Raw genomic sequence first — 53,895 nt, 5'->3', positions numbered from 1 at the left:
TTAATTTTTTCAATTATTTTCTTGTTCCTTTCGATCTAAGCGATAAATAAAAGCAAGGACTTCAGCAACAGCTTTATATAATTCTTCTGGTATAGTTTCATTTAAATCAAGTTGTCCTAACAATTCTACTAACGCTTTATCTTCATAAATAGGCACATTATGTTCATTTGCAAGTTGAATTATTTGTTCAGCAACCATTCCTTTGCCTTTCGCTTTAATAACAGGTGCAGCATTGTCTTCACCCGTATACGTTAATGCGACAGCTTCTTTCCTATTTTCGCTTGTCATATTTTCACATCCAAATTTCCAATCATATTATAAGTGGGAAGAGTTTTATTCATATCTTTTTTCATAGAATCACTAGTTAATTTTTCAAATTTTACTGTACTTAGTACATAGTCATTTTTTTCTAAGACATTTTTTAATGAAGAAATTAAATCTTTACTAATCTCCTCTAAACCTGCGTAATTACTTTTTATATTTAATGTAATAATTCGATTTTGTACGTTCATGAAGGTTATTAACTTGCCTATATTAGGCATTGCTAAATCGAAAACGATTTGACAAAAATCTTTATCTAACTGTCCATTTTTATCTTTTTTACCACGAAATTGAAATTGGGCATCAATCATTTCTTCTGGTAATGGAATCGGGATGGCAATAGTACATTGAAAAAAGGAGTCTTGATTCACCGTTTGTAATTGACTCCCAGTTATTTTAAAAATTAGTTGTTCAGCAATCGACTTTAAACTACTCGGTAATTGCGGATTTGCTTGCAAAAGATTCATTAATTGCAATTTTAAAGGTAATTCAACGGGAAGTTTCCCAGTTGCTAATTGCGCCTCTGCATTAAACCCGATGGCATTCATAATAGATTGTAATACCTTTTGAACACTTTCACCATTTTTCCAATTAACCGTCTGTATAGCATCATTTATAGTGGAATTTCCCATCAACAGTTGGAGTTGTTGATTAAGTTCGATATCGGGATGACTTTTTAATTGTTGCTGGAATTGATTAAGTAGGTTCGTCAAAGACGAACCGTGATGAAAATGAAATAAACTTTGAAAAACTTCATTTGAAAATGGTAAATTTGCTGAATGGATTTGTTTCATCGTTTGAATGACTTTTTGAGGATCATTTGTTAACTGAATCCAATTCGTTGCTTTTTGAACAATTTCTTTATTAATAGGTAATTGACTATTTAACATGCTTTGCATAAAGTGATTCATTTTTTTATTATTCGGTACTTGTAATACGTTTAGTAATGAATCGATATTCGTTACATTTTCCAGTACCTTTAAGATGACTTTATCTTCTGTTCCTTGAACTTGAAAAAAATAGTTTCGAGCTGTATCAATCGGCACTTCTAATTTAGCTAGTAATTCTTGATTTTGTACTTGTACTAGAGCATTATTTTGTGAATCTATAAAAAGTACTTTACCTGAAATAATTTGGCCCTTATGAAATTGTAATTTCGTACTAGTCATTTTTGTTGATTGCGTCGTCTGAGACAAAGAAGTTAACGAAAAAATACTCATTTATACTCATCCTAGTTAATTTATTCATCGAACCCTAAAGTAAATAAATTTGGTTCAACCATTTCTTTTATTGGTGAAAAAGATTTCCTGTGAATTGGAGTAGGTCCATATTTTTCGAGTGCCTCTAAATGTTCTTTCGTACCATAGCCCATATTTTTATCAAAACGATATTGTGGATATTGTTTATGATAGTCCAACATTAAGCGATCACGATAAACTTTAGCTATAATTGATGCACTTGCGATTGATATTGAATTTGCATCGCCTTTTATTATTGAACGTTGAGGAATCGGTGTTACTAATTCCATTGCATCTATTAGTAGATAGTCAGGAAACGGTGTGAGTTGTTGGAGTGCATCAAGCATTGCTTTTTTAGTCGCTTCATAAATATTTAACCGATCTATTTCTTTTGGACTTACAACACCTATTCCTACAGATATTGCGGATTGATAGATTTGTTCATATAATTCTTCGCGTTTTTTAATTGAGAGTTTTTTTGAATCATTTAAACCCGGAATAAAAATATCTTCAGGAAGTATAAGTGCTGAGGCAACAATAGGACCAGCTAGTGGTCCCCTTCCAACTTCATCAATACCTGCTATAAGAGAAAATCCTTGTTTTCGAGCTTCTTGTTCGTATATTGTCATTTCAGTAAAACGTTCCCGCTCGATTTTTTCTTTTTCCTTCGTTTTTTTCCATTTTTCTAATAAAACTTGAACACCTTTTCGTTCATCTAACGAACATTCTTTTATAAAAGAATCGTTTTCATCTGTGATTTGTTGTAATTTTTCTGAGATTTGTTTAATCGTATAAGCCATTGAATGTACTACTCCTCATTTTCTAGTTGCTCAGGTGTTTCAAATGTAATTCGACCTAATTTTAAAGTACGAATGTCCCGAATAATAACGTCAGCTGTTTTATCATAATCTACTTCACTACCTGCAGTTAAACATCCTCGTTTAGTTCCAATCCAATCAAACATTTCGACAATTTCTTCTGGAACAGATTCAAAATCGTAACGCTCCTTAAGCTTTTCTGGATAATTTTTTTCCAAGAAACGTAAAGCAAAAACGGCGATATCTTGCAGATTTAAGATAGTATCTTTAATTGCCCCTGTTACTGCAAGATTATAACCTACTTCTTGATCTTCAAATTTCGGCCAAAGAATTCCTGGTGTGTCGAGTAATTCAATTTCTTTCCCAACTTTAATCCATTGTTGTTGGCGTGTTACTCCTGGTGTATTCCCAGTCTTTGCAATATTTCTTTTCGCAAGCTTATTTATTAATGTTGATTTTCCTGAGTTCGGGATCCCGACGACCATCGCCCGAATAGCACGGGGTTTAATAATCCCTTTTGCCCGCATTTTATCGAATTTTTCTTTTGTTAATTCTTTTGATTTGGCAATTAACGTTTTTAGTCCTTCACCGGTCTGTGCATTAATTGGAATTGCTGTAACATTTTGTTTGCGATAATATTCAACCCATTGCTCTGTTTTAACTGGGTCCGCCATATCCGCTTTATTTAATAAAACGATTCTTGGCTTTTGACTAATAATTTCATCAATCATCGGATTTCTCGATGAAAATGGAATTCGCGCATCCGTCAACTCAAAAACGATATCAATTAGTTTTAATTTTTCCGTAACTTCTCTTCTTGCTTTAGCCATATGGCCTGGAAACCATTGTATTTGCATTGTAATCCTCCTAGGCTGTTAATAAATGTTTGTTAATTAATAATTTTAAAATCTTCAATCGGCCAATAGATGATACTTGCTTTACCTAAAATATGCTCTACTGAGATTGGACCAATTGTATAATCCCGACTATCACGACTAAATCTACGATTATCTCCCATTACAAATACATGGCCTTCTGGTACTTGATATGAAAAATCAGGTGTTAATGAGCCACCCATATAAATTTGTTGATATTCCTTTTTATAATCGTCTAAATACGGTTCATCATAAGCAACACCATCGACATATAACGTATCATTTTTATATTCAATAAATTCACCTGGTAAACCGATTACGCGTTTTATGTAATCTTTTTTATCGGATACTTTAAAAACGACAATATCAAAGCGTTCTATATCTCCTAATTTGTAAGAAAGTTTATTTACAATCATCCGATCACGGTCTTCTAAAGTGGGCATCATTGATTCTCCATCTACGATAATTGGTGTAAATAAAAAGAATCGAATCACCGCTGCTAATGCTGCAGCTATCAATAAAATTTTGACCCACTCCCATAATTCACTCTTTTTCGCCAATAATAAAACCTCCAATTATTTCAAACAAATATATTTTAACACATGTCCTCAATCAAACTTCACAAACTGTATGTATGACTTTCGATTCATATATATTTATTTTACATAATTCATGTTTTCGATAGCAAATCATTTATTAAATTCATAATCGTTTTTTATAAACAAAAAAGGAGCCTGGTAACCAAGCTCCCTTTGTTTCTGAAAATTATCGAATTTCTTTAATACGTGCAGCTTTACCACGTAAGTTACGTAGGTAATAAAGTTTCGCACGACGAACTTTACCGCGACGTACAACTTCTAATTTAGCGATTTTTGGAGAATGTACAGGGAAAGTACGTTCAACTCCAACACCGTAAGAAATTTTACGTACAGTGAATGTTTCACTGATTCCACCGCCACGGCGTTTAATTACAACACCTTCAAAAATCTGGATACGTTCGCGAGTACCCTCAACAACTTTAACGTGTACACGAACAGTATCACCAGGACGGAATGCAGGAAGATCTGTACGAAGTTGTTCTTTCGTAATTTCTTCAATGATTTGTTGCATTCGTTTCAACTCCTTCCAACAGATGTTCTTACCAATATATATAATTGCAGCGGAACATCGTTTTAACGGGCATGGATATGTAATCCAAAACCACAAAATATAGTCTACCATAAATACTTAAAATAAATCAATACTATCTCGAACTTTTTGAGTAAAAAATCACAATTTAAAACAGTGATCTTTCCTTTTTAATTTCTTCGAGCCATTTTTTATCTTGGTCTGTTAAATTGAAAGATTGTAAAAGATCTGGTCTACGCTCATATGTCCGTTTTAATGATTGTTTTCTACGCCATTCGTCAATTAATTTATGATTTCCTGAAAGTAATACATCAGGAACTTTCATACCTCGGAATTCGGCTGGTCGTGTGTAATGGGGATGTTCGAGTAAACCTGTTGAAAATGAATCTTGAACAGGTGATTCTTCGTTACCAAGAACGCCTGGTAAAAGACGAACAACACTGTCAATAACAACCATTGCACCTAACTCGCCACCTGTTAAAACGAAATCTCCGATCGAAATTTCATCCGTTACTAAATGTTCACGAATCCGTTCATCATACCCTTCATAATGGCCGCAAATAAATAATAGGTGCGCTTCTTTAGCCAATTCTTCCGCTTTTTTTTGAGTATAACGCTCACCTTGAGGACAAAGGAGGATTACCCTAGGTGTTGACTTCGTATCTTCTTTAATAGATTCAACGGCGTTAAATATCGGTTCTGGCTTTAGAACCATTCCTGCCCCGCCACCATAGGGATAATCATCGACGGTATTATGTTTGTTATTGGCATATTCACGAAAGTTAACGACATTATATTGGACACTACCAATTTCTTGGGCCCGTTTTAAAATTGATTCATTAAAAACACCAGAAAACATATTCGGAAACAGTGTTAACACATCGATTCTCATTAATCTAACAATCCTTCCATCGGTTCAATAACGACCATTTTCTCTTTAACATCTACCTTTTTAACAACATCATCAATATATGGGATTAAATACTCTTTTCGATCCGTACCTTTAACAACCCATACATCATTCGCACCTGGGGTTAATATTTCTTTAATTGTACCAATTTCTTTATCGTCAATCGTTTTTACTGTACAACCAATAATTTCATGAAAATAAAATTCATCGTCTTTAAGTTGATCTAGCTGATCTTCAGAAATCTTTAGCGAGCTACCTTTAAACTGTTCTACGTCATTAATCGATTCGTAACCTTCGAAAGTAAGTAAATCGAAGTTTTTATGCTTGCGCCATGACTTTACCGTAAGTTCAATTGGTTCAGGATTGTTTTGTTTAAATAAATATAGTTTAGCCCCTTTTTTATATCGTTCTTCAGGAAAGTCAGTAACGGATATTACTCGAACTTCTCCTCTAATTCCATGGGTGTTGACGATTTTCCCTACATTATAAAAAGTTTTCAATCTAGTCACCTCTAATTTCTGTTATAATTCCATCTTTTACTACGATAGTTTTATTTAAAAAGTCATCCCATTTATCGCCGACTTCTACATTTACAAGTCCTTGTACTTCCCGTTCTTTTAATTGGGAACCGAGGGGGAGGATTTCTAGCTGTTCCAATTGGAAATCAAGCAGTTTAATTTTTTCATTACGATTTTCAATTTCTTTTTCAAAATAGTTATGTAACATATTAATATTATATTTCTTCGTTTTTTCTAGCCGTTTCCTCTCAAATTTTAATTGATCAATTTCTTTTTGCAGCTCTATTTTTCTACTTTGAAAGGAATGAAATAGTTTTTCACGGCTCTTTTCGGTTAAAACTTGATTTACAGTTACGGTTGTAATAATCTGCATAAAAATCCTCCTTTCCTATCGTTAAGTTTATTATGTACTTATTATAGCGTTAGCTTACAAAATTGGAAATTTCTTAATTGGAATTTTTGTGGGGATATTTTTGATAGGTTGAATACGAAAAAAGGAGGGACCCTGGGGCCTCCTCCTTATTCAGTGATTTCAAGAAAAACCTTCTTATTTTCTGTTGTATGTGCATATGCATAAACAACAGTTCGTATCGCTTTAGCCACTCTACCGCGTTTACCAATGACTTTACCGATATCATCTTTATGAACAGTTAATTTATAGATGATTCGGTTATCTTCTTCAACAGCTTCGATTGTGACTTCCTCTGGATAGTCGACAAGAGGTTTGACGAGCGATTCGATTAAGTTTTTCATTGTTCCCTATTTACCGTATTTTTCGTTATGGAATTTTTCTAAAATACCTTGACTTGAGAACAGGTTACGAACTGTGTCAGAAGGTTTTGCACCATTTTTCAACCATTTTAATGCTAACTCTTCGTCAATTTTAATTGTAGCTGGTTGAGTTAATGGATTGTAAGTACCGATTGTTTCGATTTGACGTCCGTCACGAGGAGAACGAGAATCTGCTACTACGATTCGATAGAAAGGAGATTTTTTAGCTCCCATACGTTTTAATCTAATTTTTACTGCCATAATATAAGCACCTCCGAAATTGTTTCACACAAGACAGTATGATATCAAGTTTTTTTATGTTTGTAAAGTATTTTTTCTTAACAGCTAACAACATCTTTTAGTTTAGCAAGTTCGATACGAAAAATCAACATTTTTTCAAATAAAATTTGTTCAGATAGTATATCCGCTTCAGGCACTCCGCTTTCCGCCGGCACGGCCTCAGTCTCCAAGTCAATGTGTGAACCTGCGGGATCTTCGGCTCGTGCAGTTCCGGCAGGAGTCTCAGTACCTAATTTTAATGAAAAAATTAAATGGATTACATAAATGGCAATTTGAAGCCTTTTCTTTTGCCTTTTTTCGTCATATTGTTCATTTGTTTCATCATTTTCTTCATTTCTTCAAATTGCTTTAATAAGCGGTTTACTTCTTGTACCGGTCTACCGCTTCCCTTCGCAATTCTACGTCTCCGCGATGCATTGATAATTTCTGGATGTTCCTTTTCTTCCTTCGTCATCGATTGAATGATCGCTTCAACATGGGAGATTTGTTTATCATCAATTTTTAAATTATTAAGCCCCTTCATTTTATTTGCGCCAGGGAGCATTTTTAATAATTCATCTAATGGTCCCATATTACGAACTTGAGCTAACTGTTCAAGGAAATCATCTAAAGTTAGAGAAGCGGAACGCATTTTTTGCTCCAACTCTTTTGCTTTTTCCTCATCAATAGTCGCTTCGGCCTTTTCGATTAAAGATAATACATCTCCCATACCGAGGATACGAGATGCCATTCGTTCTGGATGGAATGGTTCTAGGGCATCCATTTTTTCACCCATACCTACAAATTTAATCGGCTTTTCCGTAACAGCACGAATGGATAACGCTGCCCCACCACGTGTGTCACCATCAAGTTTTGTTAAAACGACACCAGTAACACCTAATTGATCATTGAAACTTTGCGCAACGTTAACAGCATCTTGACCTGTCATCGCATCTACAACAAGCAAGATTTCATCTGGATTAACTTTTTCTTTAATTTGTTTTAACTCATCCATTAAGTTCTCATCAATATGCAAACGACCAGCAGTATCGATTAAAACATAATCATGATGTTCTTCTTTTGCTTTTTCAATCGCTTTTGTCGCAATTTCAACAGGACTAACTTTATCACCGAGGGAAAAAACTGGTAATGTTAATTGCTTACCTAATGTTTGTAATTGATTAATCGCAGCAGGACGATAAATGTCGGCTGCAACTAAAAGTGGTTTTCGGTTATATTTTTTACGTAATAAGTTTGCTAACTTCCCTGTTGTCGTTGTTTTACCTGCACCTTGCAAACCGACCATCATTACAACTGTTGGCGGTTTGTTCGCTGTTGCGATTTTACTTTGCTCCCCACCCATAAGTTCCGTTAATTCGTCTTTTACGACTTTTATAACTTGTTGACCTGGGGTAAGGCTTTTCATGACTTCTTGTCCTACTGCCCGTTCACTTACCTTTTTTACAAAGCTTTTAACTACTTTTAAGTTAACGTCGGCATAAAGTAAAGCGAGACGAACTTCACGCATCATCTCTTTTACATCTGCTTCAGTAACTTTACCTTTTCCCCGAATTTTTTGCATCGTTTTTTGCAAACGTTCAGATAAACCTTCAAATGCCATCGGACGGCCTCCTAATCTAATTCTTTTATTTCTTTTATTATGTTAAGGACTTTTAGTCGCTCTTCAGAATTTACGTGTTCAGTAATCAACTCTGATAATTGATCAAGTAAAGCATTTCGCTTTTGAAATTTTTCAAAGAGATGAAGTTTCGCTTCATAGTCTTCGAGCATTGCTTCTGTCCTTTTTATATTATCATAGACGGCTTGCCGAGAAACATTATACTCTTCTGCAATTTCTCCTAGGGAAAAATCATCTAAATAATAAAGCGCCATGTAGTTTTTTTGCTTAGGAGTGAGTAAAACTTGATAGAAGTCGAATAAAAAATTCATTCTTGTCGTCTTCCCTAACATTAAATTCTCCTCCAGTGTTAAGTGAAAAACCTTTACAAAAACAATGTTACACAGTTGATTACTTGTTGTCAAATAGATTCATAAAGAGCTTTTAATTTATGTGTCTAAAAAAGAGGCAAGTGGGAAAATGTTTTGAATACATTTCCACTTGCCATTGGATTTATATTTTGTAAAATCTGTTTTAGTATTTTGGGTTATTCAAAGATGGCAAACGACGTTTAATTCGTATGCCTAATGAACCTTTTCTACTAGTTTTCCTTAAACTATTTAAAGACCTATTCTTCGTCTCCTTCTTCAACTAGTCCGGCAAATAAACCGTAAACGTATTGTTCAGGGTTAAATTCTTGAAGGTCATCCATTTTTTCACCAAGACCGACAAATTTAACTGGAATATGTAACTCTTTACGAATCGCGATGACAATACCACCTTTTGCTGTACCATCAAGCTTAGTTAAAACAATCCCTGTAACATCAGTTGCTTCTTTAAATTGTTTTGCTTGAACCATCGCGTTTTGTCCAGTTGTTGCATCCAGTACTAATAAAACTTCATGAGGAGCACCTGGAATTTCTCGCTCAATCACTCGTTTTACTTTTTCTAATTCTTTCATTAAATTCACTTTGTTTTGTAATCTACCAGCCGTATCACATAGGAGAATGTCTGTATCTCGTGCCCGAGCAGCTTGAATCGCATCGTACATTACAGCTGCTGGATCGGAACCTTCTGATTGTTTAATAACATCAACGCCGACACGCTCACCCCATACTTCCAATTGTTCAATGGCACCGGCACGGAATGTGTCTCCAGCTGCAAGTAATACTTTTTTGCCTTCTTGTTTAAATTTATGTGCTAATTTTCCAATCGTTGTCGTTTTACCGACACCGTTTACACCGACAAATAAAATTACAGTTAAACCGTCATTTTGAATGTTTAATGTATTTATTTCTTCTTCGTCACCTTTATATATTTCAACAAGTTTTTCTACAATAATGTCACGTACTGCAACGGAGTCTTGAATATTTCTTCTTTTTACTTCCATTTTCAACTCATCAACAAGTTCAAGTACAGTATCAAAGCCAACGTCGGCCTGGATTAAAATTTCTTCAAGTTCTTCAAAAAAGTCTTCATCAACTTTACGGTAACGTGCAACTAGATCATTTACTTTGGTTGAAATGTTTTCACGCGTTTTCGTTAAGCCTTCTTTAAATTTTTCTGTAACAACATTCGTTTGTTTCGTTAATTTTTGTTTAAGCTTATTAAAAAATCCCATATGTTCCACTTCCTTTAACACTTTATAAAAGAGACACCTTTTAAAATAGCGATTTTTTCCTAATAAAAGATGTCTCTTTTAAAATTATACTACAACTGTTTCTGTATCTTCTAGACGGACAGATACTAATTTAGACACGCCTGACTCTTGCATTGTAACACCGTATAACACATCAGCTTCTTCCATTGTACCTTTCCGATGGGTAATAACGATAAATTGGGTTTCTTTACTAAAATGTTTTAAAAATTGACTAAATCGATACACATTTGCTTCGTCAAGAGCAGCTTCGACTTCGTCTAATATACAAAACGGTACTGGACGTACTTTCAATATCGCGAATAATAAAGCAATTGCTGTTAAAGCCCGTTCCCCACCGGATAACAAATGTAAATTTTGAAGTTTCTTACCTGGTGGTTGTGCGATAATCTCGACACCTGTATTTAATAAATCGTCAGGGTTCGTTAAGCGTAGTTCTGCTCGTCCACCACCAAATAAGGACTTAAATACAACATCAAATTCAACTTTAATACTCGTAAAGGATTCACTGAAACGTTTTACCATTTCATCATCCATTTCATCAATTACTTGGAATAAAGTATTTTTTGCTGACTCTAAATCTTCCTTTTGTTTCGTTAAAAATTCATATCGTTCAGATACCCGTTTATATTCATCAATGGCACCTAAGTTAACGGTTCCTAACTCTTCAATCGCCAGCTTAATTAATTTAACTTTCCGTTTTGCTTCCTCATAAGGAACGGTTAACGGGTATTTTTCTTTCGCACCTTCGTACGTAATTAAATATTCATCTCTTAAAACATTTAACCGGTTATCTAACTCAACGTCTAAACGATTGAGCTGAATATTTTCATCTGCGACAATTTCTGAAAAACCTTTATGCTGACGCTTTAATTCTTTCGTTTCAAGCTCGAGATCTTCAAGGGTTTGCTGAAGTTCCAACCGCTCTTTTCGGCGATGGGCAATTAAATCAATTGTTTGATTTTTATCAGCTAATTTTTGTTCAGCTTCCTTTTGTAATTTACTTTCGCCTGAATCTTGAGATTCCATTTCATCTATTAATAGTTGGAGATCCTGTTCATTTTGTTGTAATTGTTTTTTCGTTTCATCAAAACGTTTTTTTACATCAGAATATTGTTTTACTATATGGTTTGCTTGTTCTTCTTTTTTGGCGATTACGATTTTCAATTCGTTTATTTGTTCTATTAGTTCCGATTTCTTCGATTGATCAAGATTTTTCTTTTTAGATAGTTCTTGAATTTTTAAATCAATGTCTTTAATATTTTCTGCAATTTCATGAACTCGTTGTTCATTCAATTCTATTTTAGTCTGCAAGCTTTCTTGCTCTTCACGTAATGCCTGTTCTTCGTCGTCATATAGGGAAAGTTTTTCATTTATATTACTTTCTTTCCACATAATATCTTTCATTTGATCTTTTAATTCTAACTCATCCTTGCGAAGTTCTTCACCTTCAAGCTTTAACTTCTCTATCAATTGCTCTTGATTCGTTAATGCTAACTTTTTATCCTTTAAGTTTTTCTCTAATACAATACATTTATTTTCCATATCAACAAGCTTCGTTTGTAATGTGTCTAATTCTTGTTTACGACTTAATAGCGAGCTTGTTTTTTGTTTCGCTGCACCACCTGTCATTGAACCACCAGGATTAACAACGTCCCCGTCAAGGGTAACAATTCGATTCCGATAATGTATCATACGGGCAAGTTCATTCGCACCTTGTAAATCTTTTGCAACAATTACGTTACCTAATAAATGATGAATAATATTTGCATATTTACCATCAAAGGACACTAAATTAGCGGCAATTCCAATAAAAGCAGGATTGTTTTGAATTTGATTAATTAAATGACTAGGTATTTCCTTTGCTTGAATAACAGACATCGGTAAAAAGGTTGCTCGCCCGGAACGATTTGTTTTTAAAAATTGAATCGCCGCTCTAGCAGCTTCTTCATTTTTTACAACGATATGTTGAAGGCTAGCGCCTAACGCAATATCAATCGCAACAGAATAGGACTTGTCCACTTGAATTAATTCAGCAACTGCACCTTCAATACCAGTAAGTGTATTTCGTGCTTTAAGTACTTCTTTTACACCTTGATAAAAGCCGGCGTACTCGTCTTCCATCTCTTCTAGCAATTCTTTCCGTTGCTTTGCTTGTTGCACAAATTGAAGAGCTTTATAGTACGTTTTTTCTTCTGCATCATATTTATTTTGTAATTGTTCGAACTTTTTTTGTTCGTCCCGGTATTGACGAATCATATGATCGATTTTTTCTTGAACAATATCAATTTTTTGTTGCAAACTTTCTTTTTCAGAAAGAATCTCATGTCGTTCCTGAATATAACGATCATTATCAGTTGTTAACGATTTACGCTTCACTTGAATTTGCTGTATTCTTTGTTGAAGATGTTGAATATCATTATTGATCATGGCTTGCTGATTTAAAAATTCAATATAATCCCCTTTTAATGATTCGATTTTCCCTTCAATATCTTCAGAATAAGCTTCAAGTAGTTTTTGTTTCTCTTTTAATTGGTTTTTATCTTCTTGTAATACAGCTTGAATTTCTTTTCGTTTTGAACTTAAATCATTAATTTCTACTTCAAAATTAGCAAGTTTTTCTTTATCTTGTTGAATGTCATGTTCTAATTGACTGCGATTTTTTTCATAGTTTTTCTTCCGCTCTTTTAGTACTTCTTTTCGTCCTTCTATTTTTTCAAGTTCTTCACTCGTAACAAGTAGAACTTGTTGGAGTTGTTCGATCGATTCGTCTAAAGCCGTTTGTTTATCACGTAATTGTTGAATTTCGGCTTCTTTATTTTGAATTTGTGTCGATAATTCAATTTCTTTATCACGATTTTCTTCTAACTGCTTTTTTAATGTTTCCCATTGTGTATGCAGCTGTTCAATTTCATAAATTAATAAACTTACTTCATATTTTTCAAGTTCTTCTTTTTTATCTAAATAATCTTGGGCAATTGATGATTGAATTCGTAACGGTTCGATTTGGCTTTCTAATTCATGAATGATATCACGAACTCGATATAAATTCTCTTCTGTCTCTTCTAATTTAACTTCTGCTTTCTTTTTACGCGTCTTATATTTTAAAACACCAGCTGCTTCTTCAAAAATCGCCCGGCGTTCTTCTGGTTTACTATTTAAAATTTGATCTACTCTACCTTGGCTTATAATAGAAAAGGAATCTCGACCTAACCCTGAATCCATGAGTAAATCAACAATATCTTTTAAGCGACATTGTTGTTTATTGATATAATATTCACTTTCTCCTGAACGATAAACACGACGCATTATGCATACTTCATTATAATCAATTGGTAAAAAATGGTCCTCATTATCTAACGTAATCGCAACTTCAGCAAAATTCAACGGTTTTCGAGAATCACTACCGGCAAAAATAATATCTTCCATTTTACCACCACGTAACGACTTAGCTGACTGTTCACCGAGTACCCAACGTACTGCATCGGTCACATTACTTTTACCACTCCCGTTCGGACCAACAACGGCAGTTACTCCTGGTACAAAGTCAACTGCCGTTCGTTCAGCAAAAGATTTAAATCCGACCATTTCTAAACGTTTGAGAAGCATAACGTTCCTCCCTTCTCCAAAAATTACTCTAAAGTTTTTTTTCTGAATTTTCTTCTATTAATTTTGTTAAAGCAATATGGGCTGCCTGCTGTTCCGCCTCTTTCTTTGATCTTCCGACACCAGTTCCATAGCCATTACCATTAATTTTAACTTCTGCAACAAATTCGCGATTATGGGCAGGGCCTTTTTCTTCAATAATGATGTACTCAACTGCTCCTAAACTATAACGTTGCACATGTTCTTGTAACTGACTTTTAAAATCCATCACATGCGAAAAAGCACCTTTTAATATTTTTGGAAAAACATATTTTTCTAAGAAACTGACAACTTGATCTAAACCTTGATCTAAGTACACTGCTCCGATAAATGCTTCGAAAGCATCTGCAAGCAATGCTGGTCTTTGTCTTCCGCCTGTTAACTCTTCACCTTTTCCGAGTCGCAACATTTCACTAAATCCAAGTTCTTGGGCAAAGGAAACTAAGGCCGGTTCACATACGATCGCCGCCCGTAACTTTGTTAATTCTCCTTCTTCCATTGTCGGATAATGAGTAAAAAGAAAATGTGAAATTGTTAATTCCAAAACAGCGTCACCAAGAAACTCTAATCTTTCATTATCTTGTTGGTGTTTTTTTCGATGCTCATTCACATACGATGAATGGGTAAAAGCCTGAATTAATAATGATTCATTCGTAAATTTTATATTAATTTTTTCTTGGAACTTTTCAAATCTTTTATCTTTATACGCACGATGCGTAAATTTCGATCGCTTCATGTTTGTCATTTATACACACCTCTTGTAATATACAAATCAAGTTTAGACTAAAAATACCATTTTGGAAAGTATTTTTTCGATTCTAGTGTTTCCATTGTGGGGGATTTTAAAGGTGTTGTACTATTTTTTTGCAGAATTTAAGGAGAGTTAAGTGATTTAGTTTACATAATATTATTATCATCCGAAAAAATGTTGCCTTCCTATATATTTTTTAATATAGCCTATAAAGTTAAAGAAAACACCTCACTATAAAAGTGAAGTGTTTTCGTAAAAGTTGGTAAAAGTAAATTCTGTTACTTTACCGGTTGAAGTTAGTCGTTTAGTTGGCTTTCTATGTAAGATACAGCATCTCCTACTGTAACGATTTTTTCAGAATCTTCATCTGAGAATTGAAGATCGAATTCGTCTTCTAATTCCATAACTAATTCTACCACATCAAGAGAATCAGCACCTAAATCATCTTTGAAAGTTGCTTCAGGTGTTACTTTAGATTCTTCTACGTCTAAACGATCAACAATAATTTTTGTAACACGTTCTAATACGTTGCTCATGAGTTCACCTCCCCTCAAGTGTAAGTACAAGTATAGATTATTTTAACTTATTATCCATTATTTTCAAGTAGTTCTTTTCTACTTATGTAGATACTTACATATACATACCGCCATTAACATGGATTGTTTGGCCTGTAATATATTCAGCATCATCTGAAGCTAAAAATTTCACAGCTTTAGCAATATCCTTCGGTTCACCAAGTCTTGCTAAAGGAATTAATTTAAATAATTCTTCTTTTACATCATCGGATAGTTGATCCGTCATATCTGTTGCAATATAACCAGGGGCTACTGCATTTACTGTAATATTCCGTGATGCTAATTCTTTGGCAGTTGTTTTTGTTAATCCGATAACACCGGCTTTAGCTGACACATAGTTCGCTTGTCCAGCATTACCACTAACTCCAACGATGGAAGAAATATTTACAATACGACCGTAACGTTGTCTCATCATTTGTCTAGTTACAGCTTTTGTTAATAAGAAAACACTTTTTAGATTCGTATTGATGACAGCATCCCAGTCATCTTCTTTCATACGCATTAGTAAATTATCACGTGTAATACCGGCATTATTTACTAAAATATGTAATGCACCAAAATGTTCAATCGTTTCCTTTACTAAACGATCAACGTCTTCACTATTTGCCACGTTTGCTTGAATAGCAATACTTTCGCGACCAAGTCCTTTAATTTCTTCAACAACTTCATTTGCCTTCTCTACATTACCAGCAAAGTTAACAACGACATTTGCGCCATTTCTTGCAAGTTCAAGGGCAATCTCTCTACCGATTCCTCTAGAGGCACCAGTAACTAAGGCTACTTTACCTTCAAACATCATTATTTGTCACCTCTTAACTGTTCAACAGTCTTATTTAGACTATCTTCATCAAAAATGTTATATGTTTTTACTTTACGATCAATTTTTCGTACTAAGCCCGTTAACACTTTTCCAGGTCCGATTTCAATAAATGTGTCGACACCTAAATCAATCATTGTTTTAATTGAATCTTCCCAACGGACAGGAGAATACAATTGCTTAATTAATAAATCTTTAATTTGATCAGCATCGGTAACAGGTTCTGCCGTCACGTTAGAAATAACAGGAATTTTTGCATCTACAATCGAATGGTTTTGTAAAACTTCATCTAATTTTTGTGATGCAGGCTCCATTAAACGGGAATGGAAAGGACCGCTAACTTCTAACGGAATGGCACGTCTTGCCCCATTTTCCTTCGCTAATTCGCAAGCTTTTTCTACGCCTTCTTTTGTACCAGAAATGACAATTTGACCTGGACAGTTTAAGTTGGCAAGTTGAACAGAGCTTACCGTTTCTGTAACTTGGTCAGTTATTTCCGTTAACTTTTCCGCATCCATACCTAATATGGCTGCCATTGAACCTTGACCATTCGGTACCGCAGCTTCCATAAATTCACCGCGCTTGCGTACAATTTGTACAGCATCGCGGAATTCAAGGGAACCAGCTGCTACTAGTGCAGTATACTCACCTAAACTATGACCAGCTACATAATCTGCTTTAATATTGAATTCTTTTACCTTTTGTAAAACAGCGATTGATGTAGTTAAAAGTGCCGGCTGTGCATTCGTTGTAAGAGTTAATGTTTCTTGCGGACCGTTTTGTATTAATTCCGATAATGAATCATTTAGAGCCTGATCTGCTTCATTGAAAATATTTTTTACTTCTTCATATTTTTCTGCTAAGTCTTGTCCCATTCCAACGGATTGAGAACCTTGACCTGGAAAAAGAAAAGCGATTTTACTCATAAACGTGCTCCTTTCTATACATTTGTGTGAGCGACTATTTTTCCTCAATCGCTTCAGTAATTTTTTGCGGTACTTCCCCAATTACCATATCCCGTGCTTGACGAATTGCTGAGAATATCGCTTGGGAGTCCGATGAACCGTGAGCTTTTACGACTGGTGCTTTTAAACCGAATAGTAATGCTCCACCATATTCAGAGTAGTCCATTTTGTTTTTTAAAGTTGCTAAATCATTTTTAATGACAAGGGCCGCCATTTTCGTTTTCAAGCTACTCATTAAAACTTCTTTTAACATTTTTACAATCGACATTGCTGTACCTTCAACGGTTTTTAAGATCATATTTCCTGTAAAGCCATCTGTTACCGCAACATCACAAACACCTTCTAATAAGTCCCTTGCTTCAACATTACCAACAAAATTGAAGTTTGCTTCTTCAAATAATTCATAAGCTTGTTTTGTCAGTTCATTACCTTTATGAGATTCAGTACCGATATTTAATAAACCGACCCGAGGATTTTTAATGCCGCGGACTTTCTCGCAATATACGGCTCCCATATAAGCATTTTGTAATAAATGCTTCGGTTTTGCATCAGCATTTGCTCCTACATCTAGTAATAAAACACCTTTACCATCGATTGTAGGTAAAGTTGGAGCAAGGGCTGGACGTTCGATACCTTTAATTCGACCGACAACAAAAAGGCCTGCCGCCATTAAAGCTCCAGTATTTCCAGCAGAAATACATGCATCGCTTATCCCGTCTGTTACTTGTTGGGCTGCGATTACCATTGAAGCATCTTTTTTCCTCCGAACCGCACGTACCGGTTCATCATCACCTGTAATAACAACATCAGTATGTATGATAGAAATTCGATCATGTTTATTTAAGTATTTTTTAATTTCTTGTTCATTTCCAACTAATGTGATGGATAAATCGGGGAAATTTTCAACAGCTTTCATTGCACCTTGAACAACTGCCTCTGGTGCATTGTCGCCCCCCATAGCATCGATAGTTATTTTCATTGCTTGTCCACCTTTTCATTTTTTGAGCGATACATTGAGAATTCACCTTTAAACACAAGTTCCTGATTGACAAAACTTTCGACGACAACAATCGTTCTACCTTTCGGACCGTTTTGTTCAGTCACTTTTGCCTTTGCAATGACGCGCTCACCTAATTTAACTTGCCGTAAAAATTGTATATTACTTGAAGCTGTTAAAGCAAGTTCATCGTTAATAACTGCAACAGCTAAGGAGTTTGCTTGGGCAAATAGATGATGACCCCGAGCAATTTTATTACGACTAAAAACATGTTCAGGTTTTATATCAAGTATGGAAATCGCATGGCGATCTAACTCCATATCAACAATTTCTCCAATAACTTCATCAATTGGCAAGGACCGTACTTTTTCAGAATAATTATGTTGTGCAACATTTTTAATTCTTTCTCTTAATTCCGGTATATTTAATTCCAACCGATCTAAACGAATCGTTTGAATGCTAACTGAAAATTTTTCGGCTAACTCTTCATCTGTAATAAAAGGATTATCTTTTAAAGTTTGATAAAGCAATTGTTGCCGTTCTTTTTTACTTAGTTTCATAGTTTCACCTACACATTATGACTAGGTACTAACAGTAGTATATATAACCTATATTTCTAATGCAAGGAAAACTTTTTATTCTTTCCTTTTCATTTTGTTCTTTTACAGGAAATATATGAATTTAATCTAGCTTTTCACCGTTAAGTACCCCTGATTCTAGTATATAATTTCGTAAATGTGCAAACTCATCATCTTTCCAAAATTCCTCAGAATGAATAAATTTTTCAGCATCCTGTCTCGCTGTTTCCAAAGCACGATAATCATGTACCATATCTGCCACTTTAAATTCAGGAAGACCACTTTGTTTTCTGCCAAAAAAGTCACCGGGACCTCGCAATTCTAAATCCCGTTCACTTAACACGAAGCCATAGTTTGTTTCCGTCATTATGCGCATTCTTTCTTTCCCGACTTCTGATTTTGGATCTGCGAGTAAAACACAGTATGATTGATGCTCACCACGACCTACCCGACCTCTTAATTGATGAAGTTGGGCAAGTCCAAACCTTTCCGCATCATAAATAACCATCATTGTTGCATTCGGTACGTTTACACCGACCTCAACAACCGTTGTAGAAACGAGAACTTGAACTTTATTTTCACTAAACTCCTTCATCACTTGCTCTTTTTCATCGCTATGGAGTCGTCCGTGCATCAAGCCTACTTGAAAACGTTCGCCAAAATAATGTACAAGTTGATTATATACATCAATGGTATTTTGCACATCAAGCTTTTCAGATTCTTCTATTAACGGACAAATAACATAGGCTTGTCTACCTGCTTGTAATTCTTTTTCCATCATTTGTAATACCCGTTCTAAACTTTGCGGTTTTGCCCAATATGTTTTAATTTCCTTTCTACCTGCAGGCATTTCGTTAATGATGGAAACATCCATTTCACCGAAGGCCGTTATTGCTAACGTTCTCGGAATTGGCGTTGCCGTCATAAATAATGTATTCGGATTTTCTCCCTTTTCCCTTAGCACGCGCCGCTGTTCAACACCAAATCGATGTTGTTCATCAGTTATAACTAATCCTAGTTTTGCAAAATTAACATCATCTTGAATTAATGCATGGGTACCAATAACAATAGGAATAGAGCCGTCTTGTAGCCCTTCTAGGATAGCTGTACGTTCTTTTTTCTTTGTTGACCCCGTAAGTAATGCGACTTCGACATCAAAAGGTTTAAACATGTTCATTAAGCTTTCCGCATGTTGTTCGGCTAAAATTTCCGTTGGTACCATAAGAGCACCTTGATAACCAGCTGTTACTGCTGCATATAAGCTTATGGCGGCGACTACCGTTTTACCAGATCCAACATCCCCTTGTAATAACCGATTCATACGATAAGGGGACTTTAAATCTCTTAAAATCTCAGCAAGAACACGTTTTTGAGCATTTGTAAGCGGAAATGGAAGGTTGGCTATAAATTTTTTTAATGCTTCATTATCATACTGAATTAGCACACCTCCAGAATTTTCCCGCTGGAATTTCCTTAAAGCTTGAATTTTTAATTGGAAATGTAAAAATTCCTCATATACAAGCCGACGACGACCTTGTTTTAAGTCTTGAGCATCTTTCGGGAAATGCATCGCGCGAATTGCTTCTCTTCTCGGATATAATCGATATTGTTGAAGTAAAAACTCAGGTAAGTTCTCCTCAATCGCATGTCCATACTGTTTGAAGGCTGCAGTGATAAATTTTCGTAAACTATTAACGGTAAGATTACCTTTCACTGAGTATACGGGACTGAAGTCAGAATGCGGTTGATTTCCGTGACCAATTTTAAATTGTTGAACGGTAATTTGTTGACGATAACGGTCCCATTTCCCGTTTAATGTAATTTCTTGATTCATCGGAAGTTTATTTTTTAAATAAGGTTGATTAAAAAACACAGCGTTAATTACATATCGATCCACCATTACTTTTACAGTTAAGCGGGATTTTTTTCGACCAAAATATTGCAATGTCGGTACGCTGACAATAACGCCTTCTACAGTAACCCGCTCGTCATGCTGTACTTCTGCTAAGTCACGAATACGATTATCGTCATAGCGAAATGGCAAATATAGTAACAGGTCTTCAACAGTATAAACTTGAAGTTCTTCAAATAATTTAGCCGTTTCCTCTCCAATGCCAGGTATTACTGTAACCGGTTGTTTCAGCACTTCAGTCAATTTAATTAACTCCTTGATTTTTTTAGTTCTTAAAATCTATATTTTTATTTAAAATAAAAAAGTAATTTTTTAGCACAAACTTTTTTAGGATTTCTGTTGATAAAATACAGTTATATAAATAAAACTCCAACCTTATTATATTATGAATGGGAATTTATTGAAAATATTTCTTTTGCATATGTAAAAAGGGCTGTCATTTGACAGCCCTTTTTTCTATTCTACAGATAAGATAAAGTTGTATAGCGGTTGTTTACCATCGTGTACTTCGACTTCTACATCTTCAAAATGTTCTTCTACATAAGAAACGACTTCTTCAACTTGCTCGTCCGTTGTTTCTTCACCTTTAATAATCGTTAAAATTTCACTTTCATCGTCTAACAATTGATTCAATAATTCTTTTGTAGTAGAAAGTAAATCAGTATTTGAAACGACGATGTCACCTTCTTTTATTCCCATGAAGTCGCCTTTATTAATCGTTAATCCATCAATATTTGTATCACGAATGGCATAAGTAACTTGTCCCGTTTTCACATTACTTAAGGCTTCTAACATCGCCTCTTCATTTTGTTTTAAATCGGAACTTGGATTAAACGCAAGTAAAGCTGATAAACCTTGTGGTACAGTTCTTGAAGGAATTACAACAACTTCTTGTTCCACAAGATCTCTCGCTTGTTCTGCTGCTAAAATAATATTTTTATTATTCGGAAGTACAAATACTTTATCCGCATTTACTTCTTCAATTGCCTTAACGATATCTTCCGTGCTCGGATTCATCGTTTGACCGCCTTCAATAACAACTTGGGCACCGATGCTCTTGAATAATTCACTTATTCCTCTCCCAATTGCAACTGTGATAATACCATATTCAGAGCGTTTTTTAGCAGGTGCTGGTGCACTCGCTTGTTTGTCAGCTTCTAAAATATTTGAATGTTGCATACGCATGTTTTCAATTTTCAAATTAATCAACTCACCAAACCGTTGCCCATAGTTTAAGGCATTACCAGGTTGTTCTGTATGTACGTGAACTTTTACAACTTCATCATCAGCAATAACTAATAATGAGTCGCCAATTTCACTTAATGCATTTCTAAATTCGTCTTCAGAAAATGGGTTTTCTTTTAATTTATCTTCTTGGAATTTCACCATAAACTCGGTACAATAGCCAAATTTAATATCTTCTGTATCCATGAAACTTTGAACACTTTTATGATGTTCATGTTTTACTAATTGCTCCATAGAAACTTCAGGTGCTTCAATTTCGTCTAATTGTACACCTTTTAGATTTGCTAAAAATCCTTCAAACACAAATACTAAACCTTGTCCACCACTATCAACAACACCAACTTCTTTTAATACTGGTAACAAGTCTGGTGTACGTTGTAATGAAGCCTTTGCTTCTTTAACAACTTCTTCCATTAATTCAGTTAAATCTTTCGTCTTGCTGCCAATTTCTACCGCTTTTTTTGCAGCATCTTTAGCAACGGTTAAAATTGTTCCTTCAACTGGTTTCATTACAGCTTTATAAGCAGTTTTAACCCCAGCATCTAATGCTTGAACAAAATCTTCAACATAAAGAACTTCTTTATCTTCGATTGACTTTGCAAAACCACGGAATAATTGGGATAAGATTACCCCGGAATTGCCACGGGCACCCATAAGCAAACCTTTAGATAATGCCTTACCGACATTTCCTACATGTGGTTGTATATTTCTGCGGACTTCCTTTGCACCTGATTGAATGGATAAATTCATATTTGTTCCTGTATCACCATCAGGGACTGGGAATACGTTTAAAGAATCAACATATTCTGCATTTCTGGACAAATTGTTTGCCCCATGGAAAATCATTTCTGCAAAACGATTTCCATCAATTACTGTAATTGACACACTATTTCCTCCTTACTTACGGGGTTGTCACCCGAACACTCTGCACAAAAATGTTCACTGAATCTGCTCGTACGCCCAGTGTTTGTTCAAGTACGTACTTCACTTTTGCTTGTACATTATGTGCGACCTCAGAAATTTTTGTTCCATAACCTACAATTATATATAAGTCGATATGAATTTGATCATCTTCTTGACGAATAATAACACCTTTTGAATAGTTTTCTCTTCTTAAAATCTCAGAAAGACCATCTTTTATTTGTTTTTTCGATGCCATCCCTACAATCCCGTAACAATCTACAGCAGCACCACCACAAATTTGTGCAATTGTATCAGTTGTGATTTCAATATGCCCTAATTTCGTTTTCAATTCGATGGACATGTACGATTCCCCCTTACAAGGTTTTCATTTCGGATTAGGCTTATTTTACTATAATTGTTATTTTTAAAAAAGACAAGCCGTCTTTTATAATATAAGCGAAAAAAACAAGGTTATGTCAAGTAAATTCACTTAAAAGTAATAAAACGTTTGAAATTTAGGCAATAAGAACACATAATGAAAATATAACAAACAAGAGAGTGCGAATAAATGAAATGTATTTGATTGAGGCGAAAGACGGTGACTCCAGCGGGAACAACACGAGACGAAGACCCCGCAGCCGAGCATGCGAGGCGAGGAGGCTGAGGCCATGCCGGCGGAAAGCGTCCGTCTGAAGCGAAAATCAAATAATACTTAATAAAATTCTTTTATTTCACTAATATTATAAGTAAACTAAAGGTATTTAGATGAGCTCTAGTTGTTTTTATTCACCCTTGCATAATTAGGGAATCTATGGTAAAGTATTTGAGTATCTTTTATAGTGCTAAAATGTTGAGATATATGGTTTTTAAGGAGGGAAAAAGAATGGCTCGTAAATGTGTTGTTACTGGTAAAAAAGCTTCTTTCGGTAATGCTCGTTCTCACGCTATGAACGCTAACCGCCGTAAATGGGGAGCTAACCTACAAAAAGTACGTATTTTAGTAGATGGCAAACCAAAACGTGTATACGTATCTGCTCGTGCATTAAAATCCGGAAAGGTTCAACGTGTGTAATCGTTACGGATGAATGAATTTATAAATCGTTCTTTTAAAAATTAAATTTAATGAGTCAAATCTACTTGACTCTTACAAAAACGATAAAAAAAGTCTCCGCCAAACTTGGCAGAGGCTTTTTTAATTCATAAGATGGAATTATGATTGCCACACTTATACAGATCAATTTTTCTTAAAAGCACCTAATATAGCTCGAACAAATCCCCCTATAAACCTCGGCAATTTAATGGTATAAAATTTCACTAACATTCCCTCCTCGGTCCCACAAGCATTTAATCTTGTAACTTACCTTTTTTCTAATTTTGAGGCAAGTGTCATCATACTCGAATATACAATTATCTTATTCTGCAACCGAAAAATGAGTTCAAATCAAACCGAAATTAGGCTTTTTCCCTATTTATCACGACTTCTTATTACTAATAATATGCCTGAAGAAAAAGAATAAGTACCATGATTCAAAATTAGTTCATTACTTATACATAATGTGGAACCGAAGAAAATATGACGATTTTCTAATGGATATTTAAATCCTTTTAAAGTTAAGCCTTCAACTTCCTTTGATATAGGAATGAAAGATATGTATTTCATTTGCGGTAATTGTTCAAGCGTATATGAGCCAGGTTTTTTCATAAATGCGATATTTTGCTTATCGATAATCGTAATCGGAATGTCTCTACCCCATTCTAAAGCTTTATATAATAGGCTAATATTTGCCATTAAATGATCTAAGCGACCGCCTGTTGCACCAAAAATACGGATTGATTCTGGATTCAAACGATATGCTAAATTTATAGCCAATTCCATATCTGTTTCATCTTTTTCTGCTTTAAATTGCTCTATTGTTAGACCACTAATTTTCAACCGTGCGAACTCTTCTTGAGACATCGAATCAAAGTCACCAATAGCTTCATTAGGAGTAATCCCCTGTTCTTGTAAATAAATTGCTCCACGGTCAACAGCAATCCACTTAATGTTTTCTTGACTTTTATAAGTTGTTAAATCTGGCAGTAAATCTTTCGGACCACCAGCAACTATATGAACAATCATTTCAAACCACTGACGCTCTGGCGAAGTTTTTCAATTGCTTCAGCACGATTTTTATTGTTAAAAATGTATGAACCAGCAACAAGCACGTCAGCTCCCGCTTCAACGCAAAGTTTCGCTGTTTCCGCATTTACTCCACCATCAACTTCAATCTCAAAGGATAGGTTTTGTTCATCGCGCCAGCGTCTTACTTGTTCGATTTTTTTCAGGACATTTGGAATAAACTTTTGCCCACCAAATCCTGGATTTACTGTCATTAGTAAAACGAGATCAACATCAGTAATCACGTCACGAATCATTTCAACAGGTGTTGCCGGATTTAATACAACACCTGCTCGGACACCGGTTTCTTTAATTTGATAAATTGTCCGGTGCAAATGTTTACATGCCTCGACATGCACAGAAATATAATCGGCCCCTGCGTTAGCAAAATTTTGAATATAGTGTTCTGGATTTTCAATCATTAAGTGAACATCAAAATGTAAAGATGTCACTGGGCGAATCGCTTCGACAATTAAAGGGCCAATTGTGATATTCGGTACGAAATGACCGTCCATAACATCAATATGGATATAATCTGCTCCAGCTTGTTCTACGTCTTTTACTTCTTTTCCTAATAAAGAAAAGTCTGCTGATAATATAGAAGGTGCTATTTTCACCATAATTAATACCTCGGCTTTCTTTGTAAAATTTCTTTTAAAAACATTAAATAATGATTATAGCGAAATTGTTCAATCTCCCCGTTTTCAACGGCTTCCTTTATTGCACATTTCGGCTCTTTATCGTGGAGACAACCGCGAAACTTGCAGTCGGCAAACCGTTCTTTCATTTCCGGAAAATAATACGTTAGTTCATCCGATTCAATATCAATAAAGTCTAAAGAACTAAAACCTGGTGTATCAGCAACTAAACCGTCGCCAATTTCAATTAATTCCACATGTCGAGTTGTATGTCTACCACGGCCTAAATGTTTGGAAATCGCTTTTGTTTCCAATTTTAAATCCGAATGTAATGCATTTAACAAGGAAGATTTTCCTACTCCTGATTGACCGGCAACAACGGAAATTTTATTTTTTAAATAAGGATAAATTGCCTCTAAACCATCGCCTGTAATTGAAGAAGTGAGCAATACTTCATAACCAATTTTTTGATATATTTCTGCATATCGTTTTATATTTTGTAATTCTTCGTCATTCGTTAAATCGATTTTTGTAATGACAATGATTGGTTCAATATGGTTCGATTCAATAATTACTAAAAATCGATCTAATAAATTCGGACTAAATTCAGGATCTTTTGCAGAAAAAATTAAGATTGCTTGGTCTACATTAGCAATTGGTGGTCGAACGAGTTCATTATCCCGTTCTTTAATCTCCATAATATACCCTTCTCGATCATTTTCAGCAGTAAATACAACATTGTCACCAACTAATGGTGTAATATTGTGTTTACGAAAGACTCCCCTTCCTCGACATTGAATAATCTTATCATTACTTTTTACATAGTAAAATCCGCTCAAAGCTTTAATGATTTTTCCCTCCGGCATAGCAACACTCCTTAATTAAAAATATATTTGTAAATTAATTCACGTATACAGTTCCAATCTATATTTTACCTTAAAATTCACGTTTAGCCTAATCTAGTTTTGAAAAGTTTGTAAATCAATTTTGACTTGTTTAAAAAAATTGGACCTAACTCTTTTGTCCTGATTGGCTATTTTAAAGAGTTAGATCCTTTAATTTTTATTCTTTATAAGGTACAGAAATATCACGTATAACAACACCATCTACAACAACACGGTATTTTGCAGTCGTGTTTGGTGCGATTGTTAAAGTAATTGTCTTAGAAATGGATTCGGTTATTTCAAACGTATCCACCGGTATATCAAAATCTTCATGATTCATATCTTGTATGAAAATTTGTACTTCTTGAGGTTCCGGGCCATCTTCTCCGACTTGACCATTATAAGGAATCGTAATTTCAATATCCCTTGTTATTGGTAATGGTTCGACCCCTTTTGAGATAGTTACTTTAACAGTGTCTCCTTCTTTAATTTCCGTTCCAGGTTTCGGGTCTTGGCTAATAACTAAACCTTGTGGTACATCATTATGATATTCTTCTTGTTCCTTAATGGTGATTCCATGTCTTTCTGCATAATCTTTTAATGCTGAACGACTATATTCAGTTAAATTCGATAATGTGAAGGTTTCAACACCTTGGCTGACAGTTAATATTAAAGTAGTTTCATCTACAACTATTTCTTCACCTGGTTTTGGATTTTGTTCGATAATTGTTCCAGGTTCACTATCGTCATAAACTTCTTTTACTTCAATATCTTCAAATTCAATTTCTTCATCTTTTAATTCTTCTAAAACATCTTCATATTTTCGACCGATAAAATCAAACATTTCAATTGGTTCTTTACCGGTACTTACATAAATATCAATTTCTGATCCTTCAACTTTTTTCTTTCCTGCTGGAGGATTTGTTTTAATGACAAAGTTTTCCGGAATTTCTTCATGGGATTGTTCAATCGTTTCACCAATAACAAATCCAGCCTCTTCCAACATTTCCATCGCATCTTCTAATGATAATTCTGCAACGTCAGGTACTTCGACTTCTTTAGCACCGAATAGAGACGGAAAAACTGTAACAGCTAATATACCAAATATAACTATAAAAGCAGAAATTGCCGTTAAAATTATTGGCCATTTTTTTCGTTTCTTTTTATTTCCGTTTTTCTTCGCAGCTACCTTATTATTTTTACTATTCTTTTTACTAACAACTTGTTCTTTTTCATCTGATTCAGGGATAACCGTATCTTGGATATCAGTGAAAGTTTGCGTTCCTTTAATTACAGGAATAGCTTTCGTAGCTTCTTCATCTACCGGTAATACAAAAGCGGGTTCATTTAGTCGTGATGGATTTAAGCAAGTCATTAAATCTTCTTTTAACGCTTCCGCATCGTCATAACGATAGTGCGGATCTTTTGCTGTCGATTTTAAAACAATATTTTCCACACTTTGCGGTATATTTGGGTTTAAAGACCGTGGATGCGGTGTATCATTTTGTAAATGTTTTAACGCAATCGATACGGCCGATTCCCCTTCAAAGGGAAGTCTCCCTGTTAATAATTCGAACATCACAATCCCTAAGGAATAAATGTCCGATTTTTTAGTTGCCAATCCCCCTTTAGCTTGTTCAGGAGAAATGTAATGAACTGATCCCATAACAGAGTTCGTATGAGTAATCGTCGTTGAAGTAAGTGCAACAGCAATACCAAAATCGGTTATTTTCACATTACCCTTGTTATCTATTAAAATATTTTGTGGTTTAATATCGCGATGAATAATATTGTTTTGATGTGCGTGACTGATTGCACTTGATATTTGTAACATGATATCAATCGCTTTGTTAATTGGAATTGGATGATGGTCTTGAATATATTGTTTCAATGTTTTTCCATCCACATATTCCATTACTATATAATAAATATCTTTTTCTTCACCAACGTCATAAATATTCACAATATTCGGGTGAACAAGACTAGTTGCAGATTGAGCCTCACGATGAAATCTGCGGATGAGTTCCTCATCGTTGGCAAAGTCTAGTCGCAAAATTTTAATGGCAACATCTCTTTCTAAAATGATATCTCTAGCCAAATAGACGTTTGCCATGCCTCCGCCACCGATAAATTCTAATATTTTATAACGGTCATTAATTCTTTTACCGATAAGCACAATCAGTCACCAACTTTCCCAACATTCGTTTCATTTACAATGATAGCAAGACTAATATTGTCTTCCCCACCTTTTTCATTCGCGAGATTAATTAGCTGTTCTGCCTTTTCTTCTAAAATCACATCGGACACTAGCATCTGATGCAGTTCCTCATCTGTTACTTTATTCGTTAAGCCATCGGAACATAAAAGTAGACTATCACCTGGTTCAAAACCAATTGTCATCGTATCAATTGAAACATTTAGTTCAGTCCCTAATGCACGTAATAATACGTTTTTCCTTGGATGATGCTCTGCATCTTGTTTTGAAATTTGACCGCTTTTTACTAATTCATTTACTAATGAATGGTCGTCTGTTAACTGACGGAAGCCATCCCCATTTAATAAGTAACCACGGCTATCACCGATATGGGCAATCGTAAGAAATTGATCGGTACAAATTGATGCAACTACTGTTGTTCCCATTCCTTGACATTCTTGGTTATCCTTTGCATATTGAAAAATATCTTCGTTAATACTTTTTATTTTTTCATCTAACCATTGTTCAGCAATATCCGGAGATTCAATTTTATCTACTTGTTGCCAATATTCCTTTAATAAATCGGAGGCCATTTTACTAGCAACATCACCTGCTAAATGTCCCCCCATACCATCTGCAACAACGGCTAAAATTTGATCAGATTGATTTTCATAAACACCGACATTGTCTTCATTGTGATTTCTTACTTTCCCACGATCTGTACGGTAAACATACTTCATATTTTCACCTCGTTCTATTCGAACAGCCAATTAAGCCTCACCTTATTAAAAAAGTACCAATTTTTGTAAGTTATGTAAATAAATAGTTACCTTTTTTGAAAACAAGCGATGTAAAAGCCATCCGTTTGTAAAGAATGGGGTAATATTTCAATGTCATAATCTCGAACAAAAGGTTTTACTTTTTCAGGCACTCGCTTTGCAAGTTCCTTGTCACCTGTAAAATCTGGATGAAGCTGTAAAAACTTTTTCGCCACTTCTTCATTTTCTTCTTTATCCACTGTACATGTACTATAAACGAGAGTACCCCCAGGTTTTACTAATTTGGCTGCAGATTGTAAAATATGTAACTGAATTTCAGCTAATCTTTTAACATCCTTTTCTGATTTCGAATATTTAATATCTGGCTTTCCCTTTAATACACCAAGTCCTGAACATGGCGCATCAACTAAAACGCGGTCAAAGGATGCTCGTTCAAAATGGTCGCCTACTTTTCTCGCATCCATTTGCATTGTATGGATATTTTTGATATGTAGTCGTTCTGCATTTTCGTAAATTAATTTTATTTTATGTTTATGTATATCGAGGGCGACAACTTCACCAAGATTATTCATTTTTTCAGCTATATGGGTTGATTTACCACCAGGTGCTGCACAGGCATCAAGAATTTTTTCATTTTCTTTAGGTGATACACAATAGGCAACAATCATTGAACTTTCATCTTGAATTGTGATTCGTCCTTCTTTAAAAGCAGTTGACTTTACTAAATTTCCACGGATTGATTTAATAGCTTCTGGTATAACATCACTTTTTTCAACATGAAATCCTTCTTCTTCTAACTCTTTAATTACTTCATCGACATCTGCTACTAAAGTATTCACCCGGGCTGTTTGTTTCGAAGGATTTAAATTTTCCATACACATTTCACGTGTTGTTTCCATGCCATATTGATTAACCCACCGTTTTACAAGCCATAATGGGTGACTTGTTTCGATTGAAAGTCTTTCAATAGGATTATCTATTTCATCAAAGGATGGGACACCTTCTCGTTGAATTGATCTTAAAACTCCATTAACAAAGCCACTAATCCCCTTATTCCCACGTTTTTTCGCAATATTAACCGCTTCATTAATGATGGCGTGGTCAGGGATTTTATCTAAAAATACAAATTGATAAACGGAGATTCTTAGGAGTTGTCTCACCCAAGAATCGATCCGCTTTTGTTTATTAATAAATGGTTTTAAGAAAAAGTCTAACGTCATTTGTCTTTGAATTGTTCCGTAACAAAGTTCCGTTAGGAGGCTAGCATCTAATGAAGAGATGCGATTTTTTTCAATGACAGAGTTGATTAACAAATTACTATAGGCACCTTGTTTTTCAACCATTTCAAGCACTTCTACTGCAGCTTCACGAACATTTTTAGCCATTATTTGCTAGTTCCTCCTAAGACAATTCCTTTCAACGGATCCTTATTTCCACGTAAAAATTGTTCCGTTGACATTTTCTTTTTCCCTGCTGGTTGTAATTCAGTAATTTTAATTGCTGTATTGTTTTTTGTTGCAACTATTAAACCATCTGGGACTACATCAATAATTGTCCCCGGCTCAGCTGTTTGTGTTATTTCAACTTTTTCTCCCCACCAAATTTTTAATGTTTCACCGTTTAAGGTTGTGAATGCTACTGGCCATGGGTTTAGTCCACGAATATGGTTATAAATTTCCTCTCCAGGTCGATTCCAATTAATTCTTTCATCTTCTCTTTTAATATTATAGGCAAAAGTTGCCTCTTCATCCTTTTGTTTTATTGGTGTAACTACACCATTTAACAACTTTGGAAGTGTTTCACTTAATAATTTCGCACCTGCTTCACTTAATTTATCGTGTAATGATCCGACAGTATCTCTTTCATCAATTGGAACTTTAACTTGGCTTATCATATCTCCCGCATCAAGTTGCTCTACCATGTACATAATGGTAATACCAGTTTCTTTTTTTCCTTGGATGATTGCATGATGTATTGGTGCTCCTCCACGTAACTCTGGTAATAGCGAGGCATGGACATTAATACAGCCGTATTTTGGAGCATCTAAAAGTTTTTTCGGTAAAATTTGCCCAAAGGCAGCTGTAACAATCAAATCTGGTTTTAAATCTAAAATTTCTTGTAAAGATTGTTCTTCTCGAATTTTTTCCGGTTGGAAAACTGGGATATTATGTTTTAATGCTTCAACTTTTACAGGCGGAGGTGTAATCTTTCGTTTCCTACCGACTGGACGGTCTGGTTGTGTAACGACACCAATTACGTCATAACCATCATTAATAATTTGTTGTAAAACCGGAACTGCAAAATCCGGTGTTCCCATAAATACGATTTTTGTCATTGTTCATCAAGCCTTTCTAGTTCTTCCTCTGTGTAAATTTTATCTACTACTTTAGTTGTAAAAAGAATACCGTGTAAATGATCGATTTCATGTTGAATAGCTTGGGCTAAGAAATCATCTGCTTCTAAGATCAATGTTTTCCCATGACGATCACGATATTTTACTTTAATAAAAAAGGAACGCTTCACTTCACCGTATTGGTTCGGAATACTCAAACATCCTTCAAGATTAATTTGTGAACCCCGTTTTACTATAATTACTGGGTTAATTAATTCAATTTTTCCTTCGCCAATATCAACTATCGCAATTTGTTTCAAAAGGCCAACTTGCGGTGCGGCAATCCCTACACCGTCAGCAGCTAACATTGTTTCGTACATATCATCTAAAAGTTGGCCTAATTCAGAATTAAATTCTGAAACTTTTTCACATTTTTGCAGTAATACCGGGTCTGGAATTGTCCTTATTTCTAATTTTGCCAAAGTTTGTACCCCCAAAACATTGATGTTACGGTTTTTATATAATCTACATTAAAGAGTATGGGTCCATATCAACGGAAATAGTCAATCCGTGTTTAATTTGATCTCGATGGAAATGGTGAATAATTTTTTTCAATGCGGTTGGTAAATTTGGATCCTGTTTATATTTTATTAAAACTTGATAACGATATTTATTTTTTATTTTCACTATCGGAGAAGCAGCTGGTCCTAGTATATGAGTTGTTGGTGAAAGTTGCGAGCGTAAGAAACTCGCAATTTTTTCAGCAACGGAATATACATATTGAACATTTTCATGATTAATATGAATTAATGTTAAATAATAAAACGGAGGATATTGTCCCCGTTTTCGCATCATCATTTCATATTGATAAAATTGCAAATAATCATGGTTTTTCGCAAATTGAACACTATAATGTTCTGGTGTATACGTTTGAATGACAACTTCGCCAGGCAATTTATGTCTACCTGCACGACCACTTACTTGGGTTAATAACTGAAACGTTTTTTCACTTGAACGGAAATCAGGGATATGCAATGAACTATCTGCTGACAGCACACCAACTAATGTAATGTTTGGAAAATCAAGACCTTTTGCTATCATTTGTGTCCCTAATAAAATATCCGCTTTTCCTTCACCAAAGGCAGCTAAAAGTTTTTCATGGGACCCTTTTCTGCTCGTTGTATCAACATCCATACGAATGACACGAGCTTCTGGTAACACTTTCCCTAATTCTTCTTCCACCTTTTGCGTGCCTGTTCCAAAGTAACGGATATGGTTACTATTACATTCCGGACAAACTTTCGGAGTTATCGTTTCAAAGCCACAATAATGACATTTTAATTGATCCGTTACTTTATGATACGTTAATGAAATATCACAGTTCGGACACTTTACTACAAGTCCACAATCACGGCACATGACAAAGGCAGAATAGCCACGACGGTTCAACATAAGAACAATTTGTTCTTTTTTAGCGATGCGGTCTTGCATTTTTTCAAAAAGTTGTTCGGAAAACATGGAACGGTTACCAGATTTTAGTTCTTCACGCATATCGACTATTTCAACTGTTGGCAAGTTCACCTGATTCATTCGCTTATCCATTGTAAGTAAATGGTAAACACCCTTTTGTGCTCGGGCGAAGGATTCTAACGACGGTGTTGCACTTCCGAGTACAACCGGACAGTTATGAATTTTACTTCGCTCAATGGCTACATCACGAGCATGGTAGCGTGGAACGTCCTCTTGTTTATAGCTATTTTCATGTTCTTCGTCAATAATTATAATGCCTAAATTTTCAAAGGGAGCAAAAATAGCTGATCTTGCTCCAACAACAACCTTTACTTCTTTTCGCTGAATTTTCCGCCATTCATCATATTTTTCACCAAGGGAAAGTCCACTATGTAAAACAGCAACTAAATCGCCAAACCGACTTTTGAACCGATTCACCATCTGCGGTGTTAAAGATATTTCTGGCACAAGAACGATCGCTTCTTTTCCTTTGTTAAGCACTTCTTGTATGGACTGTAAATATACTTCCGTTTTTCCACTACCGGTTACTCCGTTAAGAAGAAATACGCCGTCTTGGTTTTCTTCAATCGCTTGAAGGATAGGTGAAATTGCCTTTTGTTGATCATCCGTTAAAGGTAGGGGCTGAGTTCTTTCAAATTCCCGATTTACATAAGGATCCCGGTATTGTTCATATTCTTCCTTTTTCAACAATCCTCTATCAACTAGGGCGTTTAGTGGTGCCCTCGCATTCGAAATTTGTTCTTCCACTTGTTTTACCGTATGTGGTTTAAATTCGTTTACAAAAAATTGGTAGATTTCTTCTTGCTTTGGACTGAGTGGTTTTGGTAATTGATCTTTTTTCGTTTGAAACTCTGTCACATTTTCCGTTGTTGGAACATAATATAAAACTTTCTTTTTATTCCCTTGGCTTTTCACTTCATAAATAACTTCAAATAACCCTTCTCTTGCTTTCCGATATAAATAGGAAGTTGGGGCAAACTTTTCTGCGTCTTTCCAATTCACTCGATTTTGGTAAAAAAATAATTTCTTTAATCCATCGGGTAATTCGTTCGACTTCTCTTGCTGTACTAATGTTAAATATTTATCATATTTAGCCTTCAATGCTGGTGGTAACATTACTTGATAGGCAGCAATTTTGAAGCAAAGTGTTTTTTCTGATAAAAAGTCTCCCAAATGTAATAATTCTTTATTTAATACGGGAGTTACATCCATCGGTTCGATGATTTCTTTTAAATTTTTAACATCAGATTGCTCTTTAAAATCGACAATAAAACCTTGAATATGTCTGTTGCCAAAAGGAACGACAACGCGCATTCCCACTTCAATATGTTCGATTAAATCAACGGGAATGATGTAATCAAACGGTCTATTCGTTTGTAAAGTAGGAACATCGACAATTACACTAGCAATTCGTCTCATACTATTCTTCCTTATTTTAGCATTTCATGAACTTCTTTTAAAATCTCCATGGCCACTTTTTGTTTTGATAAAATAGAAAATTCTTTTTTTGTACCATCAGCTTTATAAAAAGTCACAATATTCGTATCGCTACCGAAACCTGCTCCCTTTGTTGTCACGTTATTCGCAACTATCATATCGGCATTTTTACTTTTTAATTTTTTACGGGCATATTCGTCAACATTAGTTGTTTCTGCGGCAAAACCTACTAAAATTTGATGGGCTTTTCTTTTACCAAGTTCTGCTAAAATATCCTTCGTACGAACGAGGTTAATTACTGCATCACCATCTTGCTTTTTTACTTTTTGATCGTGAATCTGTGCAGGTTTGTAATCAGCAACCGCTGCAGTTTTTACAACCGCATCCGCATTTTCATAATGCGACAAAACTGCATTATACATATCTTCTGCACTTTCCACATGAACAACTTTTACACCTTTTGGAACATCAAGATTAACCGGGCCCGAAATTAAAGTGACCTTTGCTCCGAGTTGTGCAGCTACTTCAGCTACCGCATAGCCCATTTTACCAGTAGAGAAATTAGTAATATATCGTACTGGATCAATTCGTTCCCGTGTCGGACCTGCCGTAACAACTACATGTTTCCCTTTTAAAATAGGTTCAATTTTTTCTGAGAAATAATTTTTCACATGTTCAACAATCGTTTCAGGTTCCTCTAAACGACCTTTACCAACGTAACCACAGGCAAGGTATCCTTCACCTGGTTCAATAAATTCATAGCCAAATTCAGATAAGATTGACATATTACGCTGTACCGCAGGATGATGATACATATGGACATTCATCGCAGGAGCCACCCAAACTGGCTTTACAGTTGCAAGTAACGTAGTTGAAATCATATCATCAGCGATTCCGTTCGCTAATTTCCCTATAATATTTGCTGTCGCAGGCACAATTAAAATTAAATCTGGCCAATCCGCAAGATCGATATGAGCAATCTTGGAAGGATCCTTTTCATCAAATGTATCCGTATATACATCATTTCTAGATATAGCCTGAAAAGAAAGAGGTGTAACAAATTTGCATGCGTTTTCGCTCATCATAACTTTCACATTAAAACCAGCTTGTGTAAGTTTGCTCGTTAGCGCAACTGCTTTATATACAGCGATGCCACCTGTTACACATAGGAGTATATTTTTTCTGTCCACAAAAGTCCCCTCATTTCTAATCAAATTCATGTAGTATGTATTTCATCTTCTATTAATTTATTTATGTCAATTCTACTATGTTTCATCTTATCATAAATTATTTTTAAATTGATAGTATAAAGAAAGGTTTTCCTAGTAGTTGAATGAGGACTCGTATGATAAGGGTTAATCACTCCAAAAGCTAGGATAAAAAAAGACGGTCCAAAAAGTCATTTCGACATTTGGATCGTCTTTGAAAATGTTTTTACGAAATTTACATTTAAAGAATGTTAAAACTTATTATTCTTGCTCAGTCTCAACAGCTTTTGCATTCACTTCTTCTTCATAAGCTAGTTGTACTAAACCTTCATTCACTTCTTCTAAAGCTTTACCAACATCTTTATGTGACTTGTAATCTTCTAGCTGATAGTTTTCTTTATCTTTCAATTCTCGTGCACGTTGAGCACCTAATGTAACTAATAAATATTTAGAAGGTACTTTTTCTAATAATGAGTCAATTGATGGATATAACATTGTTATTCTACCCCCAAAATCTTTCTATATCGTTTTTCGACACGATTACGTCGACAATGTTCAGCAACTACAATTGCTTTAATTTTTTCAACTGCATTGTCCACTTTATCATTTTCAACGACATAATCGTATAAATTCATCATTTTTAATTCATTTTTAGCGACTGTCATCCGATTACGGATTAATTCATCTGTTTCAGTGCCTCTTGTTTTAATACGATTTTCTAATTCACTTAAAGATGGTGGAATTAAAAATATGAATAAACCATCTGGGAATTTATTACGTACTTGTTTTGCGCCTTCTACTTCAATTTCTAAAAAGACGTCTTTTCCTTCATTTAACGTCTTTTGTACATAGTCAACAGGAGTACCGTAGTAATTTCCGACATACTCTGTGTATTCTAGTAACTCATCATTTTTTATCATACTTTCAAACTCTTCTCGAGTTTTAAAGAAATAGTCTACACCATCAACTTCACCTGGTCTCATCTTCCGAGATGTAACCGAAATTGAATATTCAAATTTAATATCTCGTTGTTCAAATATTGCTTTTCTAACGGTGCCTTTACCTACACCGGAAGGACCTGAAAGTACAATCAGTAAACCTTTTTCGCCTTCCATTTTTCCACCTACCCTTGCTGTTGTTGATCTTCTTCATTTGTAAAACGGTTAGCCACCGTCTCTGGTTGTACTGCCGATAATATAATATGGTCACTATCCATTATAATGACCGCACGTGTTTTTCGACCATATGTAGCATCAATTAATGTACCTTGATCTCTTGAATCTTGTATTAAACGTTTTATCGGAGCAGACTCAGGGCTAACAATTGCAATAATTCGATTGGAAGAGACGACACTACCAAAACCAATATTTATCAAACCCACCATTTGACCTCCATCCCTATGATTATTTTAAATATTTACGTAGAAAAACTTCTGCCCGATTCAACTCTACCTTTAGCTCCGCGCAATAAAGTCAAATTTTATCATTTTTCTTTTGGCTTATTCAATATTTTGGACTTGTTCGCGAATTTTTTCAATCATTGTTTTTAATTCCACAACAATTTTACTAATTTCTACACTGTTAGATTTAGAGCCAATGGTGTTTACTTCACGATTCATTTCTTGTACAAGAAAATCACATTTCCTACCAATTGGTTCATTAAATTCTAAGGTAGTATAAAATTGTTGGACATGACTTTGTAATCGGGTTAGTTCCTCCGAAATATCCGATCGTTCTGAATAAATCGCAATCTCCGTCATTACACGAGATTCATCAATTAACCCTTCAGTAAACTCGGAAATTTTCTTTCGTAAACGCTCTTCATATTCTTTTTGAACGATAGGAATGAGGTCAATGATGTTCTTTAACTCATTGTTAATTTTTAACAAATATTCGTTTAATTGTTTTTTTAACGCTTGTCCTTCTATTATACGCATTTCTGTTAAGTTTTGCACAGCTTCTTTAACAGATTGTAAAATTGCGTTATTAATATCCTCGTTTTTCAATTCATTTTCTTTTATTTCAACGAGTTCAGTTCGTCGTGAAAAATCGGACAATTGTATATCTCCGCTTAATTGATATCGATTTTTTAATTGCGTTATGTATTGATAATACTCATCAATTAATTCCCAGTCAATGACTAATGACCGATTGACTAAGCCTGTTCCTTCAATATTTACATAACAGTCAACTCTTCCCCTTGATAAGTATTGTTGACAGATTTTTTTAATCTTATCTTCTAAAAGTAAAAATTGATGTGGCATCCGAATATGAAAATCTAAATAACGATGATTAACTGATCGGATTTCTACCGTTACCACAAAATCTTCAGACTCCATTTTACTTCTTCCGAATCCAGTCATACTTTTAACCACAGTCTCACCTAGTTTCTTTTTCATCGTTATTTTCTATTGTAACATAAAAATCGAGTAGGAGGGAGCGATTAACTCCCGTCCTCTCACACCACCGTACGTACGGTTCCGTATACGGCGGTTCAATTAAGATCATTGACGCAAGTCTTTATAACTTCCGTGAATAGCTGTTCTCTTTATGCCAGTGGTCACTCCACCCTCCAAGAGGTCTCCCACGGGATTCACCGCTTCCTCCCTCAAGTGAGGTACTACGTTTTCTGTGTTCATCATGACCCACTGAATGCCAAGGGCTATTCTCTCTTAATTGTTCGGTCCTTCTTAGTTGTTCTAGACCAACTAATACTATGACCTCTGCTGACTTCTGACGGTTCAGCTACTTATCACTAAGTAGGTTATGAAGAGTACTTCACATATCCGCCAGACCTCCCCGGGTAAGTACATGCACTTTCACACCATCTATCCGCCTCATTTACTCGATATGACCTTCGACAGAAAGAGCTTTGTTTTGTTATGCAAACTCACTCAATCATACCTAGCCTTATATGAGGTTCGTGTTCCTCGGACCGGTGTTTTGCCTCCAGCTTCCTTCAGATTCCGCGTCACCACGGACACCCTTGCTCTTGGCTAACCTCTACTTCTGTCTTCGGGGTTCGGGACTTACACCCTATAGTTCATGTACATGCCGGGCGCACATAAAAAGGCAAAAGGTGGAAATTCCTTTTGCCGAACATGTTATTTTTTCTTAATAAATAAGGAGCCGACAAGTAAAAATGTTGGAATGGAGGCCATTGCAATAATGAGTAACCAATCGCGTGGCTCGATTGGAACTGTATGGAATACCGTTGCAAGTGGCGGATAGTAAATAACTATTAATAATAGTATTACACTAGAAATTACCGCCCATACTAAATATGTGTTTCCAAATGGGTTTCGAGCAAAGATTGAATGTTCACTACGACAATCAAATACATGTATTAATTGGGCTAAAACGAGAGTTGAAAAAGCAACCGTCTGTGCATAAGCTAAGTCATCTGGATTATTTGTATATACGATAACAAAGGCGATAAGTGTTGCAATACCGATTAAAAATCCTCTTGAAATGACTTTCCAACCTAAACCTCGAGCAAAGACACCTTCTTTCGGATTACGCGGTGGACGTTTCATAACATCGGATTCTGGTTTATCTAGTCCCAATGCCATCGCTGGTAGTCCATCTGTTACTAAGTTAACCCATAAAATTTGAATTGGTACGAGTGGTAGTGGCATCGCTAAAATCATCGCAAATAACATAACTAAAATTTCACCGACATTCGATGCAAGTAAGTAACGGATAAATTTTCGAATGTTTTCGTATATGTTACGTCCTTCTTGAATTGCTGCTTTTATTGTTGCAAAGTTATCGTCTAATAGGATAAGGGAGGAAGATTCTTTTGCAACATCTGTTCCTGTTATTCCCATCGCAATTCCGATATCCGCTGCTTTTATCGCCGGCGCATCATTTACCCCATCACCGGTCATCGCTACAATATGTCCATTATTTTGCAGCGCTTTAACGATTTTTAATTTATGTTCAGGTGAAACACGGGCAAAAACAGATACATCATCGACGATTTCTTCTAATTCATCAACACTCATTGTATCTAATGCTGCCCCGTCTAGAACAAGACTATTCGAATTAATGAGTCCTAACTCTTTTCCAATCGCTTTCGCGGTAATGACGTGGTCCCCAGTAATCATGACTGTTTTAATGCCAGCTTCTCTACATTCTTTAATCGCATCATATACTTCTGGTCTAGGTGGGTCAATCATTCCTTGAAGACCAATAAACGTTAAATCTTTTTCCACTTCAGATTCATGACTAAATTTTGTTTTTGTATTTAATTTTTTATAACTAATCGCAATCGTACGTAATGCTTGTTCAGCTAAAGATTCAACAGCATGTTGCAATTGACTTTTCCATTGTTGATTTAAATATTGTTGCCTTCCATTTGCAAAAACCGACTCACTTAAGTTGATTAATATATCCGGCGCACCCTTAGTTATCGCATACCGATCTCCTTTTTTGTCTTGAACGATAATTGTCATCATTTTTCTTGCGGAGTCAAAAGGGAACTCCTGAATAATCTTGTATTCTTTTAATAATTTATCTCTTGAAAATCCTGCTTTCATTCCTGCAACTAATAGTGCACCTTCCGTCGGGTCACCGTCTAATTTATAATCACCTTTTTTGCAAATTTCAGCATGATTACACAGCATCGCAAAGGAAAGTAATTTATTAAAATGAACATCCTTCGTTGGATCCATTTTTCGTTTACTTTTTAAAAATTCACCAATTGGTTCATAACCTTGTCCAGATACATTCCACACTTCATTATTTGCCCATAAATGGGTAACGGTCATTTTATTTTGGGTCATCGTACCCGTTTTATCGGAACAAATAACTGACGCACAACCTAATGTTTCAACAGCTGGTAATTTACGAACTATGGAGTTTTTCTTAATCATCCGTTGTACGCCAAGGGATAAGGCGATTGTAACAATTGCAGGTAAACCTTCCGGAATCGCTGCAACTGCAAGGGATACTCCAGATAAAAACATTGTATAAATATCATGTCCTTGCATAATACCAATGACGACAACTAACAACGTTAAAACTAAGGCAACGACGATTAAAATTTTTCCAAGTTGTTCTAAACGTCTCTGGAGTGGAGTTTGTAAAGTTTCCGCCGTTTGTAACATGTCGGCAATTTGTCCCATCGCCGTTTGCATACCAGTGCCAATAACAACACCTATCCCACTTCCTCGGGTGACCATCGTCCCCATAAAGGCCATATTAGACATATCACCAATACCAACATTTTCTCCATGAATAATATCGGTATCTTTACTTGAGGGAACCGACTCACCTGTTAATGCGGATTCCTCGATTTCTAAACTATTTGCTTCAACAATTCGGAGGTCAGCGCCAATTCGATCTCCGCTAGAAAAGCGGACAATATCACCGGGAACAATTTCTTTCGATGGAATTTTTATCCATTCACCATCTCTTAACACACTTGCAGTTGGGGCTGATAATTTCTTCAATGCGTCTAATGATTTTTCAGCCCGGCGCTCTTGATAAAATCCTAATACCCCATTTAAAAGGACAATTGCCATAATTGCTATCGCATCGATGTATTCCCCGAGTAAACCGGATATTAATGTTGCTACAAGTAAGACAATTACCATGAAGTCTTTAAATTGACTAAAAAATAAAAGCAAAGCCGATTGCTTTTCTCCATCTTGCAGCTCATTATAACCGAATTGTTTTCTCCTTCTTGAAACTTCTTCCTCTGTTAACCCTCGCTTGAAATCTGTTTGAATCTTTTCACGAATTTCTTCTGGATTCATTTCATGATATTTCATTATTCATTTCCACTCCTCTATCCACTTGTTCGATGACTAAAATTATTCGTAAGATGTATAAAAATTGAATTGTTTTTTAAAAACCAATAAATTAATGGTTTTGATGAGATGTAATATAATTGTGTAGTCGTGATGTACGGCTTGTACAAATCTTTCAATAAAGAATATTCAGTAGCCATGAAAAAAATGCTATACTTGGGAAAGATTATTAAGAATGTATAGAAGGTGTTAATATATGTCGTTTGATGGTCTTTTTACTCATAGGATGGTGAAGGAACTTTCCCCACTTTTACAAGGCGGAAGGATTATGAAAATTCATCAACCTTTTATAAATGAAATAATTTTAACGGTACGAGCACGTGGGAAAAATCATCGTGTTTTACTATCTGCCCATCCGTCTTATGCTCGGGTACAAATTACGCAGGAAACGTATGAAAATCCTAAGGAAGCTCCGATGTTTTGTATGATGTTAAGAAAACATTTAGAAGGACAATTTATTGAGGAAATTCAACAAGTTGGTTTAGATCGAATAATCATTTTTAAAATAAGAGGAAGAAATGAAATTGGTGATATTTCATATAAAAATTTAATTATAGAAATTATGGGACGGCATAGTAATATCATTCTCGTTGATGATGAGCGGAATATGATTTTAGATTCAATTAAACATATTTCTTACGCCGTTAACCGCCACCGGGCCATTTTACCAGGGCATGAATATATATCACCCCCTGAACAAGTTAAACTGAATCCATTTGAAGCAACCGAAGAAGATGTTTTAAAGCTGGTTGATTTTAATAGTGGAAAATTAGATAAACAGCTTGTGGCACAATTTGCTGGTATATCGCCGTTATTTGCAAAAGAAGTCATACATAAGGCGGAAATCGCCAATCGAGTAACTTTACCGAAGAGTTTTATTAAATTAGTTGATCGTGTGAAAAATGGCGAAATTGAACCGACGATTATTAAAGGTGAGAATAAAGAAGTATTTTACTATATTCCACTTGAGCATGTTAAAGGAGAACGGAAAACTTTTTCTTCATTAAGTGAATTGCTTGATGCCTTTTATTTCGGTAAAGCAGAACGAGATCGAGTAAAACAGCTCGCTGGCGATTTAGAGAAATTTTTAAAAAATGAAATTGAAAAAAATGAAACGAAAATTAAAAAGTTAGAAAAAGATTTAGAGGAAGCTGAAAACAGTGAAATTTATCAACTTTACGGAGAACTTTTAACGGCATATTTATATATGGTAGAAAAAGGGATCGAAGAAATAACTGTTGAAAATTATTATGAGGATAATAAGCCGATTACGATTCCGTTAAATCCGAATAAGACTCCGGCAGAAAACGCACAATGGTATTTTAATAAATATCAAAAAGGAAAACATGCCGTCGTTGCGGTGAACGAACAAATTGAGAAAACGCAGGAAGATTTATTGTATTTAGAAAGTGTATTGCAACAAATTGAAACGGCAGCACCGAAAGATATTGAGGAAATTAAAGAAGAATTGGCCGAACAAGGATATATTAAGAAACGACCAACGAAAAGAAATAGAAAACAGCAGTCGTTAGCTCCTGTTTTGGAACAGTATGTGTCTTCAGATGGAACGATTATTTTAGTAGGGAAAAATAATAAACAAAATGATTATTTAACAATGGAGCTTGCGAAAAAAGAAGAGATTTGGTTACACACAAAAGATATCCCTGGATCCCACGTTGTCATTCGTTCAACAGATCCTTCTGAACAAACGATTTTAGAAGCAGCAATGCTTGCAGCTTATTTCAGTAAAGCCCGCTCATCAAGCAGCGTTCCCGTTGATTATACGAAAATAAAACATGTCCGGAAGCCCAGCGGAGCAAAGCCAGGGTTTGTTATCTATGATCACCAACAAACGATTTACGTAACGCCGGATATTGAATTAGTTTCAAAGTTAAAGGTGAAATAAATAATTGTAAAATGTTAATGCTGAACTTGGAGCTTTGTACGAAGTTAACGTTGCATGATGTTTGACACATTGATGGTTAATATTGTTGGTCGTTCATTGATTTTGTGGACGACCATTTTTTGGCTTTATTGGGGGGATTCATGTGAAGTATACACTTTTTATGTTTGTGGTTGGAAAAAATTGTGAATGTCAAACTTATGAAAACATATCTTTAGCATGATTTGTGAAATAACTGTAAGCCACAAGCTTTTATAATCACTATTTTCTAGATTTTTTATGAAAATCTGTTTATAAGTGATTTCCATTTACACTTCTTTCTACTTTTTCTTGAGTGTTCTGTATATTGATGGCTTCTATTTACACTTCTTCTTACATTTTATTGAAAAATCTGTTCATAGAACACTCCTATTTACACTTCCTTTTACACTTTCTTGAAAAATCTGTTTATTGAACGCTTCTATGCACACTTCCTTCTTCTTTTTCTTGAAAAATCTGTTTATTAAACCATTCTATTAACACTTCCTTCTTCTTTTTCTTGAAAAATCTGTTTATTAAACCATTCTATTAACACTTCCTTCTTCTTTTTCTTGAAAAATCTGTTTATTGAACGCTTCTATGCACACTTCCTTCTTCTTTTTCTTGAAAAATCTGTTTATTGAACGCTCCTATTGACACTTTCTACTTCTTTTTCTTGTACTATCTGTTCATAGAACACTCCTATTCACACTTCTACATACATCTTCCTACTAGATCTGTTTATAGCAGCAATTTAAACACTAGCTACGACTATTTCAATCCAAAAAGAAAAAGTCGTTCACTCACGTAATGAACGACTTGCTCAAAATTACCACTATGAAGCTTCTATCCCCAAACTCTAGGATTTTCTTTCCATTTCAAAATATACTTTTTTTCAGCTTCCGTGATTTTTCCATTCTCAGTTGCCGTATCTAATAAAGTAGAAAAGCTTGTTAATGAATAGTAAGGAATTCCAATTTGTTCAAATTGGTCAACCGCTTCTGGTAATTCATATGTAAAGATTGAAACAACACCTAAAACTTCAACACCAGCATCTTTTAATGCGATGGCTGCTTGAACTGAACTTTTTCCAGTTGAGATTAAATCTTCAATGACAACAGCCTTTTGTCCGTCAAAATAATGTCCTTCGATTTGATTTTGTTTACCGTGACCTTTAGAGCTTGAACGCACATAACAAAGCGGAAGATTCATTATATCTGAAACCCAAGCTGCATGAGGTATACCAGCTGTAGCCGTCCCTGCAATTAACTGTACGTCAGAAAAATGGGTTTTGATTAATTTTGTCATTTCTTTTGCAATTTCTTTTCTTAACGTTGGATAGCCTAATGTTAGGCGGTTATCACAATAAATAGGAGACTTAATTCCAGATGCCCAAGTATAAGGATCATTCGGGCTAAGGGATACCGCGCCAATTTCTAATAATTTATCTGCTAAAAATTGTTGTGTACTCATCATTCAACCAACTCCCATTCATTTTTTACAGTTAAATATGCTTCATAAGGATCTTTTTTTCCGGTAATTGAACGTCCAACAACGATTGCTGTTGCACCTTGTAGCCGGGCATATCGTGGGTTGGCAACACGTTTTTGATCTCCTACCTGGTCATTTGCTAAACGAATACCAGGAGTAACAATTAAAAAGTTTTCATCGATTTTGCGAATTAAATTTGCTTCATGTACGGAGCTAACTACACCGTCTAGTCCTGAGTCTTTCGCAAGTTTTGCATAATGATAAACCGAATCTATTAAACTTTCTTTTATTTGTTGCTCTCGTTGCATTTGCTCTTCTGTCGTACTCGTTAATTGAGTCACAGCAATACATTTAGGGCGCACTCCGTCACCAGAACCTTCCTCAAGCCCCTCAATTGCTGCTTTCATCATTTCACTACCGCCTGCAGCATGAACATTAACAAGGTCTACATTTAAGCGAGCTAATCCTTTCATTGCACGGTAAACTGTATTTGGGATATCGTGTAATTTTAAATCGAGGAAGATTTTATGTCCGTAAGCTTTAATCTCTTTAATAATCTCGGGACCTTCTTGATAAAATAATTCCATTCCGACTTTTACATAAAGTTGTTCGTTAGGAAATTTATTTAAAAATGTAATCGTCTCTTCTTTATTTGGGAAATCAAGTGCAATAAACACCGGTTTTTCCACCACTATGCCCAACTCCTTCCGATGATGTCTGTAATATGATTAATTTGATATTGATCTAAAAGTTTTTCTAAATCACGGATAATATTTGGGCAAACAAATGGGTCTACAAAGTTAGCAGTACCTACCGCAACAGCACTAGCCCCAGCATAATAAAACTCTAGCACATCTTCTGCCGATTGAATGCCACCCATGCCAATGATTGGAATATCGACCGTTTGACTTACTTCATAAACCATCCGGAGGGCAACCGGTTTTACCGCTGGACCAGACAAACCACCTGTCACATTCGCAATTATTGGTTTACCTGTGTTTAAATCAATTCGCATACCTGTTAATGTGTTAATTAATGTAATTCCGTCCGCTCCACCTGCTTCGACAGCCTTAGCCATCTCTTTAATATCCGTTACATTTGGAGACAGTTTTACATAAACAGGAACTTCGGATACCGCTTTTACCCGTTCCGTTACTTCCTTTGCCACTTCTGGGACCGTACCAAACGTAATACCACCTTGTTTCACGTTAGGACATGAAATGTTTAATTCAAGTGCTTTTACATTATCAACTTTCGAAATTTCTTTTGCGACCGTTTCATAATCTTCAATCGTTTTTCCTGCCACATTTGCAATAATCGGTACATCAAATTGGCTTAACCATGGTAATTCTTCACCGATTACTTTTTCCATTCCAGGGTTTTGTAAGCCGATGGCGTTTAACATCCCTCCTGGTGTTTCAGTGACCCGTGGTGTCGGGTTACCAAAACGTGGTTCAACGGTCGTTGCTTTAATCATAATCGCACCGAGGATATTTAAATCATACAGATTAGCAAACTCACGCCCGAAGCCAAAACAACCGGATGCAGGCATGATTGGATTTTTCATTTCTAAACCTGGTAACGATACATTTAACCGACTCATAAAACAACCTCCCCGGCACGAAATACTGGACCATCGCTACAAATTTTCCGATAACCTAATTCATCATCTTTTTTACATGTTTCTTTAACACATGCATAACATGCGCCAATTCCACAAGCCATCCGTTCTTCTAATGATAAATAAACTTCTTTTTCTGGAAACTTTGCTTCTAAAGCCTTCAACATCGGAGTCGGACCACAAGTATATAGGCGATCAAATTCAAGTTCATATTGATCAATTACATCGGTAACAAAGCCTTTCGTACCTTCTGTTCCGTCTTCTGTTGCCACATACGTTTTTCCATATTCACTTAATTCTTGTTGTAAAATAACCGCTTCTTTTGTTTGAAAACCAAGAACATGGGTTACTTCTACACCACGTAATGCCAGTTGTTTTGACAGTTCAAGCAGTGGTGGTGTACCTATCCCACCACCAACGATTAATGCTTTTTGACCGCTTTTCATATCTTGTATTGGAAAACCATTTCCTAACGGACCAATAATTGTTACTTCGTCCCCGATTTTTTTATATGATAAAAGTTCTGTCCCTCTACCTTCGATTCGATAAATAATCGCCATTTTGTGATTTTCTTTATTAAGATCAGCTATACTGATTGGTCTCGGTAAAATCGGATCTAAACTTTCTGTAACTTTCAAATTTACAAACTGTCCTGGTGCTGTTACTTTTACAACGAGATCACCTTTTAGTACAAGCTTGAAAATGTTTTTCGCAATTTCAATTTGCTCCGTTACGACCATTTTTTCTACTGCAACCATTAATGAACCAGCTCCTTGTTTTCCTCTATTGAACTAGCAATTGGACTTACCGAAAATATTATTGATTCAAGTACGTTTAAAATGGCATCAGCTGTATCTAGGGATGTTAAACAAGGAACTGAATTTTCCACCGCTTCCCGACGAATTCTAAATCCGTCACGTTCGACTTCTTTACCTTTCGTTAGTGTATTGACAACAAGCTGAGCTTTGCCGCTACGGATAATATGAAGTAAATTATTTTCTCCGCTGTCACTAATTTTATCGATTGTGATTGCAGGAATATTTTTTTCTTGTAAATATTTCGCCGTTCCTTTCGTCGCTAAAATTTGATAGCCGATTTGTTGGAATCGTTTTGCTAAACGACTTGCTTCTTCTTTATCCTTATCCGCAATCGTCATAATGACTGATCCATAAGTTTGAATTTTCATACCTGCTGCAACTAACCCTTTATAAAGTGCTTTTTCCATCGTTTTATCTTTACCCATGACTTCGCCGGTCGATTTCATTTCCGGTCCTAAAGTAATATCTACTCTACGAAGTTTCGCAAAGGAGAAGACCGGTACTTTTACAAATACCCCCTCTTGATTTGCAACTAATCCTGTTTGGAATCCTAAATCTTTCAACGATTCACCTAAAATCACTTTCGTCGCAATTTTTGCCATTGGGATGTTTGTAATTTTACTTAAAAATGGCACGGTCCGACTTGAACGAGGATTCACTTCAATGACGAACACTTCACCTCGGGATTCGACAAATTGGATGTTTAATAAACCTTTTATATTTAACGATTTTGCTAATTTAATTGTATAATCTACAATCCGCTCTTGAATCCCTTCCGAAATACTTTGTGGTGGATATACTGCAATGGAGTCACCACTGTGTACACCTGCCCGTTCAATGTGTTCCATAATGCCAGGAATTACTATATTTTCTCCATCACTAATCGCATCAACTTCAATCTCTTTACCAACTAAGTAGCGGTCAATTAATACCGGTTGATCTGGATTTTCTTTTACGGCATTTTCCATATAGTGACGAAGTTCATTTTCACGGTAGACAATTTCCATTGCGCGACCACCTAAAACATAGGACGGACGAACAAGTACTGGATAACCGATTTCTTCTGCAATTTTTACTGCTTCATCCACACTAAGAGCTGTGCTCCCTTTTGGTTGTGGAATATTATTTTCCTGTAACATTTTTTCAAACAACTTCCGGTTTTCAGCCCGATCTAGGTCTTCTAAACTCGTTCCTAAAATATTTACACCACGTTCAGCAAGTTGTGAAGCTAAGTTTATTGCCGTTTGGCCACCGAATTGAACGACAGCCCCCTTCGGCTGCTCAACTTCAATCACATGCATAACATCTTCAATTGTTAAGGGTTCAAAGTACAATTTATCAGAAATACTAAAGTCGGTTGATACTGTTTCTGGGTTATTGTTAATAATAATTGCTTCGTAACCCGCTTCTTTTATCGCCCATACAGAATGGACTGTGGCGTAGTCAAATTCAACCCCTTGCCCGATACGAATTGGACCAGAACCGATTACGATAATACTTTCTTTTTCCGTACGGATTGATTCATTTTCTTGATCAAAAGTACTGTAATAATATGAATTTGAATCCACTTTGTCGCCGATGCACGGTTTAATTGTTTTATAAACGGGCATAAGACCTTGTTCTTTTCTTAATTTATAAACATCGATCTCTGGTAATTTCCATAGTTTAGCAATTGTTTTATCGGAAAAACCAAGTTCTTTTGCCTCTTGTAAGACAATCCAATCATTCACATTTTGTTTTAATTTGTCTTCGAATTGAACGATATTCTGGAATTTTTCAAGAAAAAACGATGTGATTCCGCTCCATTCGTGAATCGTTTCGATTGATACGCCTCTTCTTAATGCTTCACCGATAAAGAATAGACGCTCGTCACCTGCTTTTTTAATGCGTTTTTCAATAATTTTGTCATCTAATTCACTTAAATTTGCTAATTGTAAATGATACACCTTCGCTTCCAATGAACGAACCGCTTTTAAAATTGACTCTTCAAAAGTTTTACCAACAGCCATTACTTCCCCAGTTGCTTTCATTTGTGTTCCAAGCGTTCTTTGTGCTGATTCGAATTTATCAAATGGAAAACGCGGAATTTTTGTAATTACGTAATCTAAATTAGGCTCATATTCTGCTAAAGTCTTTCCTGTAACTGGATTCATCATTTCATCGAGTGTAATTCCAACGGCAATCTTACTTGCAACTTTAGCAATTGGAAACCCGGTCGCTTTTGAAGCTAAAGCAGATGAACGACTTACCCGTGGGTTCACTTCGATAATGTAATATTGTAAACTGTTAGGATCAAGGGCTAGTTGAACGTTACAGCCACCTTCAATTTTTAATGCACGGATTATTTTTAAGGAAACATTTTTTAACAGTTCATATTCCTCATTTGATAATGTTTGACTAGGGGATACAACGATTGAGTCACCCGTATGGATGCCGACTGGATCAATATTTTCCATATCACAAATGACAATCGCTTGATCTTTTCCATCGCGCATAACTTCAAATTCAATTTCCTTATATCCAGCAATACTTTTTTCTAGTAAAACTTGGTTAACCGGACTTAATTTAATCCCGTTTGAAACAATTTCAATTAAGTCCGCTTCATTTTCACAAATTCCGCCACCAGTTCCGCCTAATGTAAAGGCAGGTCGTACAATAACAGGATAGCCGACTTTTTCAACAAATTGGTAAGCTTCTTCTATAGAATGGATAATATCACTTTCAGGTACTGGTTCATTCAGTTTCTCCATTAAGTCACGGAAAAGTTCCCTGTCTTCAGCTTGTTGAATTGAAGAAAGTTTTGTCCCTAAAATCTCAACTTGAAATTCGTCTAAAATACCCGATTCCGCTAACTCTACCGCTAAATTTAATGCAGTTTGCCCACCTAACGTCGGTAGGAGTGCATCTGGTCGTTCAGTTCGAATAATGCGGGATAAAAATTCAACAGATAACGGTTCGATATATACTTTATCCGCAATCTCAGGATCCGTCATAATTGTAGCTGGGTTCGAGTTTACTAAAATAACTTTATAACCTTCTTCTTTTAACGCTAAACAAGCTTGAGTTCCTGCGTAATCAAATTCTGCTGCCTGACCAATTACAATTGGACCAGAACCTATCACTAAAATTGACTTAATATCTGTTCTTTTCATGGAAGCTTATCCCCCTGTACTCTTCATTTTATTAAAATAGCAATCTTATATTTGTGCCCGTTCCATTTGCCAAGCGATTTTTCCAGCGGCAATCGTCATAACTGGCCATCCTTGACATTTCCAACCAGTAAATGGAGTGTTTTTACCTTTTGAAGCAAATTCTTCAGGATTAATTGTTTTTTCTAAATTTAAATCGAGTAACACAATATCGGCAACTTCACCTTCTTCTAACTTGCCATACGGTAATTGAAACACTTCAGCTGGTTTAATTGTCATGAAATCAATTAATTGTTTTATAGTTAAAATTCCTTTTTTCACAAAATGCTCATATAAAAGTGGAAAAGCAGTTTCTAAACCAACGATACCAAATGGTGAACTTTCCATACCTTGTGCCTTTTCTTCAGCCGTATGAGGTGCGTGATCTGTCGCGATAAAATCAATTGTTCCATCTAGTAAACCTTCAATTAACGCTTCTTTATCGTCTTCTCCTCGAAGCGGTGGATTCATTTTCCAATTACTGTCATTAGCAGGAATATCTTCTTCACTTAAAAGTAGGTGGTGCGGTGATACTTCAGCAGTCACATTAATTCCCGCCCGTTTTGCATCTCGTACTACACGAACTGATTCTTTTGTACTAATGTGACAAACATGGTAGTGACACCCTGTAGCTTCAGCTAAAAGAACATCCCGAGCAATTTGTACAGATTCAGATGCTGATAAAATTCCAGGTAAATTTAAGCGCCCATCTACTTTACCTTTATGAACAACGCCTGAATATACTAAAGACATGTCTTCACAATGGGCAACAATTGCTTTGTTGATTTTTGCTGCTTGTTGCATCGCTTCATACATTTGTCCTGCTGTTTGAATGCCAACACCATCATCTGTAAAGGCAAAGACACCGGCTTCTGCTAATTCATTAAAATCATTTAAAGCTCCACCTTGTAAACCTTTTGTAATTGCCGCATATGGTAATACACGTACATGGGCTGTTTCTGCAATTCTTTTATTTAACCATTGTAATTGTTCTTTCGTATCCGGTACTGGATTTGTATTTGGCATCGCACATACCGTTGTATATCCACCGCGGGCTGCAGCAAGAGTTCCCGTTTCAATTGTTTCTTTTTGCTCACCGCCTGGTTCCCGCAAATGGACATGAACATCGATAAATCCAGGGGCAACGACATAGTTTTCAGCATCAACAATCTTATAATCCTTTTGATTTTCTATATTTACTTCATCTGTTATTTTTTCGATTTTCCCATTCGTGATAAAAATACTTTTCTTTTCTTTTTCTCCCTTTTCATTAATTAGCCAACCGTTTTTGATAATGATTTTCATAAATGTTCTCCCCTTCTAAGTTTGTTTCAAGTATTTTCTTTAACACACTCATTCGAACATAAACACCGTTTTGCATTTGTTTAAATATGCGTGAACGACGACATTCCACAAGTTCTGAAGCAATTTCCACATCACGATTAACCGGTGCAGGATGCATAATGATGCTTTTTTCTTTCATTTTTCTTTCCCGTTCAACCGTTAAACCGTAAGTTTCGTGATATTGTTCCTTCGTAAGTCCTAAAGTATGACCATGTCGTTCATGTTGAATTCTTAATAACATGACTACGTCCGCTTCACTTATTGCTTCCTCTATTTCTACATAAGGACCATAGGCTTTCATGGATTCATCAAACCACGCTTCCGGTCCTGAAAAACTTACTTTCGCTCCAAGTCTTGTTAAGGCAGTTGCATTGGAACGAGCAACCCGACTATGACGGATATCTCCGATGATGGAAACTTTTAAATCTTTAAACGTACCAAACTCTTGTTTTATCGTTAATAGGTCAAGTAATGATTGGGTTGGATGGTTACCGCAGCCATCACCGCCGTTAATAATCGGAATGCTGCAGTTTTTTAATTCATCAAAGTAACGATCTTGTTCATGGCGGATAACGACCGCATTTACTCCAATTGACTGTAATGTTCTTACTGTGTCATACAATGTTTCACCTTTTAATACACTGGATGAACCAGCTTCAAAAGGAACAACTTCTAAACCTAGCTTCCGTTCTGCCACTTCAAAGCTACTTTTTGTTCGAGTACTTGGTTCGAAAAACAAATTCGCAACGAAAGTTTGTTGTTGCGGTCTCCATACTTTTCCATTGGCAAACTCACTAGCATCTCGTAATAAATTTTCTATTTCTAAATCGGATAAATCTTCTATTGTTAATAGACTTTTCAACGTATTATCCTCCTTTATATACAAAAAACCTCTTTCCATTTGGAAAGAGGTCATAAATGTATAGATAGATGCTTTTTTGCCTACCATAAAAGAATAGACTCCGAGCCTATCTAAACATAACGTCCCCCTTTCCAGCCTCTCTGGACTGTCTTTAAAAGGGTACTCTTATTTATTATTTTCATAAATGCTTACTAGGTCTTTACCGTCAACTTCGGATAATTCCACCATAATTTGTTCTGATTTCGATGTTGGAATGTTTTTACCAACGTAATCTGCGCGAATCGGTAATTCACGATGACCACGATCTACTAAAATCGCAAGTTGGATTTGGGATGGTCTACCAAAATCAATAATCGCATCTAACCCTGCACGAACTGTTCGACCCGTATATAAAACATCATCAACAAGGATGATTTTTTTATCGTTTATATCAACTGGAATATTTGAATCCTTCACAAGAGGCTCTTCATCTTCCGTTTTAATGGTTAAATCATCACGGTACAAAGTTATGTCTAATTCACCAACAGGTAACTTAGCACCTTCAATTTGTTCTATTTTTTCTGCAAGTCGTTTTGCTAAATAAATGCCTCGTGTGCGAATTCCAACAATTACAATGTCTTCAATGCCCTTATTACGTTCAATAATTTCGTGGGCAATTCGTGTTAAAGCTCTTCGAATCGCTTGTTCATCAAGTACAACTGCCTTTTGCATTGGAGTCCCCCCCGAATCTAGTTTGAATCCCAAAAATTTTCACAAAAAAATCCTGCTTCAGAGAGCAGGAGGTATTCACACAAAAATATATTTACCATCTCCTTCCCAGCCTCTCTGGACTGTTTTAAAGGTTCATATTGTTTTCTATTTGATGATAAGTGGTATTTAGAAAATTGTCAACGGTATTTTATATTGTTGTAAAATTCAGTCGTTTATTTCCGTTTATTTAAATAATCTAACAGATTTTGAAATTCCTCTGGTGCAGGTGATTGGAATTCTAAATATTCCTTCGTGCGTGGATGGACAAATCCGAGCACCCCTGCATGTAATGCTTGTCCATCAATATCCAACGTTTTTCTTGGACCATATTTCGGATCACCCGCTAATGGATAACCGATATATTTCATATGAACACGAATTTGATGAGTTCTCCCTGTTTCAAG

General features: G+C 35.5%; 52 protein-coding genes (1 of these 52 cut by a window edge). 2 read left to right on the top strand and 50 right to left on the bottom strand.

From position 1 onward, the window contains the following. Positions 1 to 9: 9 nt before the first annotated feature. From GW534_RS00540 to GW534_RS00425, 25 genes are all read right to left on the bottom strand, one after another. Positions 10 to 288, bottom strand: a complete 279-nt coding sequence (locus GW534_RS00540) for an EscU/YscU/HrcU family type III secretion system export apparatus switch protein (protein WP_161919095.1) — start codon at positions 286 to 288, stop codon at positions 10 to 12. Continuing rightward, on the bottom strand, positions 285 to 1,541 hold the full coding sequence (locus GW534_RS00535) for a hypothetical protein (RefSeq protein WP_210253463.1): 1,257 nt from the start codon (positions 1,539 to 1,541) through the stop codon (positions 285 to 287). Before GW534_RS00535 ends, GW534_RS00540 begins: the two co-directional genes overlap by 4 nt. 20 nt (positions 1,542 to 1,561) lie before the next feature. After that, the gene (locus GW534_RS00530) at positions 1,562 to 2,359 is read right to left on the bottom strand and encodes a ribonuclease HII (protein WP_161919093.1); all 798 of its coding nucleotides are present in this window, start codon (positions 2,357 to 2,359) and stop codon (positions 1,562 to 1,564) included. An 8-nt stretch (positions 2,360 to 2,367) separates the two neighbouring features. Further along, entirely contained in the window at positions 2,368 to 3,234 is an 867-nt protein-coding gene (gene ylqF / locus GW534_RS00525) for a ribosome biogenesis GTPase YlqF (RefSeq protein WP_161919092.1), read from the bottom strand. A gap of 32 nt (positions 3,235 to 3,266) precedes the next feature. Continuing rightward, positions 3,267 to 3,812, bottom strand: a complete 546-nt coding sequence (lepB, locus tag GW534_RS00520) for a signal peptidase I (protein WP_161919091.1) — start codon at positions 3,810 to 3,812, stop codon at positions 3,267 to 3,269. Positions 3,813 to 4,017: 205 nt separating this feature from the next. Then, entirely contained in the window at positions 4,018 to 4,362 is a 345-nt protein-coding gene (gene rplS, locus GW534_RS00515) for a 50S ribosomal protein L19 (RefSeq protein WP_161919090.1), read from the bottom strand. A gap of 166 nt (positions 4,363 to 4,528) precedes the next feature. Beyond that, the gene (gene trmD / locus GW534_RS00510) at positions 4,529 to 5,272 is read right to left on the bottom strand and encodes a tRNA (guanosine(37)-N1)-methyltransferase TrmD (protein ID WP_161919089.1); all 744 of its coding nucleotides are present in this window, start codon (positions 5,270 to 5,272) and stop codon (positions 4,529 to 4,531) included. Then, complete coding sequence (gene rimM / locus GW534_RS00505; RefSeq protein ID WP_161919088.1) at positions 5,272 to 5,790, bottom strand: ribosome maturation factor RimM; 519 nt, start codon at positions 5,788 to 5,790, stop codon at positions 5,272 to 5,274. The genes trmD and rimM overlap by 1 nt, the downstream gene beginning before the upstream one ends. A 1-nt stretch (position 5,791) precedes the next feature. Continuing rightward, positions 5,792 to 6,181 (bottom strand): YlqD family protein, encoded by a 390-nt coding sequence (locus GW534_RS00500; protein ID WP_161919087.1) that lies wholly within the window; start codon positions 6,179 to 6,181, stop codon positions 5,792 to 5,794. A 146-nt stretch (positions 6,182 to 6,327) separates the two neighbouring features. After that, positions 6,328 to 6,561, bottom strand: a complete 234-nt coding sequence (locus GW534_RS00495) for a KH domain-containing protein (protein WP_161919086.1) — start codon at positions 6,559 to 6,561, stop codon at positions 6,328 to 6,330. Positions 6,562 to 6,567: 6 nt separating this feature from the next. After that, positions 6,568 to 6,840: a 30S ribosomal protein S16 gene (rpsP, locus tag GW534_RS00490; RefSeq protein ID WP_161919085.1), complete on the bottom strand. Its 273-nt coding sequence runs from the start codon at positions 6,838 to 6,840 to the stop codon at positions 6,568 to 6,570. Between the two features lie 77 nt (positions 6,841 to 6,917). Beyond that, positions 6,918 to 7,049 carry a hypothetical protein gene (locus GW534_RS16615; RefSeq protein ID WP_281351931.1) on the bottom strand — a complete coding sequence of 44 codons (132 nt, stop codon included), beginning with the start codon at positions 7,047 to 7,049 and terminating at the stop codon, positions 6,918 to 6,920. Between the two features lie 86 nt (positions 7,050 to 7,135). Next, on the bottom strand, positions 7,136 to 8,479 hold the full coding sequence (ffh, locus tag GW534_RS00485) for a signal recognition particle protein (protein ID WP_161919084.1): 1,344 nt from the start codon (positions 8,477 to 8,479) through the stop codon (positions 7,136 to 7,138). An 11-nt stretch (positions 8,480 to 8,490) separates the two neighbouring features. Then, positions 8,491 to 8,808 (bottom strand): putative DNA-binding protein, encoded by a 318-nt coding sequence (locus GW534_RS00480; RefSeq protein ID WP_407670422.1) that lies wholly within the window; start codon positions 8,806 to 8,808, stop codon positions 8,491 to 8,493. A gap of 296 nt (positions 8,809 to 9,104) precedes the next feature. Next, a complete protein-coding gene (ftsY, locus tag GW534_RS00475; RefSeq protein ID WP_161919082.1) occupies positions 9,105 to 10,097 on the bottom strand; it encodes a signal recognition particle-docking protein FtsY in 993 nt (330 codons plus the stop codon). 84 nt (positions 10,098 to 10,181) lie between these two features. After that, the gene (gene smc / locus GW534_RS00470) at positions 10,182 to 13,742 is read right to left on the bottom strand and encodes a chromosome segregation protein SMC (protein ID WP_161919081.1); all 3,561 of its coding nucleotides are present in this window, start codon (positions 13,740 to 13,742) and stop codon (positions 10,182 to 10,184) included. Between the two features lie 28 nt (positions 13,743 to 13,770). Then, positions 13,771 to 14,523: a ribonuclease III gene (gene rnc, locus GW534_RS00465; RefSeq protein ID WP_161919080.1), complete on the bottom strand. Its 753-nt coding sequence runs from the start codon at positions 14,521 to 14,523 to the stop codon at positions 13,771 to 13,773. A gap of 302 nt (positions 14,524 to 14,825) precedes the next feature. Continuing rightward, entirely contained in the window at positions 14,826 to 15,065 is a 240-nt protein-coding gene (locus GW534_RS00460) for an acyl carrier protein (protein WP_161919079.1), read from the bottom strand. 94 nt (positions 15,066 to 15,159) lie between these two features. Further along, positions 15,160 to 15,900, bottom strand: a complete 741-nt coding sequence (fabG, locus tag GW534_RS00455; RefSeq protein WP_202630782.1) for a 3-oxoacyl-[acyl-carrier-protein] reductase — start codon at positions 15,898 to 15,900, stop codon at positions 15,160 to 15,162. A gap of 2 nt (positions 15,901 to 15,902) precedes the next feature. Beyond that, the gene (fabD, locus tag GW534_RS00450) at positions 15,903 to 16,847 is read right to left on the bottom strand and encodes an ACP S-malonyltransferase (protein WP_161919077.1); all 945 of its coding nucleotides are present in this window, start codon (positions 16,845 to 16,847) and stop codon (positions 15,903 to 15,905) included. A gap of 34 nt (positions 16,848 to 16,881) precedes the next feature. Then, a complete protein-coding gene (gene plsX / locus GW534_RS00445) occupies positions 16,882 to 17,865 on the bottom strand; it encodes a phosphate acyltransferase PlsX (protein ID WP_161919076.1) in 984 nt (327 codons plus the stop codon). Beyond that, the gene (fapR, locus tag GW534_RS00440; protein ID WP_161919075.1) at positions 17,862 to 18,443 is read right to left on the bottom strand and encodes a transcription factor FapR; all 582 of its coding nucleotides are present in this window, start codon (positions 18,441 to 18,443) and stop codon (positions 17,862 to 17,864) included. The genes plsX and fapR overlap by 4 nt, the downstream gene beginning before the upstream one ends. 121 nt (positions 18,444 to 18,564) lie before the next feature. Continuing rightward, the gene (recG, locus tag GW534_RS00435) at positions 18,565 to 20,616 is read right to left on the bottom strand and encodes an ATP-dependent DNA helicase RecG (protein WP_161919074.1); all 2,052 of its coding nucleotides are present in this window, start codon (positions 20,614 to 20,616) and stop codon (positions 18,565 to 18,567) included. 213 nt (positions 20,617 to 20,829) lie between these two features. Then, a complete protein-coding gene (locus GW534_RS00430) occupies positions 20,830 to 22,503 on the bottom strand; it encodes a DAK2 domain-containing protein (protein WP_161919073.1) in 1,674 nt (557 codons plus the stop codon). Between the two features lie 16 nt (positions 22,504 to 22,519). Beyond that, a complete protein-coding gene (locus GW534_RS00425) occupies positions 22,520 to 22,882 on the bottom strand; it encodes an Asp23/Gls24 family envelope stress response protein (RefSeq protein ID WP_161919072.1) in 363 nt (120 codons plus the stop codon). A gap of 522 nt (positions 22,883 to 23,404) precedes the next feature. Between GW534_RS00425 and rpmB the strand changes: the two genes are divergently transcribed. Beyond that, positions 23,405 to 23,593 carry a 50S ribosomal protein L28 gene (gene rpmB / locus GW534_RS00420; protein ID WP_161919071.1) on the top strand — a complete coding sequence of 63 codons (189 nt, stop codon included), beginning with the start codon at positions 23,405 to 23,407 and terminating at the stop codon, positions 23,591 to 23,593. 162 nt (positions 23,594 to 23,755) lie between these two features. Here rpmB and spoVM read toward each other — a convergent pair whose 3' ends face one another. The 16 genes from spoVM to GW534_RS00340 form a co-directional block, all read right to left on the bottom strand. Then, positions 23,756 to 23,836 (bottom strand): stage V sporulation protein SpoVM, encoded by an 81-nt coding sequence (gene spoVM, locus GW534_RS00415; RefSeq protein ID WP_161919102.1) that lies wholly within the window; start codon positions 23,834 to 23,836, stop codon positions 23,756 to 23,758. Between the two features lie 150 nt (positions 23,837 to 23,986). Continuing rightward, on the bottom strand, positions 23,987 to 24,640 hold the full coding sequence (locus tag GW534_RS00410; protein WP_161919070.1) for a thiamine diphosphokinase: 654 nt from the start codon (positions 24,638 to 24,640) through the stop codon (positions 23,987 to 23,989). Then, on the bottom strand, positions 24,637 to 25,299 hold the full coding sequence (gene rpe, locus GW534_RS00405) for a ribulose-phosphate 3-epimerase (protein ID WP_161919069.1): 663 nt from the start codon (positions 25,297 to 25,299) through the stop codon (positions 24,637 to 24,639). The genes GW534_RS00410 and rpe overlap by 4 nt, the downstream gene beginning before the upstream one ends. A gap of 2 nt (positions 25,300 to 25,301) precedes the next feature. Next, entirely contained in the window at positions 25,302 to 26,183 is an 882-nt protein-coding gene (gene rsgA, locus GW534_RS00400; protein WP_161919068.1) for a ribosome small subunit-dependent GTPase A, read from the bottom strand. A 196-nt stretch (positions 26,184 to 26,379) separates the two neighbouring features. Next, positions 26,380 to 28,377 (bottom strand): Stk1 family PASTA domain-containing Ser/Thr kinase, encoded by a 1,998-nt coding sequence (gene pknB / locus GW534_RS00395; RefSeq protein WP_161919067.1) that lies wholly within the window; start codon positions 28,375 to 28,377, stop codon positions 26,380 to 26,382. A 2-nt stretch (positions 28,378 to 28,379) separates the two neighbouring features. Next, positions 28,380 to 29,135, bottom strand: coding sequence for a Stp1/IreP family PP2C-type Ser/Thr phosphatase (locus GW534_RS00390; RefSeq protein ID WP_161919101.1), 756 nt, complete (start codon positions 29,133 to 29,135; stop codon positions 28,380 to 28,382). Positions 29,136 to 29,221: 86 nt separating this feature from the next. Next, complete coding sequence (rsmB, locus tag GW534_RS00385; RefSeq protein WP_161919066.1) at positions 29,222 to 30,559, bottom strand: 16S rRNA (cytosine(967)-C(5))-methyltransferase RsmB; 1,338 nt, start codon at positions 30,557 to 30,559, stop codon at positions 29,222 to 29,224. Continuing rightward, positions 30,559 to 31,509, bottom strand: a complete 951-nt coding sequence (gene fmt / locus GW534_RS00380; protein ID WP_161919065.1) for a methionyl-tRNA formyltransferase — start codon at positions 31,507 to 31,509, stop codon at positions 30,559 to 30,561. Before fmt ends, rsmB begins: the two co-directional genes overlap by 1 nt. After that, the gene (gene def, locus GW534_RS00375) at positions 31,506 to 31,988 is read right to left on the bottom strand and encodes a peptide deformylase (protein ID WP_161919064.1); all 483 of its coding nucleotides are present in this window, start codon (positions 31,986 to 31,988) and stop codon (positions 31,506 to 31,508) included. The genes fmt and def overlap by 4 nt, the downstream gene beginning before the upstream one ends. Positions 31,989 to 32,031: 43 nt before the next feature. After that, positions 32,032 to 34,455 (bottom strand): primosomal protein N', encoded by a 2,424-nt coding sequence (priA, locus tag GW534_RS00370; protein WP_161919063.1) that lies wholly within the window; start codon positions 34,453 to 34,455, stop codon positions 32,032 to 32,034. Positions 34,456 to 34,466: 11 nt separating this feature from the next. Next, positions 34,467 to 35,693 carry a bifunctional phosphopantothenoylcysteine decarboxylase/phosphopantothenate--cysteine ligase CoaBC gene (gene coaBC / locus GW534_RS00365; RefSeq protein WP_161919062.1) on the bottom strand — a complete coding sequence of 409 codons (1,227 nt, stop codon included), beginning with the start codon at positions 35,691 to 35,693 and terminating at the stop codon, positions 34,467 to 34,469. Positions 35,694 to 35,942: 249 nt separating this feature from the next. Continuing rightward, positions 35,943 to 36,176 carry a DNA-directed RNA polymerase subunit omega gene (gene rpoZ, locus GW534_RS00360; RefSeq protein WP_161919061.1) on the bottom strand — a complete coding sequence of 78 codons (234 nt, stop codon included), beginning with the start codon at positions 36,174 to 36,176 and terminating at the stop codon, positions 35,943 to 35,945. 2 nt (positions 36,177 to 36,178) lie between these two features. After that, positions 36,179 to 36,796, bottom strand: a complete 618-nt coding sequence (gmk, locus tag GW534_RS00355) for a guanylate kinase (protein ID WP_161919060.1) — start codon at positions 36,794 to 36,796, stop codon at positions 36,179 to 36,181. A gap of 8 nt (positions 36,797 to 36,804) precedes the next feature. Beyond that, complete coding sequence (remA, locus tag GW534_RS00350; protein ID WP_161919059.1) at positions 36,805 to 37,065, bottom strand: extracellular matrix/biofilm regulator RemA; 261 nt, start codon at positions 37,063 to 37,065, stop codon at positions 36,805 to 36,807. Positions 37,066 to 37,179: 114 nt separating this feature from the next. Next, positions 37,180 to 38,079, bottom strand: coding sequence for a YicC/YloC family endoribonuclease (locus GW534_RS00345; RefSeq protein WP_246203802.1), 900 nt, complete (start codon positions 38,077 to 38,079; stop codon positions 37,180 to 37,182). A gap of 705 nt (positions 38,080 to 38,784) precedes the next feature. Next, complete coding sequence (locus GW534_RS00340; RefSeq protein ID WP_161919058.1) at positions 38,785 to 41,457, bottom strand: calcium-translocating P-type ATPase, SERCA-type; 2,673 nt, start codon at positions 41,455 to 41,457, stop codon at positions 38,785 to 38,787. A 235-nt stretch (positions 41,458 to 41,692) separates the two neighbouring features. On the opposite strand from GW534_RS00340, the gene GW534_RS00335 reads away from it, so the two are divergent. Next, complete coding sequence (locus GW534_RS00335) at positions 41,693 to 43,402, top strand: Rqc2 family fibronectin-binding protein (protein ID WP_161919057.1); 1,710 nt, start codon at positions 41,693 to 41,695, stop codon at positions 43,400 to 43,402. A gap of 861 nt (positions 43,403 to 44,263) precedes the next feature. Here the strand turns inward: GW534_RS00335 and pyrE are convergent. The 9 genes from pyrE to GW534_RS00290 all read right to left on the bottom strand — a co-directional run. After that, a complete protein-coding gene (gene pyrE, locus GW534_RS00330; RefSeq protein ID WP_161919056.1) occupies positions 44,264 to 44,893 on the bottom strand; it encodes an orotate phosphoribosyltransferase in 630 nt (209 codons plus the stop codon). After that, positions 44,890 to 45,597 (bottom strand): orotidine-5'-phosphate decarboxylase, encoded by a 708-nt coding sequence (gene pyrF, locus GW534_RS00325; protein WP_161919099.1) that lies wholly within the window; start codon positions 45,595 to 45,597, stop codon positions 44,890 to 44,892. The genes pyrE and pyrF overlap by 4 nt, the downstream gene beginning before the upstream one ends. Positions 45,598 to 45,599: 2 nt before the next feature. Further along, a complete protein-coding gene (locus GW534_RS00320; protein WP_161919055.1) occupies positions 45,600 to 46,511 on the bottom strand; it encodes a dihydroorotate dehydrogenase in 912 nt (303 codons plus the stop codon). Further along, on the bottom strand, positions 46,508 to 47,287 hold the full coding sequence (locus GW534_RS00315; RefSeq protein WP_161919054.1) for a dihydroorotate dehydrogenase electron transfer subunit: 780 nt from the start codon (positions 47,285 to 47,287) through the stop codon (positions 46,508 to 46,510). Before GW534_RS00315 ends, GW534_RS00320 begins: the two co-directional genes overlap by 4 nt. Beyond that, positions 47,287 to 50,499: a carbamoyl-phosphate synthase large subunit gene (gene carB, locus GW534_RS00310; protein WP_161919053.1), complete on the bottom strand. Its 3,213-nt coding sequence runs from the start codon at positions 50,497 to 50,499 to the stop codon at positions 47,287 to 47,289. The genes GW534_RS00315 and carB overlap by 1 nt, the downstream gene beginning before the upstream one ends. A 45-nt stretch (positions 50,500 to 50,544) precedes the next feature. After that, positions 50,545 to 51,840, bottom strand: coding sequence for a dihydroorotase (locus GW534_RS00305; RefSeq protein WP_161919052.1), 1,296 nt, complete (start codon positions 51,838 to 51,840; stop codon positions 50,545 to 50,547). After that, positions 51,806 to 52,741: an aspartate carbamoyltransferase catalytic subunit gene (locus tag GW534_RS00300; RefSeq protein ID WP_161919051.1), complete on the bottom strand. Its 936-nt coding sequence runs from the start codon at positions 52,739 to 52,741 to the stop codon at positions 51,806 to 51,808. The genes GW534_RS00305 and GW534_RS00300 overlap by 35 nt, the downstream gene beginning before the upstream one ends. Positions 52,742 to 52,906: 165 nt before the next feature. Beyond that, positions 52,907 to 53,452, bottom strand: a complete 546-nt coding sequence (pyrR, locus tag GW534_RS00295) for a bifunctional pyr operon transcriptional regulator/uracil phosphoribosyltransferase PyrR (protein WP_161919050.1) — start codon at positions 53,450 to 53,452, stop codon at positions 52,907 to 52,909. Between the two features lie 212 nt (positions 53,453 to 53,664). Then, positions 53,665 to 53,895, bottom strand: partial view of an RluA family pseudouridine synthase gene (locus GW534_RS00290; protein WP_161919049.1) — the end only. Its footprint extends 681 nt past the window's final position; 231 of the gene's 912 nt are visible here — the last part of the coding sequence; its start codon lies beyond the right edge, outside the window; its stop codon occupies positions 53,665 to 53,667.

The organism is Pallidibacillus pasinlerensis (assembly GCF_009996845.1).
Classification (GTDB): Bacteria; Bacillota; Bacilli; order Bacillales; family Caldibacillaceae; genus Pallidibacillus; species Pallidibacillus pasinlerensis.
The sequence above is the reverse complement of the archived record's forward strand: the minus strand, read 5'-3'. Positions and strand labels throughout refer to the sequence as shown.

Excerpts from the sequence above, each read along its gene's own strand:
- GW534_RS00540 (WP_161919095.1), bottom strand. The coding sequence starts at position 288 with ATGACAAGCGAAAATAGGAAAGAAGCTGTCGCATTAACGTATACGGGT.
- GW534_RS00535 (WP_210253463.1), bottom strand. The coding sequence starts at position 1,541 with ATGAGTATTTTTTCGTTAACTTCTTTGTCTCAGACGACGCAATCAACA.
- GW534_RS00530 (WP_161919093.1), bottom strand. The coding sequence starts at position 2,359 with ATGGCTTATACGATTAAACAAATCTCAGAAAAATTACAACAAATCACA.
- ylqF (WP_161919092.1), bottom strand. The coding sequence starts at position 3,234 with ATGCAAATACAATGGTTTCCAGGCCATATGGCTAAAGCAAGAAGAGAA.
- rplS (WP_161919090.1), bottom strand. The coding sequence starts at position 4,362 with ATGCAACAAATCATTGAAGAAATTACGAAAGAACAACTTCGTACAGAT.
- trmD (WP_161919089.1), bottom strand. The coding sequence starts at position 5,272 with ATGAGAATCGATGTGTTAACACTGTTTCCGAATATGTTTTCTGGTGTT.
- GW534_RS00500 (WP_161919087.1), bottom strand. The coding sequence starts at position 6,181 with ATGCAGATTATTACAACCGTAACTGTAAATCAAGTTTTAACCGAAAAG.
- GW534_RS00495 (WP_161919086.1), bottom strand. The coding sequence starts at position 6,561 with ATGAAAAACTTAATCGAATCGCTCGTCAAACCTCTTGTCGACTATCCA.
- rpsP (WP_161919085.1), bottom strand. The coding sequence starts at position 6,840 with ATGGCAGTAAAAATTAGATTAAAACGTATGGGAGCTAAAAAATCTCCT.
- ffh (WP_161919084.1), bottom strand. The coding sequence starts at position 8,479 with ATGGCATTTGAAGGTTTATCTGAACGTTTGCAAAAAACGATGCAAAAA.
- GW534_RS00480 (WP_407670422.1), bottom strand. The coding sequence starts at position 8,808 with ATGAATTTTTTATTCGACTTCTATCAAGTTTTACTCACTCCTAAGCAA.
- ftsY (WP_161919082.1), bottom strand. The coding sequence starts at position 10,097 with ATGGGATTTTTTAATAAGCTTAAACAAAAATTAACGAAACAAACGAAT.
- smc (WP_161919081.1), bottom strand. The coding sequence starts at position 13,742 with ATGCTTCTCAAACGTTTAGAAATGGTCGGATTTAAATCTTTTGCTGAA.
- rnc (WP_161919080.1), bottom strand. The coding sequence starts at position 14,523 with ATGACAAACATGAAGCGATCGAAATTTACGCATCGTGCGTATAAAGAT.
- GW534_RS00460 (WP_161919079.1), bottom strand. The coding sequence starts at position 15,065 with ATGAGCAACGTATTAGAACGTGTTACAAAAATTATTGTTGATCGTTTA.
- fabG (WP_202630782.1), bottom strand. The coding sequence starts at position 15,900 with ATGTTTGAAGGTAAAGTAGCCTTAGTTACTGGTGCCTCTAGAGGAATC.
- fabD (WP_161919077.1), bottom strand. The coding sequence starts at position 16,847 with ATGAGTAAAATCGCTTTTCTTTTTCCAGGTCAAGGTTCTCAATCCGTT.
- plsX (WP_161919076.1), bottom strand. The coding sequence starts at position 17,865 with ATGAAAATAACTATCGATGCTATGGGGGGCGACAATGCACCAGAGGCA.
- fapR (WP_161919075.1), bottom strand. The coding sequence starts at position 18,443 with ATGAAACTAAGTAAAAAAGAACGGCAACAATTGCTTTATCAAACTTTA.
- GW534_RS00425 (WP_161919072.1), bottom strand. The coding sequence starts at position 22,882 with ATGTCCATCGAATTGAAAACGAAATTAGGGCATATTGAAATCACAACT.
- rpmB (WP_161919071.1), top strand. The coding sequence starts at position 23,405 with ATGGCTCGTAAATGTGTTGTTACTGGTAAAAAAGCTTCTTTCGGTAAT.
- GW534_RS00410 (WP_161919070.1), bottom strand. The coding sequence starts at position 24,640 with ATGATTGTTCATATAGTTGCTGGTGGTCCGAAAGATTTACTGCCAGAT.
- rpe (WP_161919069.1), bottom strand. The coding sequence starts at position 25,299 with ATGGTGAAAATAGCACCTTCTATATTATCAGCAGACTTTTCTTTATTA.
- rsgA (WP_161919068.1), bottom strand. The coding sequence starts at position 26,183 with ATGCCGGAGGGAAAAATCATTAAAGCTTTGAGCGGATTTTACTATGTA.
- GW534_RS00390 (WP_161919101.1), bottom strand. The coding sequence starts at position 29,135 with ATGAAGTATGTTTACCGTACAGATCGTGGGAAAGTAAGAAATCACAAT.
- rsmB (WP_161919066.1), bottom strand. The coding sequence starts at position 30,559 with ATGGCTAAAAATGTTCGTGAAGCTGCAGTAGAAGTGCTTGAAATGGTT.
- fmt (WP_161919065.1), bottom strand. The coding sequence starts at position 31,509 with ATGACAAAAATCGTATTTATGGGAACACCGGATTTTGCAGTTCCGGTT.
- priA (WP_161919063.1), bottom strand. The coding sequence starts at position 34,455 with ATGAGACGAATTGCTAGTGTAATTGTCGATGTTCCTACTTTACAAACG.
- coaBC (WP_161919062.1), bottom strand. The coding sequence starts at position 35,693 with ATGAATTTGATTAGAAATGAGGGGACTTTTGTGGACAGAAAAAATATA.
- rpoZ (WP_161919061.1), bottom strand. The coding sequence starts at position 36,176 with ATGTTATATCCATCAATTGACTCATTATTAGAAAAAGTACCTTCTAAA.
- gmk (WP_161919060.1), bottom strand. The coding sequence starts at position 36,796 with ATGGAAGGCGAAAAAGGTTTACTGATTGTACTTTCAGGTCCTTCCGGT.
- remA (WP_161919059.1), bottom strand. The coding sequence starts at position 37,065 with ATGGTGGGTTTGATAAATATTGGTTTTGGTAGTGTCGTCTCTTCCAAT.
- GW534_RS00345 (WP_246203802.1), bottom strand. The coding sequence starts at position 38,079 with ATGAAAAAGAAACTAGGTGAGACTGTGGTTAAAAGTATGACTGGATTC.
- GW534_RS00340 (WP_161919058.1), bottom strand. The coding sequence starts at position 41,457 with ATGAAATATCATGAAATGAATCCAGAAGAAATTCGTGAAAAGATTCAA.
- GW534_RS00335 (WP_161919057.1), top strand. The coding sequence starts at position 41,693 with ATGTCGTTTGATGGTCTTTTTACTCATAGGATGGTGAAGGAACTTTCC.
- pyrE (WP_161919056.1), bottom strand. The coding sequence starts at position 44,893 with ATGATGAGTACACAACAATTTTTAGCAGATAAATTATTAGAAATTGGC.
- GW534_RS00320 (WP_161919055.1), bottom strand. The coding sequence starts at position 46,511 with ATGAGTCGGTTAAATGTATCGTTACCAGGTTTAGAAATGAAAAATCCA.
- GW534_RS00315 (WP_161919054.1), bottom strand. The coding sequence starts at position 47,287 with ATGGTTGCAGTAGAAAAAATGGTCGTAACGGAGCAAATTGAAATTGCG.
- carB (WP_161919053.1), bottom strand. The coding sequence starts at position 50,499 with ATGAAAAGAACAGATATTAAGTCAATTTTAGTGATAGGTTCTGGTCCA.
- GW534_RS00305 (WP_161919052.1), bottom strand. The coding sequence starts at position 51,840 with ATGAAAATCATTATCAAAAACGGTTGGCTAATTAATGAAAAGGGAGAA.
- pyrR (WP_161919050.1), bottom strand. The coding sequence starts at position 53,452 with ATGCAAAAGGCAGTTGTACTTGATGAACAAGCGATTCGAAGAGCTTTA.